This is a genomic window from Plantactinospora sp. KLBMP9567 (genome assembly GCF_033446045.1).
Taxonomy (GTDB): domain Bacteria; phylum Actinomycetota; class Actinomycetes; order Mycobacteriales; family Micromonosporaceae; genus Plantactinospora.
Genome location: NZ_JAWQRR010000043.1, coordinates 115,344 through 171,659 on the forward strand (window position 1 = coordinate 115,344; position 56,316 = coordinate 171,659).

The 56,316-nt window shown below is 72.1% G+C and carries 53 protein-coding genes and 1 pseudogene (2 of these 54 running past the window's edge); 21 read left to right on the plus strand and 33 right to left on the minus strand.

Features of this window, described 5'->3' with window-relative positions:
- On the minus strand, positions 1-2,400 hold the 5' portion of the coding sequence (locus tag R6Y94_RS32620; protein WP_318399896.1) for a hypothetical protein. Its footprint begins 9 nt before the window's first position; only the first 2,400 of its 2,409 coding nucleotides appear in the window; its start codon is at positions 2,398-2,400; its stop codon lies off the left edge, out of view.
- A 477-nt stretch (positions 2,401-2,877) separates the two neighbouring features.
- Between R6Y94_RS32620 and dnaB the strand changes: the two genes are divergently transcribed.
- A complete protein-coding gene (gene dnaB / locus R6Y94_RS32625) occupies positions 2,878-5,847 on the plus strand; it encodes a replicative DNA helicase (RefSeq protein WP_318399897.1) in 2,970 nt (989 codons plus the stop codon).
- Between the two features lie 63 nt (positions 5,848-5,910).
- On the opposite strand, the gene R6Y94_RS32630 is transcribed toward dnaB, so the two are convergent.
- The 9 genes from R6Y94_RS32630 to R6Y94_RS32670 form a co-directional block, all read right to left on the minus strand.
- Positions 5,911-7,056 (minus strand): RNA polymerase sigma factor, encoded by a 1,146-nt coding sequence (locus R6Y94_RS32630; protein ID WP_318400026.1) that lies wholly within the window; start codon positions 7,054-7,056, stop codon positions 5,911-5,913.
- 8 nt (positions 7,057-7,064) lie between these two features.
- Positions 7,065-7,472, minus strand: coding sequence for a YciI family protein (locus R6Y94_RS32635; protein WP_318399899.1), 408 nt, complete (start codon positions 7,470-7,472; stop codon positions 7,065-7,067).
- A 210-nt stretch (positions 7,473-7,682) separates the two neighbouring features.
- Positions 7,683-8,429, minus strand: coding sequence for a maleylpyruvate isomerase N-terminal domain-containing protein (locus tag R6Y94_RS32640; RefSeq protein WP_318399901.1), 747 nt, complete (start codon positions 8,427-8,429; stop codon positions 7,683-7,685).
- A gap of 171 nt (positions 8,430-8,600) precedes the next feature.
- Positions 8,601-9,005: a zf-TFIIB domain-containing protein gene (locus tag R6Y94_RS32645; protein WP_318399904.1), complete on the minus strand. Its 405-nt coding sequence runs from the start codon at positions 9,003-9,005 to the stop codon at positions 8,601-8,603.
- 19 nt (positions 9,006-9,024) lie between these two features.
- Positions 9,025-9,660, minus strand: coding sequence for a phosphoribosyltransferase (locus R6Y94_RS32650; protein ID WP_318399906.1), 636 nt, complete (start codon positions 9,658-9,660; stop codon positions 9,025-9,027).
- 235 nt (positions 9,661-9,895) lie between these two features.
- The gene (gene crcB / locus R6Y94_RS32655) at positions 9,896-10,261 is read right to left on the minus strand and encodes a fluoride efflux transporter CrcB (protein WP_318400028.1); all 366 of its coding nucleotides are present in this window, start codon (positions 10,259-10,261) and stop codon (positions 9,896-9,898) included.
- Between the two features lie 22 nt (positions 10,262-10,283).
- Positions 10,284-10,763: a fluoride efflux transporter CrcB gene (gene crcB / locus R6Y94_RS32660; protein ID WP_318399907.1), complete on the minus strand. Its 480-nt coding sequence runs from the start codon at positions 10,761-10,763 to the stop codon at positions 10,284-10,286.
- Positions 10,764-10,780: 17 nt separating this feature from the next.
- Positions 10,781-12,142, minus strand: coding sequence for a glycosyltransferase 87 family protein (locus R6Y94_RS32665; protein WP_318400029.1), 1,362 nt, complete (start codon positions 12,140-12,142; stop codon positions 10,781-10,783).
- Positions 12,143-12,286: 144 nt separating this feature from the next.
- Positions 12,287-14,809 carry a bifunctional diguanylate cyclase/phosphodiesterase gene (locus tag R6Y94_RS32670; protein WP_318399909.1) on the minus strand — a complete coding sequence of 841 codons (2,523 nt, stop codon included), beginning with the start codon at positions 14,807-14,809 and terminating at the stop codon, positions 12,287-12,289.
- A 730-nt stretch (positions 14,810-15,539) separates the two neighbouring features.
- Between R6Y94_RS32670 and R6Y94_RS32675 the strand changes: the two genes are divergently transcribed.
- Positions 15,540-16,151 carry an AfsR/SARP family transcriptional regulator gene (locus R6Y94_RS32675; RefSeq protein WP_318399911.1) on the plus strand — a complete coding sequence of 204 codons (612 nt, stop codon included), beginning with the start codon at positions 15,540-15,542 and terminating at the stop codon, positions 16,149-16,151.
- Between the two features lie 124 nt (positions 16,152-16,275).
- A complete protein-coding gene (locus R6Y94_RS32680) occupies positions 16,276-17,487 on the plus strand; it encodes a hypothetical protein (RefSeq protein ID WP_318399912.1) in 1,212 nt (403 codons plus the stop codon).
- Positions 17,488-17,631: 144 nt separating this feature from the next.
- Here the strand turns inward: R6Y94_RS32680 and R6Y94_RS32685 are convergent, their stop codons facing one another.
- Together R6Y94_RS32685 and R6Y94_RS32690 are read right to left on the minus strand one after the other, a co-directional pair.
- Complete coding sequence (locus R6Y94_RS32685; RefSeq protein WP_318399914.1) at positions 17,632-18,291, minus strand: hypothetical protein; 660 nt, start codon at positions 18,289-18,291, stop codon at positions 17,632-17,634.
- A 165-nt stretch (positions 18,292-18,456) separates the two neighbouring features.
- A complete protein-coding gene (locus tag R6Y94_RS32690; RefSeq protein WP_318399915.1) occupies positions 18,457-19,227 on the minus strand; it encodes a hypothetical protein in 771 nt (256 codons plus the stop codon).
- A gap of 201 nt (positions 19,228-19,428) precedes the next feature.
- Here R6Y94_RS32690 and moaC point away from each other — a divergent pair, with 201 nt between their 5' ends.
- From moaC to R6Y94_RS32710, 4 genes are all read left to right on the plus strand, one after another.
- On the plus strand, positions 19,429-19,920 hold the full coding sequence (gene moaC, locus R6Y94_RS32695; protein ID WP_318399917.1) for a cyclic pyranopterin monophosphate synthase MoaC: 492 nt from the start codon (positions 19,429-19,431) through the stop codon (positions 19,918-19,920).
- Positions 19,917-20,399 (plus strand): MogA/MoaB family molybdenum cofactor biosynthesis protein, encoded by a 483-nt coding sequence (locus tag R6Y94_RS32700; RefSeq protein ID WP_318399918.1) that lies wholly within the window; start codon positions 19,917-19,919, stop codon positions 20,397-20,399. Before moaC ends, R6Y94_RS32700 begins: the two co-directional genes overlap by 4 nt.
- Before the next feature lie 143 nt (positions 20,400-20,542).
- The gene (locus R6Y94_RS32705) at positions 20,543-21,760 is read left to right on the plus strand and encodes a molybdopterin molybdotransferase MoeA (RefSeq protein ID WP_412102934.1); all 1,218 of its coding nucleotides are present in this window, start codon (positions 20,543-20,545) and stop codon (positions 21,758-21,760) included.
- A 1-nt stretch (position 21,761) separates the two neighbouring features.
- Positions 21,762-22,229, plus strand: a complete 468-nt coding sequence (locus R6Y94_RS32710) for a molybdenum cofactor biosynthesis protein MoaE (RefSeq protein WP_318399921.1) — start codon at positions 21,762-21,764, stop codon at positions 22,227-22,229.
- Positions 22,230-22,310: 81 nt separating this feature from the next.
- Here R6Y94_RS32710 and R6Y94_RS32715 read toward each other — a convergent pair whose 3' ends face one another.
- Both R6Y94_RS32715 and R6Y94_RS32720 read right to left on the minus strand, forming a co-directional pair.
- Complete coding sequence (locus tag R6Y94_RS32715) at positions 22,311-23,756, minus strand: glycosyltransferase 87 family protein (protein WP_318399923.1); 1,446 nt, start codon at positions 23,754-23,756, stop codon at positions 22,311-22,313.
- Positions 23,757-24,053: 297 nt separating this feature from the next.
- Complete coding sequence (locus tag R6Y94_RS32720; RefSeq protein WP_318399925.1) at positions 24,054-24,599, minus strand: DoxX family membrane protein; 546 nt, start codon at positions 24,597-24,599, stop codon at positions 24,054-24,056.
- A gap of 84 nt (positions 24,600-24,683) precedes the next feature.
- Between R6Y94_RS32720 and R6Y94_RS32725 the strand changes: the two genes are divergently transcribed.
- Positions 24,684-25,223, plus strand: coding sequence for an N-acetyltransferase (locus tag R6Y94_RS32725; protein WP_318399927.1), 540 nt, complete (start codon positions 24,684-24,686; stop codon positions 25,221-25,223).
- Between the two features lie 53 nt (positions 25,224-25,276).
- On the opposite strand, the gene R6Y94_RS32730 is transcribed toward R6Y94_RS32725, so the two are convergent.
- The 3 genes from R6Y94_RS32730 to R6Y94_RS32740 all read right to left on the minus strand — a co-directional run bounded on the left by R6Y94_RS32730 (position 25,277) and on the right by R6Y94_RS32740 (position 29,025).
- Entirely contained in the window at positions 25,277-26,539 is a 1,263-nt protein-coding gene (locus R6Y94_RS32730) for an ATP-binding protein (RefSeq protein ID WP_318399929.1), read from the minus strand.
- A gap of 279 nt (positions 26,540-26,818) precedes the next feature.
- On the minus strand, positions 26,819-27,211 hold the full coding sequence (locus R6Y94_RS32735) for a hypothetical protein (protein ID WP_318399931.1): 393 nt from the start codon (positions 27,209-27,211) through the stop codon (positions 26,819-26,821).
- Between the two features lie 911 nt (positions 27,212-28,122).
- The gene (locus R6Y94_RS32740; protein ID WP_318399932.1) at positions 28,123-29,025 is read right to left on the minus strand and encodes a flagellar basal body protein FliL; all 903 of its coding nucleotides are present in this window, start codon (positions 29,023-29,025) and stop codon (positions 28,123-28,125) included.
- 85 nt (positions 29,026-29,110) lie between these two features.
- Here R6Y94_RS32740 and R6Y94_RS32745 point away from each other — a divergent pair, with 85 nt between their 5' ends.
- Together R6Y94_RS32745 and R6Y94_RS32750 are read left to right on the plus strand one after the other, a co-directional pair.
- A complete protein-coding gene (locus tag R6Y94_RS32745; RefSeq protein WP_318399933.1) occupies positions 29,111-30,241 on the plus strand; it encodes an EamA family transporter in 1,131 nt (376 codons plus the stop codon).
- Positions 30,238-31,092, plus strand: a complete 855-nt coding sequence (locus tag R6Y94_RS32750; protein WP_318399935.1) for an A24 family peptidase — start codon at positions 30,238-30,240, stop codon at positions 31,090-31,092. Before R6Y94_RS32745 ends, R6Y94_RS32750 begins: the two co-directional genes overlap by 4 nt.
- Before the next feature lie 39 nt (positions 31,093-31,131).
- Here the strand turns inward: R6Y94_RS32750 and R6Y94_RS32755 are convergent, their stop codons facing one another.
- The 5 genes from R6Y94_RS32755 to R6Y94_RS32775 form a co-directional block, all read right to left on the minus strand.
- Entirely contained in the window at positions 31,132-34,398 is a 3,267-nt protein-coding gene (locus tag R6Y94_RS32755; protein ID WP_318399937.1) for a UvrD-helicase domain-containing protein, read from the minus strand.
- A gap of 173 nt (positions 34,399-34,571) precedes the next feature.
- Positions 34,572-35,951: a metallophosphoesterase gene (locus R6Y94_RS32760; protein ID WP_318399939.1), complete on the minus strand. Its 1,380-nt coding sequence runs from the start codon at positions 35,949-35,951 to the stop codon at positions 34,572-34,574.
- Positions 35,952-35,965: 14 nt separating this feature from the next.
- Positions 35,966-36,223, minus strand: coding sequence for a MoaD/ThiS family protein (locus R6Y94_RS32765; RefSeq protein WP_318399941.1), 258 nt, complete (start codon positions 36,221-36,223; stop codon positions 35,966-35,968).
- 2 nt (positions 36,224-36,225) lie between these two features.
- Positions 36,226-37,296, minus strand: coding sequence for a GTP 3',8-cyclase MoaA (gene moaA / locus R6Y94_RS32770; protein ID WP_318399942.1), 1,071 nt, complete (start codon positions 37,294-37,296; stop codon positions 36,226-36,228).
- A gap of 17 nt (positions 37,297-37,313) precedes the next feature.
- Positions 37,314-38,204, minus strand: coding sequence for a fructosamine kinase family protein (locus R6Y94_RS32775; RefSeq protein ID WP_318399944.1), 891 nt, complete (start codon positions 38,202-38,204; stop codon positions 37,314-37,316).
- 58 nt (positions 38,205-38,262) lie between these two features.
- On the opposite strand from R6Y94_RS32775, the gene R6Y94_RS32780 reads away from it, so the two are divergent.
- From R6Y94_RS32780 to R6Y94_RS32790, 3 genes are all read left to right on the plus strand, one after another.
- On the plus strand, positions 38,263-38,793 hold the full coding sequence (locus R6Y94_RS32780; protein WP_318399946.1) for a GNAT family N-acetyltransferase: 531 nt from the start codon (positions 38,263-38,265) through the stop codon (positions 38,791-38,793).
- Positions 38,794-39,033: 240 nt separating this feature from the next.
- Positions 39,034-39,282: a hypothetical protein gene (locus R6Y94_RS32785; RefSeq protein WP_318399948.1), complete on the plus strand. Its 249-nt coding sequence runs from the start codon at positions 39,034-39,036 to the stop codon at positions 39,280-39,282.
- Positions 39,279-39,593, plus strand: coding sequence for a type II toxin-antitoxin system PemK/MazF family toxin (locus tag R6Y94_RS32790; protein ID WP_318399950.1), 315 nt, complete (start codon positions 39,279-39,281; stop codon positions 39,591-39,593). Before R6Y94_RS32785 ends, R6Y94_RS32790 begins: the two co-directional genes overlap by 4 nt.
- Positions 39,594-39,619: 26 nt before the next feature.
- Here the strand turns inward: R6Y94_RS32790 and R6Y94_RS32795 are convergent, their stop codons facing one another.
- Positions 39,620-39,811: a DUF397 domain-containing protein gene (locus R6Y94_RS32795; protein WP_318399952.1), complete on the minus strand. Its 192-nt coding sequence runs from the start codon at positions 39,809-39,811 to the stop codon at positions 39,620-39,622.
- The gene (locus R6Y94_RS32800; RefSeq protein ID WP_318399953.1) at positions 39,802-40,587 is read right to left on the minus strand and encodes a helix-turn-helix transcriptional regulator; all 786 of its coding nucleotides are present in this window, start codon (positions 40,585-40,587) and stop codon (positions 39,802-39,804) included. Before R6Y94_RS32800 ends, R6Y94_RS32795 begins: the two co-directional genes overlap by 10 nt.
- A 328-nt stretch (positions 40,588-40,915) precedes the next feature.
- Here R6Y94_RS32800 and R6Y94_RS32805 point away from each other — a divergent pair, with 328 nt between their 5' ends.
- Together R6Y94_RS32805 and R6Y94_RS32810 are read left to right on the plus strand one after the other, a co-directional pair.
- Positions 40,916-41,314: a hypothetical protein gene (locus R6Y94_RS32805; protein ID WP_318399955.1), complete on the plus strand. Its 399-nt coding sequence runs from the start codon at positions 40,916-40,918 to the stop codon at positions 41,312-41,314.
- A 71-nt stretch (positions 41,315-41,385) separates the two neighbouring features.
- Positions 41,386-42,441 carry a DUF4192 domain-containing protein gene (locus tag R6Y94_RS32810; RefSeq protein WP_318399957.1) on the plus strand — a complete coding sequence of 352 codons (1,056 nt, stop codon included), beginning with the start codon at positions 41,386-41,388 and terminating at the stop codon, positions 42,439-42,441.
- Positions 42,442-42,479: 38 nt separating this feature from the next.
- On the opposite strand, the gene R6Y94_RS32815 is transcribed toward R6Y94_RS32810, so the two are convergent.
- Entirely contained in the window at positions 42,480-42,914 is a 435-nt protein-coding gene (locus R6Y94_RS32815; RefSeq protein ID WP_318399959.1) for a nuclear transport factor 2 family protein, read from the minus strand.
- Between the two features lie 179 nt (positions 42,915-43,093).
- Complete coding sequence (gene fdhD / locus R6Y94_RS32820) at positions 43,094-43,951, minus strand: formate dehydrogenase accessory sulfurtransferase FdhD (protein WP_318399961.1); 858 nt, start codon at positions 43,949-43,951, stop codon at positions 43,094-43,096.
- 282 nt (positions 43,952-44,233) lie between these two features.
- Here fdhD and R6Y94_RS32825 point away from each other — a divergent pair, with 282 nt between their 5' ends.
- From R6Y94_RS32825 to R6Y94_RS32835, 3 genes are all read left to right on the plus strand, one after another.
- Complete coding sequence (locus tag R6Y94_RS32825; RefSeq protein WP_318400031.1) at positions 44,234-44,833, plus strand: molybdenum cofactor guanylyltransferase; 600 nt, start codon at positions 44,234-44,236, stop codon at positions 44,831-44,833.
- The gene (locus R6Y94_RS32830) at positions 44,830-45,081 is read left to right on the plus strand and encodes a DUF6457 domain-containing protein (RefSeq protein ID WP_318399962.1); all 252 of its coding nucleotides are present in this window, start codon (positions 44,830-44,832) and stop codon (positions 45,079-45,081) included. Before R6Y94_RS32825 ends, R6Y94_RS32830 begins: the two co-directional genes overlap by 4 nt.
- Before the next feature lie 87 nt (positions 45,082-45,168).
- The gene (locus R6Y94_RS32835; protein WP_318400032.1) at positions 45,169-45,618 is read left to right on the plus strand and encodes a DUF418 domain-containing protein; all 450 of its coding nucleotides are present in this window, start codon (positions 45,169-45,171) and stop codon (positions 45,616-45,618) included.
- Here R6Y94_RS32835 and R6Y94_RS32840 read toward each other — a convergent pair.
- From R6Y94_RS32840 to R6Y94_RS32855, 4 genes are all read right to left on the minus strand, one after another.
- Entirely contained in the window at positions 45,615-49,013 is a 3,399-nt protein-coding gene (locus R6Y94_RS32840; RefSeq protein WP_318399964.1) for a S8 family peptidase, read from the minus strand. The two genes, R6Y94_RS32835 and R6Y94_RS32840, sit on opposite strands and share 4 nt — an antisense overlap.
- Complete coding sequence (locus R6Y94_RS32845; protein WP_318399966.1) at positions 49,003-49,677, minus strand: hypothetical protein; 675 nt, start codon at positions 49,675-49,677, stop codon at positions 49,003-49,005. Before R6Y94_RS32845 ends, R6Y94_RS32840 begins: the two co-directional genes overlap by 11 nt.
- A gap of 2 nt (positions 49,678-49,679) precedes the next feature.
- Complete coding sequence (locus R6Y94_RS32850) at positions 49,680-50,057, minus strand: PadR family transcriptional regulator (RefSeq protein ID WP_318399967.1); 378 nt, start codon at positions 50,055-50,057, stop codon at positions 49,680-49,682.
- A gap of 94 nt (positions 50,058-50,151) precedes the next feature.
- Entirely contained in the window at positions 50,152-50,481 is a 330-nt protein-coding gene (locus tag R6Y94_RS32855; protein ID WP_318399969.1) for a hypothetical protein, read from the minus strand.
- Here R6Y94_RS32855 and R6Y94_RS32860 point away from each other — a divergent pair.
- Together R6Y94_RS32860 and R6Y94_RS32865 are read left to right on the plus strand one after the other, a co-directional pair.
- The gene (locus R6Y94_RS32860; protein ID WP_318399970.1) at positions 50,444-51,220 is read left to right on the plus strand and encodes an alpha/beta hydrolase family esterase; all 777 of its coding nucleotides are present in this window, start codon (positions 50,444-50,446) and stop codon (positions 51,218-51,220) included. The genes R6Y94_RS32855 and R6Y94_RS32860 overlap by 38 nt on opposite strands.
- A 133-nt stretch (positions 51,221-51,353) precedes the next feature.
- Positions 51,354-52,460 carry a T3SS (YopN, CesT) and YbjN peptide-binding chaperone 1 gene (locus R6Y94_RS32865; RefSeq protein WP_318399971.1) on the plus strand — a complete coding sequence of 369 codons (1,107 nt, stop codon included), beginning with the start codon at positions 51,354-51,356 and terminating at the stop codon, positions 52,458-52,460.
- Positions 52,461-52,465: 5 nt separating this feature from the next.
- On the opposite strand, the gene R6Y94_RS32870 is transcribed toward R6Y94_RS32865, so the two are convergent.
- The 3 genes and pseudogenes from R6Y94_RS32870 to R6Y94_RS32880 all read right to left on the minus strand — a co-directional run bounded on the left by R6Y94_RS32870 (position 52,466) and on the right by R6Y94_RS32880 (position 55,893).
- Positions 52,466-54,502, minus strand: coding sequence for a beta-propeller domain-containing protein (locus tag R6Y94_RS32870; RefSeq protein WP_318399972.1), 2,037 nt, complete (start codon positions 54,500-54,502; stop codon positions 52,466-52,468).
- 164 nt (positions 54,503-54,666) lie between these two features.
- A pseudogene (locus R6Y94_RS32875) lies at positions 54,667-55,383 on the minus strand (glycoside hydrolase family 6 protein); the annotation flags it as partial.
- Between the two features lie 51 nt (positions 55,384-55,434).
- On the minus strand, positions 55,435-55,893 hold the full coding sequence (locus R6Y94_RS32880; RefSeq protein WP_318400033.1) for an Lrp/AsnC family transcriptional regulator: 459 nt from the start codon (positions 55,891-55,893) through the stop codon (positions 55,435-55,437).
- A 106-nt stretch (positions 55,894-55,999) separates the two neighbouring features.
- Between R6Y94_RS32880 and ddaH the strand changes: the two genes are divergently transcribed.
- Positions 56,000-56,316, plus strand: partial view of a dimethylargininase gene (gene ddaH / locus R6Y94_RS32885; RefSeq protein WP_318400034.1) — the 5' end (the start) only. The gene runs 469 nt beyond the window's last position; only the first 317 of its 786 coding nucleotides appear in the window; it begins with the start codon at positions 56,000-56,002; its stop codon lies off the right edge, out of view.

A 56,316-nucleotide genomic window follows, 5' to 3' on the forward strand; every position in this document is an offset into this window, starting at 1 on the left:
CGGTTGACCACTGATCGCGCTGAAGAAGACGGTGGAGAGCCCACCACCGACGACCGCTGCCGCGAACCCGACGGTCACCGCCCGCCAGGTGCGGTTGAACCAGCGCATCAGGGCCGCGACCACCAGACCGGTCGCCAGCGCGGCGAGGAACCGGGGCACCCCGGCCAGCAGTGCGGACATCGCCTGGCCGCGCTCCGACTCACAGCCACCGGAAACCCCGGATACGCAGTCCACCGGCACACTGGCGTCGAGCGTGAGTACCCAGACGAAGACGGCCAGCACGGCGACCGCGTACCAGGCGGCGGTGTAGAGGACGGCGGTGAGCGGGCCGCTGGGCCGCGGATCGAGTAGATCGTCTTCGAGCCGTCGACTCAGCGGACTGGGGCGGCCCGTCCTGGTCGCCGAGGTCAGCAGGGTGCCGCTCGGTGCGCGCCGGGTGGCCGTACCCGCTCCGCTGACGCTCCGGGCGGAACCGACCGTACCGGCACGACCGCGACCCGCTGCCGCTGCCGGCCGCCGGGTGATGGGGGGCGGGGGCTCGTTCGCCCGGCGTGCCGGCGACACCGGCCGGGCCGGTGGCGGGTACGCGACCGCCGGAGAACGCGGCGCCGAGTCCGGGATGCCCATCCAGCGCGGGTCGTCGCCGGCCAGCCTGGTGCCGGACCAGAACGTGTCGCCACCCTCCGGTCCGGTGCGGCCCGCTCCCCGGGAGCCGCCGTCGGTGGTGTTGTCGCGCCCGGTCCCGGCATCCCCGGCCAGCCCGGCGAGTTCACCGTGCCGCCACTCGGTGGTGTCGGTGAACCTGTCCCACTGGCCGGTGTCGGTGAACCCGTCCCATCGGCCGGTGTCGGTGCTCCGGTCGCGGCGACGGCCGGTGGCGGGACCTTCCGGCGGCTCGGAGTCGGTGACCCGGTCCAACATCCCGGTGTCGGTGAGCCGGTCCCATGGCCCGGCCTCGGTCCGCCAACCCGGGTCGGCATCCGCGCCCGGCTCCGGCCCGGGATCGGCGTGCCGCCCCCGGCCATCCCGGTCCTCGCCGGCCCGGCGTACCGGCCCGGCGTCGGCCCCGTACCGGCGCACAGGCTCGGTGTCCGGCTCAGGTTGCCGTCGGCGGGCACCGGTGCCCGCCGGACCCCGCAGCGGCTCGCCGCTCCGCGGCCGGCGGCCGGTACCGGCGGCCGGGTCGCTCTCGCCGGGCGACCGTACCCAGCGGGGGTTCGCCCTCGACCGCTCGATCTCCGGGCCCGACTCGATCGCGGCGGTGGCGTCCGGCTGCTCCGCGACCGCCGTCGGGTCCTCCGCGCGGTGCCGGGAACGCCGCCGTCCGGCGGTCGGCACCGGGCCGCTCGGATCGTCGGGCTCCCAACCGGCCGGCTCGGCGCGGCGTCGACGCCCCGGCGCCGAGCCGTACGTCGTGCCGGGCTCCCGGTCGCCGGTCCGGTCCCACCGGCTGGGCGCGGAATCGTCGGCCGGCTCCGGCCAACCGACCGTGGGGTCGCCCCGGTGGCGCCGGCCGGTCTCGGTGGAGGAGGAATCGACGGCTCCGGCACCCCACCCCGAGGTGGGTACCGCGGTCGGACCGTCGTCCGGGTCGGCCCGGCGCCGTCTGCCCCGGCCGGAGGTCGTGGGAGGGTCGCCGAGCAGCCCGCTGTTGGCGCCGGCACCGGTGGTCGGCGCGGCGGCGGCCCATCCGCCGGAGGTGGGCGCCTCGGAGATCCATCCGCCGCTGGTCGGGGCGGCGGCACCGGCGCCGGTGGTGGGGGCCGCGCCGACCCAGCCGCTGGTGGGAGCGGCGGCGGCCCAGTCGTCGGCCTCGTCCCCGTGCCGGCCGGCACCGGCGCGACGCCGGCCGTGCCGGCCGGCCGCCTCGGTGTCGGCGGCCTCGCTCCGGGTGCTCCCGGTCGCGTCGCCGCGTCGCCGGTCGCCGGCACCGCGCCAGCGGTCGTCGGCGCTCGCCGCGCCCGGTGTGTCGTCGGCCGCCCCGTTCGGACCGCGCCAGTATTCGCCGGTGCTGTCCCAGGTCACCTCGGGGGCGACCCGCCGACGCCCGGGCCGGCCGGTCTCCGTCGCCGGCTCGGCCGCCGCGTCGGCGCGGTGGTGCCGGCCCCCGTCGCGAAGCTCCGGCTTCGGGTCGGAGGCCCATGTGGAGCTGTCGGCGTACGCCCGCGAGGAGCGGGGCTGGAGCGGCTCTGTGGACTCCCGGGCCCAGGACGGCGTGTAGCTGTCGACCGGGTCCGGCGCGCCACGGTACCGGGCCCGCCGCCGGCTCGGGGTGCGATAGGTGACGTCGGGACGCGAATAAGGATCACCTGGCCAGGGCGTCGCCGGGTCGCTCCGGCCGGCGCTGTCCTGCCACTCGTGTCGGGCGAGCTCACCCCGCCCCCGATCCCGATGGTCCACTGCCGAGGCGTGACCTTTCTGGTTGGTTGATCGCGAGGAGTCTGGTAGCTGGTAGCTGGTTGGTCGTTCGCGAGTAGCCGTACGCAAGATTGCCGTCGCCCGATGATACGCCGTCCCGGTAGCCCGAATTTGACCTGTTTCTTTCCTCCACATGGTGGGGACCGAGTCGGCGCAGGTCAGAGCGGCTACAGGCTATTCTTCCCCAATCGTTATCCACAGCCTGTGCACAGGGCCGCACACACCCCGCCGGGAGCCGTCCACAGGTTGTCCCGAACTCCGTCCACCGGCGTGCTTGAGTCCCTGACCTCGACGTCCGTATCGTTGCTGCCCTGACCCTGCCACCCGTGCCGACATTTCCCCCGGTCAAGGCGGCTGGCCAGGGCCGGTCCGGCCCGTCGGCCGGCCGGGGCCGTGGGTCAGCCGAGAAATGTCGTACGTCGGCGGTTCGCTGGGAGCCAGCCGGTGTGGCGGAGGGGGATGCCCGTGTCGGTCACCGACGACGTCCGTGGGGAGTCGCGCCCGTCGCGCGGAGAGTCGCGACCGTCGACGCCGCCGACCGACGTCCCGGCGCCGCGCGACGGCCAGTTCGACAAGACGCCGCCGCAGGACATCGCCGCCGAGCAGTGCGTGCTCGGCGGGATGCTGCTCTCCAAGGACGCGATCGCCGACGTCGTCGAGATCCTCCGGACCAACGACTTCTACCGGCCGGTGCACTCGACCGTCTTCGACGCGATCCTGGACCTCTACGGCCGGGGCGAGCCGGCCGACGCCATCACCGTCGCCGCGGCGCTCGCCGACTCCGGCGACCTGGCCCGGATCGGCGGCGCCCCCTATCTGCACACGCTGATCGCCAGCGTGCCGACGGCCGCCAACGCCGCCTACTACGCCCGGATCGTCGGCGAGCGCGCGGTGTTGCGGCGCCTGGTCGAGGCGGGTACCCGGATCGTGCAGCTCGGCTACGGCTCGGCCGGTGGCGGCGGGCGGGACGTCGACGACGTGGTGGACCTGGCCCAGCAGGCGATCTACGACGTCACCGAGAAGCGCGTCAGCGAGGACTTCGCGGTGCTCGCCGACATGCTCCAGCCGACGCTGGACGAGATCGAGGCGGTCGGCGCGCAAGGCGGCGTGATGACCGGCGTACCGACCGGCTTCACCGACCTGGACCGGCTGCTCAACGGGCTGCACCCGGGGCAGTTGGTGATCGTGGCGGGTAGGCCTGGTTTGGGAAAAGCCCTGGCGCTCGACACACCGCTCCCAACCCCCGCCGGTTGGACCACCATGGGCAATGTCAAGGTAGGCGACCAGCTCCTCGGAGCCGACGGGCGCCCCACTACCGTGACGCACGCCTTCGACGTCCTCCACAACCGCCCCTGCTACGAGGTCGAATTCTCCGACGGAAGCGTGATCGTGGCTGACGGCGAGCACTTGTGGAAGACCACCACCAGGGCCAGCCGCCGACAGCGGGCCGAGGGCAAGCGATCCCACCAATGGTCTGGAGATGCACGCGCTACCGCTACCGCCGCACACCAGACAGCCATGGCGGAACCCGATGAACTAGTCACATTCCGCGAAGCGGTGGCGCTGACCGGCGAACAGTTCCGGAACGTACTGCACATCGTCGGAGCCGAGGTGGGCTTCGCCGGCGAGGTGGCCCGTGAGTACATTCGGGCGGGCAAGCCGTGGCGCAGGACGAATATCCGCGCCTACTCTCGTCGCGCCCTGATGGCGGCCCTGGCTCGTCGGGTGAACCGGTTGATGAATGTCGAGAACACCGCCAACCACGGTGAGCCGATCACCACAGCCGGCATCGCGATCACGCTCCGGCACCCCACTGACGGGCGACTCAACCACGCCGTCGAGAACGCTCTCCCGATCGAGTTGCCATGTCGCGATGACCTTCCGATCCCGCCCTACACGCTCGGCGTGTGGTTGGGCGACGGCTCCACCCCGTCGGCCTGCTTCACAACCGCCGATCCGGAGATGGTTACCCACGTCAGGGAGGACGGGTTCATTGTTGCACCCGTCGGGACCGAAACCCTCGCCTACTCGATCAAGGTCGCAGGCTTGAATCCGCTCCCAGACCGGGATTGCATTGTCTGCGGCAACAGCTTCACTCCGCGTGGCCCCAGCGTTCGAACCTGTGGGCAGTCCTGCGGGGGAAAGTCCAAGGGTCTTGTGAACCCTGCCGACCGCACCGGCTGCGCGTCCTGCGGGAAGCTTCCCGAGAACGGCTGGACCGGTGCCCGAAGGTGCGCCTCGTGTCACAACCGTTGGGGATCGTTCGTCGGCTACCTCCGCGCGGCTGGCGTGTTCGGCGACAAGCACATCCCGACCGCGTACCTCCGCGCCTCGGAGGCCCAACGGCGCGCGTTGCTCGCCGGATTGATGGATACCGACGGAACTGTCACGCCGACCGGCAGCCTGCAGTTCGCAGTCACGTCGCGACGTCTCGCCGAGGACACTCGCGAGCTGATCGTCAGCCTCGGCTATCGGTGCTCGGTCAACACGAAGCGGGTGAAGGGAAAGACCGAGGAGACCTCCACTGCGTACATCCTGAACTTTTCGACCGAAGACGATGTGTTTCGACTGACGCGAAAGAAGATTGCCCACAAGGAGCGCTGCCGTACGAATGGCACCGCTCGCACCGGTTGTCGGTATATCGTCGACGTTCGCCCGGTTCCCAGTGTCCCCGTGCGGTGCGTAACTGTTGACAACGCCGATCATCTATATCTTGCCGGCCGATCCATGATCCCCACCCACAACAGCACCGCCTCGATGGACTTTGCCAGAAACGCCGCGATCCGGCACAACTGTGCGAGTGCCATCTTCTCGCTGGAAATGAGCAAGGTCGAGATCGTGATGCGACTCCTCTCGGCCGAGGCCCGGGTGCCGCTGCACGTGCTGCGCAGCGGGCAGCTCTCGGACGACGACTGGACCAAGCTGGCCCGCCGGATGGGCGAGATCAGCGAGGCGCCGCTCTTCGTTGACGACACACCCAACATGAACCTGATGGAGATCCGGGCCAAGGCCCGCCGGCTCAAGCAGCGGCACGACCTCAAGATGATCGTGGTGGACTATCTCCAGCTGATGAGTTCGCCGAAGCGCACCGAGAGCCGCCAGCAGGAGGTCGCGGAGCTGTCCCGAGGGCTGAAGCTGCTGGCCAAGGAGGTCGAGTGCCCCGTGATCGCGGTCAGCCAATTGAACCGTGGCCCGGAGCAGCGTACCGACAAGCGTCCTCAGTTGTCCGATTTGCGAGAGTCTGGGTCGATTGAGCAAGATGCCGACGTTGTCATACTTCTGCATCGCGACGACTACTACGACAAGGAGTCGCCGCGGGCCGGCGAGGCGGATTTCATCGTCGCCAAGCACCGGAACGGGCCGACAGACACCGTGACGGTGGCGGCGCAGCTCCACCTGTCGCGCTTCGTGGACATGGCAATCGTATGACGGGCCCGATCGATCCATCTCGGCGGAACGACCGGTGCCGCGGGAGGATCCGAACGCGAACCGTCAGCGACGCCGCCGGGCGTTGAGCCGGCCGGCCTGGCGCGTCAGGTGGTCCCGCTCGGCGAGGTTGGGTGCCTTCCGGGCCGCCTCGGCGTACAACCGTGCCGCCGTCGCCAGGTCGCCGTCGCGCTCGTGCAGGTACGCCGCCACCGCGGTGTGCCGGGGCAGCGAGTCGTCCAGCGCCGCGAGCGCCGCCAGCCCGGCGCGTGGTCCGTCGGCCTCGCCAACGGCCACTGCACGGTTGAGCCGGACGACCGGGCTGTCGGTCAGGCGCGCGAGTTCGTCGTACCACTCGACGATCTGCACCCAGTCGGTCTCGTCGGCGGTGAGCGCGTCGGCGTGGAGTGCCGCGATGGCGGCCTGGGCCTGGAACTCGCCCAGCCGGTCGCGGGCGAGGGCCGCCTGCAGGATGTCGACGGCCTCGGCGATCGACTCGGTGTCCCACCGGCCGCGGTCCTGCTCGGCGAGCGGCACCAGGCTGCCGTCGGGCGCGGTCCGGGTGGCCCGGCGGGCGTGGTGCAGCAGCATGAGGGCGAGCAGCCCGGCCACCTCGGGGTGGTCGATCGCGGCCGCGAGCTGCCGGGTGAGCCGGATCGCCTCGGCGGCGAGGTCGACGTCGCCGGAGTATCCCTCGTTGAAGACCAGGTAAAGGACCCGCAGCACGGTGGCGACGTCGCCGGGCTGGTCGAACCGCACGCCGGAGACGGTCCGCTTGGCCCGGCTGATCCGCTGCGCCATGGTCGCCTCGGGCACCAGATAAGCCTGGGCGATCTGGCGGGTGGTCAGCCCGCCGACGGCGCGCAGCGTGAGCGCGACCGCGGACGACGGCGTCAGCGACGGGTGGGCACAGAGGAAGTAGAGCTGGAGCGTGTCGTCCGCCGCGGGCGCGGGCCCGGGCGCCGGTTCCTCGTCGACGAGTTCCTCACGCCGGCGGCGGGCGGCGTCCGACCGGGTCGCGTCGAGGAACCGGTGCCAGGCCACCGTGATCAGCCAGCCCTTTGGGTCCCGAGGCGGGTCGACCGGCCAGACGCGGACCGCCTCGACCAACGCGTCCTGCACGGCATCCTCGGCCGCCGCGAAGTTGGCTCCGCGGCGGACGAGGATGCCGAGCACGCTCGGCGTGAGGCTCCGGAGCAGCGCCTCGTTCATTTCAGACGTCACTCCGTGATGGTGGGCGGCTCGGTCAGAAACGGGCGCAGCTCGAGCCACTCGTGGATCGGCTTCCCGCCCGCCCCGGGGGCGGCCGACAGCTCTCCGGCCAGTTCGATGGCGCGCTCGTAGCTGTCGACGTCGATCACCATCCAGCCGGCGATGAGGTCCTTGGTCTCGGCGAACGGGCCGTCGGTGACCGGCGGACGCCCCTCACCGTCGTACCGGACGAACGTCCCCTCGGGGGCGAGCGCCTGACCGTCGACGAACTCGCCGGTGCCTTCGAGCCGGGCCGCGAAGTCGCGCATGTACTGCACGTGGGCCGAGATCTCCTCCGGCGTCCACTGGTCCATGGGCACGTCGTTGACCGCGGCCGGAGCGCCCCGGTAGTGCTTGAGCAGCAGGTACTTGGCCATCGTGTTTCTCCTTGAAGCCGGTGCGACCCATCTTGGTCACGTTCACCCGCGGGGACGGAGCCGGGCACGGATTCTCGACATCACCGCCGGAGTTTGTTTTGACTCTCGTGGCTGAGCCTGGCTGAGCCGTCTCTGTCCGGTTCCGTGGCGTGGCGTGAGGGCGGACCGGAGGGGGAGCACCCGGGTCTGCGAGTGAGCCGCCTCGCGGACTCAGCCGAGCAGTGGGAACCAGCCGGCGGCCTCGCCGAGTACCAGCCGGTCATGCGCGGTCAGCGGGAGCCGCCCGGTGCCCTTCAGCAGATAGTCGGTGTCCGACCAGTCGGCCGGGCGGATCGCCTCGGCACTGAGCAGCCCGTCCAGGGTCGCCACTGCGATGGCCACGCCGTCCGGCTCCGGCTCCGGCGCGCCCGGAAGGTCCACCGTCAGGTCGAGATGGTGCACCACCGCCTCGGTGACCAGGGTGGCGAGGAACTCCGGCACCGCCAGCACGTGACCCTGGGTGGTGAGGTACCCGAGCGGGTCGGCTGCGGCGGCGGCCCGGACCGCCGCCGGTGCGGTGTCGGTCCAGAGCCGGACCACCCCGCGCGGCCGGTCGAAGGCGGCGGCCGAGCGGCGTACCCAGGCGGCGTGCCGCCCCTCGTCCGGATCGCTCGGCGACAGCCAGTAGCTGGCGCCGTCCACGTCGGCCGGCCCGACCACCGGGCTGGCGAGCGTCACCAGGGCCCGCTGGGCGTCCAGGACGAGATGCAGGAGCAGGTCGACGACGAACCAGCCCCGGCAGCGGGTCGGCCGGAGCAGGTCGGCGTCGGCGAGGCCGTCGATGGTCGCGGTGATCCGGTCGTACGCCGCACCGAGCGCTCGCCGCGGCTCCGCCGCCCGGGCGGCCTCACTGCCCGGCGCCGGGGACAGTTCACCGCCCGCCGCCCGGGGCGCATCCACGCCGTCCAGCCGACCCACCCACCTTCGCCGAATGGCCGGATCCCCGGGCCCGGCGACGTACGCCCGCCCGTCGACGACGCGCGAGGTTCGTTGCCGGGCACGGGGATCCGCGAAGACTCCGGTCAGCCGGCCGGTCCGGTGACCGGCCCCGCAGCGGGGGCCGACACCGCGTCCTGCCGGCGGGGCCGGTCAGTCGAAGAAGTCGTTCAGGAAGCCCTTCCGCTTCTTGTTCCGGTAGTGCCCGTGGTAGCCGTAGTGCGGCTGCCCGTGCTGCCCGTACGCCGGAGCCGGCGCCGGCGGGTAGCCGTGGCCGGGCGGTGGCGGCGGCGGTGGCGGTGCGTGGCTCGGACCTCCGTAGGCGGGCTGGTGCGGGGCCGGCGGCGGAGGCGGCGGGTATCCGGCACCCGGCGCGGGGGCGTGCTGCGACGCCGGCGCCTGCTGCTGGCTCCAGTTGGCCTCGGCCTCGAACAGCTTCTCCAACTCGCCCCGGTCGAGGAAGATGCCACGGCATTCGGTGCACTGGTCAACCGTGACGCCGCTGCGCTCGTACTGGCGCATGTCGCCACGACACTTGGGACAGGTCATCTGCATCACTCGACGGTACCCGGTCGAATCACCTAGTTCCCGTCAGCGCGGCCACCACTTCGGCATCGGACACCTCGTGGAAGTCGTCGTAGTAACGGCTGACGGCGCCGAAGTCGGCCGGGCGCTCCGGGCAGACCACCTCGTCGGCGGCGTGGCTGAGCACGTCGTACGCCTGCGGCGCGCCGACCGGGACGGCCAGCACCACCCGCCGGGCGCCCAGTTGCCGGCCGACCCCCACGGCGGCCCGCGCGGTGGCTCCGGTGGCCAGTCCGTCGTCGACGATCACCGCGATCCGGCCGTCCAGCCGCAGCGGCGGCCGGTCCTTCCGGTAGAGCCGCTCGCGCCGTTCCAGCTCGGCGGTCTCGGCCCGCACCACCGCGTCCACCTCCTCCGGGTCCAGCCGGTCGGCGATCTCCTCGTTGAGTACCCGCAGCCCGCCCGGTCCGACGGCACCGAAGGCCACCTCTGGCGCCTCCGGCAGGCCCAGTTTCCGCACCACCAGTACGTCCAGCGGTGCGCCGAGCCGCTCCGCCACCGCCGCGGCCACCGGTACGCCGCCCCGGACCAGCCCGAGGACGACCACGCCCGGGTCGCCGGCGATCGAGGTGAGCCGGTCGGCGAGTGCGGCACCGGCCTCCGCCCGATCCCGATAGGTCGCGTTCATGCCTCAGGTTTACGCCCCGCCGGCCGATCCCGCTCGGCAGACGCCCCAGAAAAGCTCCCAGGAGGGCGTCTGCGACGGTTCCCGGGCAGCGGCCCGGCCATCCTGCCCGGTCCGGCGTGCCGTCGGTCACCTCGACCAGGGCTCCCCCCGGAGGCGCCGACCAGCGCGATGCGGAGCCCGGCGGCACGAACCACCACCGGCGCCACCGGTTCGGCCCGGCCGGCGGGCGGCGGGGTCACCGGAGGCTGCCGAGCTGCCAGCCCAGGGCGGCGGCGCCGAGCCCGGCGGCGAGGGAGGCCAGCACGTTCAGCACCGCCCAGCCGCGTCCGGCCGGCCCGCTCCGGAGTAGCTGCACGGTCTCGTAGCCGAACGTCGAGTATGTGGTGAGGGCGCCGCAGAAGCCGGTGCCGACCAGCGCACCGACCCAGCCCGGCAGGGCGGCAGCGGCGCCGGCGAGCACGCCCAGCACCAGCGAGCCGGCGACGTTGACCGTGAACGTCGCCCACGGCGCGGGGCGGGACCGGCGCTCGACCAGCCAGTTGACCGTGAACCGGCCGACCGCGCCGACCGCGCCGCCGACCAGTACCGCCGCCCAGGTCAGCATCGCCCGACCCGCTGCCCGGTCACGACCGCACCCGGTCCGCCGCCCACATCCCGAGGCGTACCGCGACCAGCGCTCCGGCGAGGGTGCCGAGCAGGTAGCCGACGGCGACGCCGGGGCGGCCGGCGGCGAGGAGTCCCCGGGTCTCCACCGCGTACGTGGAGAACGTGGTGAAGCCGCCGAGGATCCCGGTGCCGAGGAACGGCCGGACCAGCCGGTGCGGGGCGGCGGTGGTGACCAGCCGCATCAGCAGGCCGATCAGGGCGCAGCCGGAGAGGTTGGTGAGCAGGGTCGCCCACGGTACCCCGGTGGGGGCGTGCGGCCAGAGCACCACCAGCCCGTACCGGCCGGCCGCGCCGAGCGCCCCGCCGAGGGCGACCACGGCGAAGACGTCCCAGCCGGGCCGGTTCGGCAGCGCGGGCGGCTCGTCGGGTTCGTCGGGCTCGTGGGGCTGATGGGGCTCCTCGGGTTCGTCGGGCTCGGCGGAGCGGGGCGGATCCACGGGACGGCCGTCGGCATTCACGGGGTGGCCGTCGGCACCGGGGTGCGGCCGGAGTCCGGGGTGTCCTGCGGGGTGCGGGCGAGCCGGAGCGCGGGGACCCAGCAGAGGAAGGCGACCGGATAGAGCAGGTACCCGAACCGGGTCGAGGGCATCAGCAGGATCGCGGCGAGCAGCCCGTACCCGCAGAACAGCGCGGCGGAGGCGGCCGTGCGCGGCGGGCGGCGCAGCAGCAGGACGGCGATCAGCAGACCGGCCGCGACCAGCAGCGCGGCGGCGACCACCCGGCCGGCGGGCAGCGCCTGCGCGATCAGGTACCCCGGGAACGGCGACGCGGCCGGGCTGCGGACCAGGCCGTGGCCGAGCGGGAAGCGCAGCACGTTCTCGACCAGCGCCGCCGAGTCGACGAGCTGGGCCGGGACGAGGGCGACCAGCGGGAGGCCGAGCGCCCCGGCGGCCAGCCGCAGCCCGGTCCGGCGCCCCCGGACTGCGGCGTGCACCAGCAGGACCAGCGCGACCGGCCAGGCGAAGAGTTTCAGTGCCGCCGCCAGCCCGACCGCCAGCCCGGCGCCGACGAAGCGGTCCCGGGCGGCGTAGGCGAGGGCGAGCAGGCAGAGGGCGAGGACCGGCAGGTCGTCACCGCCGGTCGCCAGGGTCAGCGCGCAGACCGGCAGTACCGTCGCGAGCTGCACCGCCCGGACCAGCGCGGCGTCCCGGGCACCGGCCCGCTCCACCGACGGCGCGGTGCGCCCGACGGCGACCGCCGCCGCCGGGCGGCGCAGCAGCAGCACGGCCAGCCCGAGCGCGACGGCGGTCGCCACGGCGAACCAGATCCTGGCGTCCGTCCACCACGCGGTGCCGGCGACGGCGCGGGGCAGACCGAAGAGCGCCATGCCCGGCTGGTACGGGGTGTAGCCGAGTAGCTGCTCTCCACCCGGCAGCGCGGCGATGGCGTCCCGGGTCAGGTACGGCGTGCCGTGGTCGAGCAGCCGGGCGCCGGAGTGCTCGACCACCACCACCTCCTCCTGGGCCCGGTCGAGCCGGCCACCGACCCGCTCGACCGCCTGCCAGACCAGCGGCAGCAGGGCGGTGGCGGCCCAGGTGACGACGGTCAGCCCGCCCCGAGCGGCGGTACCGGCCAGCCGGGAGTCGGGCCGGCGGCGCCGGACGAGGAGTTGACCGAGCACCACGATCGTGCCGAGCAGGTAGCCGACGGCGGCGACGCTGCCCCAGGCCCGGTGCGGCAGGAGTGTGGAGGTGGCTGCGGTGACGGCGGCGAAGCCGGTGGAGAGGAGATAGAGCACCAGGTCGGCGGCGAGCCCCCCGGCGGCCCGGTCGGCCCGGCGCCAGTATCTCCGGCGGTCGGCTGCGGCGGTCTCCAGTTCGTCCGTGGCAGTCACGCGGGCAAGTGTGGCAGACCGCCTGCGGCACGTGCGGTGGTTACGCCGGCAGGTGTGGCAGACGGCCTGCCGCAGGTGGGTTACCCCGGCAGGTGTGGCGGAGGGGGCCTGCGGCGGGTGCGGTGATTACGCCGGCAGGTGTGGCAGGCGCTCGGCGCGGCGCGGCCCGGGCCGGCGGCCGGGGGAGAGCCGGACCACGGCGCCCTCGTCGTGCAGCGCGGGGGCCAGCGTGCCGGGCCGGCCGCCCGCGCCCTGGTGCAGGGCGGCGAGCAGCCGGGCGGCCGGCATCGGTCGGGCGAAGAGGTGACCCTGGCCGGCGGCGCAGCCCAGCTCCCAGAGCGCGCGGCGCTGCGGCTCGCTCTCCACGCCCTCGGCCACCACGCTCAGGTTGAGGCTGCGGCCGAGGTCGACGGTGGACCGGATCACCGCGGTGGCCTCGGCCGAGGTCTCCATCGCGGTGACGAAGCCCCGGTCGATCTTCAATTCGTGTACGGGGATCCGGGACAGCACCGACAGTGACGAGTAGCCGGTGCCGAAGTCGTCCAGCGCGAGCCGGATCCCCGCGTCCCGGAGCTGCCCGAGCACCTGGTCGACCACCTCGAGTTGGCTGAGCGTCAACGTCTCGGTCAGTTCCAGCACCAGCCGGTCCGGCGGCAGGTCGTGCGCCCGAAGCCGGGCCAGTACCGAGCCGGGGAACCGGGCGTCCAGCAGGCTGCGCGGCGAGACGTTGACCGCCACCGGCAGGTCGAAGCCGGCCTCCCGCCAGGTGTTGGCGGCGATCAGCGACTGGTCGAGTACGGCCTCGGCGAATGCCGGCAGCAGCCCGGACCGCTCCACCGTCTCCAGGAACCGGAGCGGGTCGATGGTGCCCCGGGCCGGATGCCGCCACCGGGCCAGCGCCTCGGCGGCCACCACCTCGCCGCTGCCGAGGTCGACGATCGGCTGGAAGTTGACGGTGAACTCGTGGTCGGCCACCGCCCGGGGCAGGTCGCCGCCGAGCGAGAGCCGCCCGAGGTCGGCGGTGTCCCGGGCCGGGGCGTACGTGGCGATCCGCCGTCCGGCCCGCTTGGCCTGGTACATCGCCACGTCGGCGCGGCGCAGCAACTCGGTCATCCCGCCGCTGCTGGGCGCGACCGCGATGCCGCCGCTGGCCTCGACGCTGATCCGCATCCCGTCCAGTTCGATCGGCTCGTGCAACGCGGTGAGCAGCGCCTCGGCCCGGTGCGCGGCGACCGCCGGGGCCGGCAGGCCGTGGAAGAGCACCGCGAACTCGTCGCCGCCGAGCCGGGCGACGAGGTCCTCACCGTGTACGGCGCCGCGCAGCCGCTCGGCCACCCGGATCAGTACCCGATCGCCGGCCGCGTGCCCGAGCGTGTCGTTGACCTCCTTGAAGTGGTTGAGGTCGATCAGCAGCAGCGCGACGACACCCTCGGTGCGGCGCTGGCCGAGCTGGCAGGCGCCCCGATCGAGCAGGTGTCGCCGGTTCGCCAGGCCGGTCAGCGCGTCGTGCGCGGCGGCGTGTGCGTGTTCCTCGGCCACCCGGTTCAGCTCGGCGTACGCGGACGCGTTGCGGACCGCCGTGCAGAGCGCCGACGCGAAGGTGCGCAGGGTGTACTGCTCGCGCTCGGAGAGCTTGACCGGCCCCCGGAAGCGCAGCCGCAGCATCCCGACGTGGCTGCCGTCGTAGCCCTTCATCTCTATCGGGATGACCGAACCGTTGACCGTCGAGGGCTGGCTGGCGAGGCCGTCGTGGGTGATGGCCTCACTGCTGCCCCTGACGGTGCGCCGGCTCTCCTGCAACTCCACTTCGACCTCGTCGGCGGAGAACAGGTTGGCGGCCTGTGACACGGCGGTGTGCAGTACGGCGTCGATGTCGACGACGTTGAGCGCATCGGTCGTGTGCGCCAGGTCCTGCCAGGCCTGCCGCTCGGCCCGGGCCCGCACCCGCGTCGAGTACGCCAGGTGCAGGCTGAGCGCCAGCGGCGGCATGGCCACCAGCAGCCAGGGCTCGACCCAGAGGAGGATCAGCGTGAAGACGGCGACGACGAACCGCACGCCGAAGCCGGCGAGTCGCAGATCCCAGTTCGTCGCGAAGTGTCGGAGCACATTCGTCCGGGCCGCGAGAGCGATCACCGGTATGCCGAGTGCTTCGTCGAGCAGCGCCGCGACGGCGTAGGCCGCGGCGAGTGGGGCGATCAGGTTCTGTAGTTCGTCCGGTGGCCAAGACCAGCCAAAGAGCATCAGGGTCATGCCGGCCCCGGCTGCCACCAGCATGTTCTTGCTGACAGTGAAAATCGTCTTAATCGAGGAAACCCTCATGATCCTCGTTGCGATTGTCACACCGAGACCGGTGCAGAGCACGACCCAGGAAGTGGGCGCCAAGGCGACACCTATGATGATGGCGGTCTCGACCCATGCGGTTGCGTGAGTCGTCGACCTGATCCGAATTGGAGCTTTGACGGGGAGGCTGATCGTCAGCGTCACGATCAGCAGCGCCACGGTGAGCAGTTGATCGCCTGACCTCGGCGGGTTACCGATGGTCTCGATCAGCGCGAGGGCGGCCACGACCGCGGCGGAAACAGCGACGAGACCGACGAGCAGCAACAGCCGCTGATCGGTCCCGTTGTCGTCTCGCTGTGTCTGACTCACGCCGATTCCTGTGTCGCCAAGACCTGGTGGTCTGTAACGGTAGCAACCTTCTGGGTGCTCAGCGTGATGACTGTATCGCTCTCAGAGCCACTCGTTGCCGCGCATGCCGACGCCTCCATCTGAATGCATCCGAGTCACACCCGAACGTGCGGAATGTTCCCTTGCTTGCCGGTCTCAATCGCGAGATGGGTGAAGCTTAGGGGACTACGACAGGGTTAGCGACGATAAATGTCGCTATGCTCAGTATTAGCCAACCGGCGCCATATTCGTCACGCTCTGTCCATATATGGGAACTGTGAGCGGCCAGCGTGGCTGGCGAACTGAGGTTAGGGAGTGAACGTGCTCGGCTTCCCTCCGGGATACCCGCTTCCACGCGTGCAGTGGAAGGTCTGATCCAGTGGTCGCGGGAATCGGGTCGTTCGGCCTCGGCGGCTGGCGATGCGGTCGACCGGTGTGGTGCACTCCACGTGATTGGCGTCGAGTCTCGGCCAAACCGACCATGAGTCTCCATCGGCTGACCTGGTAGAACTCGGTTCGTATCGATCCGCTGACTCTAGGTGCGGGTCGCCGCTGCAAATGTAAGCCTGGATGATTGGGTTCATTGCGGGTGAATTCGGTCCGCCCCAGTCGCCGTCAGGAGAATGACGCCAGTGAATGTGACCCGGACTGATCGGTAGACTGCATTGGGTAAATGCTCAACTCGTCCTTTTTGTACGATTTGGGGCCGTCGATGGTTGAGATCCAGCTTCTCGGACCGTTGCAGGTCGTCGCAGACCCGAAGCCGTTATCGGTCGGTACGCCGAAGCAGCAGGCCGTGTTGGCGATGCTGGCGATCCGGCCGGGACGGATGGTCACCTTGGAGGAGTTGATCGACGAGCTGTGGCCGGAGGCAGCACCGGCCTCGGCGGTGGCGAACGCTCGCGGCTACGCGGCGAGCCTTCGACGGGCCCTCGACCAGGTGGATTCAACGAGGGGCCTGCTGGCCCGATGCGGTCCCGGCTACCAGTTCCGGGTACGACCCGACGACGTCGACCTGCTCAGCTTCGAGGCTGAGTGCGGGCGGGCCGACGAGGCTCTCGCCAGTGGGGACCTGTCGGGCGCGGACGACCTGCTCCGCCCGGCCGAGCAGCGGTGGCGCGGACCGGTGTTGTCGGGAGTGCCGCTCGGACCGGTGTTGTCGGCCCGCCGGACGACGGCAATCGAGCAGCGGCTCGGGCTGGTTGAGCAGCGGGCCGAGTTGTGCCTGGCCACAGGCCGGCCTCGCCAAGCCATCCGCTACCGCACTGGTCACACTGCTACGGCAACTCGGCGTACCAGCGGGTCGGATTCCCGCCGAGCTTGATCACCGAATCGCCCTGTGGCGGTCGGAACTTGGCGCCCGGCGGGCCGTTGTCGTCCTGGACAACGCCGGCGGCAGGGATCAGATCGAGCCGCTGCTGCCTTCCGCGCCCGGCGCACTGGTTTTGGTGACGAGTCGTCGTCGGTTGCTTGCCAGTGACGGGATCCCACCTGAATCGCTGGCCGTCCTCGGCGAGGGCGATTCGGTCGAGTTGCTGGCACAGGCTGCCGGGTGGGATCGGCTACGGGCCGAACCAGAGGCCGCCGCAACGGTGGTACGCCGATGCGGCTATCTCCCCCTGGCGATCCGGCTGGCAGGTGCCCGCTTGGCCCACCGACCCGGCTGGAAAGTGGCGGACCTGGCGCAACGACTCGACCAGAGCGGCCATGCGCTCGGCGAGCTTTTCGCAGAGGACCGAGACGTCGCCGCCGTGTTCGCCCTGTCGTTCGAACCTCTACGAGAGCCGGTACAGCGAGTATTCCGGCTGCTTGGACTGTATCCCGGCGAACACTTCGGACCGGGTGCAGTGGCCGCGCTGGCTGACCTGTCACTGGCTCAGGCGAGGCTCGTACTCGACGAGCTCGTTGACCGTCATCTGGTGGAAGAACCCCGGGCGGGCCGGTTCCGACTACACGATCTTCTACGTGATTACGCCGAGCAACTGGGTAAGGGCGCATTTGAACCGGCCGAACGGCAGGTGGTGATTCGACGTCTGCTCGATCATTACCTGCACCTGGCCCTCGTTGCCACCCGTACGTTGGAACCGTCTCGACTGGCGGATCAATTAGGACTGGATCAGCCGATGCGGCCTGACCTGATCACCGCATACTGTCCCGTTGGCCAGGAGTGGCTCGAGGATGAGCGGAGTAATCTACGCTGCCTGATCCGCGTCGCAACTGAAGGCGGGCATCTGGACGAGGCGTGGCGACTGGCTCGAGTGGCGTGGCGATTCTATTTCATGCGTGGATATCATGATGACATTCTGGAAACGCATCGCCACGCCCTGGAGGCGGCGGATCGACTCGGCAATTCTGCGGCGATTGCGACCATTCATAATTATCGGGCGTATGCCTGGCTTCGGATTGGCAACCCGCAGCGGGCGCTGCGAGATCTGGGGCGGGCGATCCAGGTACTCCAGCCGAGGCGCGTCGGCACTGGGAGCGGGCGTTGGCGATCTTCCGGCGCATGGGCGTTCCAGAGCGCTTCGAGGTCGAGCGTCGCCTCGCCAGGCTCCCCGATCCTGCCAAGTGAACCCCTCCCAGGGCGGCAAAAGAACCGGCTGGCGTCGACGCCCCCGAGCCTTCGCCAGCGGGATGAGGGTGAAGTGCGGGTCGGGTAGCCGCGTCGTGCAGCACCCACGACAGGTAAGCGAGACCCGCTCCTTCACTCGCCGGCCGATTGCTGTGACGGTGGCAATGCCGGCGCGGGTTGCGGGGGCGTACTCTGCCGGCGAGGCAGCCGGACGCCTGGCCGTCTCGCCGGGTCAGGGCAGCTCGGCTACAACGCGGCCGGCGTGGTCCCGAGCGACGACCGCAGTGATGTCCGACAAGGTCATCCCGTGCGTTTCTGGTCCACTGCGGGGGAGCCAGACGGCGTAGGCACCTATCTGACGGTGGTCCCCGGTCGGCAGTTGCCGAACCTCGCCGGTCACTGTGACGCCGAACATGCTCACATCCACGGTGGCGACAGTGCCTCTGACGGTGCCGACCAACAGCAGTCTCCGGGAGTCCGGGTCCATCGGAGCCACCTGCGGAAGCGGCTTGGAGGACAGGGCCGGAGGGCCGTCGCGGAGCAGCGTGTCAGGTGCCCGGTCACAGTAGGTGTGCTCGTTCTCCTGACCGGGACGTCGAAGCTGGACAGGTCTGGCCGCCATGACGCAAAGGAGCCGCTCCGACAGCCAGGCAAAGGTCTCCCAGCCCTGAATCTCGTGCTCGAGGCGGACCGGCTTGCCCGAGGATGGTGCGTGTTTCTCGATCAAGGGCGCTTCCGTCGGGCGGGATGACGGCGGTAGGTGTTGGGGCTCGCCACAACCCTGTAATGCAACCCCTGCGACCACGATGATGGAGAGAGCTACCCGGAGTTTCGTCAGAATGGATGGACCATCCTGCTGGTGGCGCTTCACCCTGGCCTTCTCCTTCTCCATGTCCTCATCATCCCAGATGCGAAGCGTTCGTAGTAGCCCTTAGCGGCGGACGGCGCCGACACAGCGACGCCGTCCGCCATGCTGCCTACAACTATCATGATGGCACTGAGGAAATCTGCTGATTCCTTCTCGTGCGTCTGTTCTCGTCAGCAGCCAGAACCTGCTCTAACAAAAGCAGCGGTAGGCCCATCCGACCTGGTATTCCATTCCGATGGTGTCGACATACGAAGGCACCCGGAGCGTGCTGGCGCCCGAGGCGGAACGGAGATCGCTGGATCCGCCTATGCTGGCGCCTTCCCATTGCACCCGGTGATGCCACTGGTCCCAGGTGACGGCCCATCGATCGTCACAGAGCGGGACCTGGTACGAAAGTTCGATGATCCGTGCCAGAGAGATAGTGAACTGCCGACAGTTGTCCCCATCCCGGTTAGCGGACGGTGCTGCCTCGATGATCTCACCCTCGAAAGCGTTCCAGAAGATCTCCGAGTAGCCAGCGTTGAGCTCCTTGCCTCCACTAAGGGCATTGGTTCCCCAGCCACGGGCGGTTCCGGATCCCGCGACGTACCATGCGTCCGCGTCCTGAGCCTGTACGTCGTAGAGCTTGTAGCAGCCCGACCATTCGAACTCGGGATCGGGTTGAACCTCCTCGCTGTAGACGCAGCCCGAAGCGTAGATGGGAGGCTCTGCGTCCAGGGTCGCGCCACCCTGTTGGGTCATGCGTCGGGCGGCCGCGGGAGAGTAGCCTGCGGCGAGGGCTTCGGCGTACACGCTCCGGCCCGCGGCGCGGTACTTCTGTACGGCATCGGGCGCTGGTCTGCGGCTGCCCAACGGATCGATCACTCGTACCGACCGCTTGACCGTCCGCTGCTCTCCGGTCCGATCGGGCGCCTGCTCAACCGAGCCGCTAAAGACGACCTTGGCGCCGGCCGAGGCCACGACGGTGACTCCATCCTCGTATCGCAAGCGGACTACGGAGCCCTGGAACAATTGCTCTGACGAGAGAAGTGCGGGCTTCCACTCCACAGCTGGCTCGGTGGGCGCACCCTGTGCCGGCCCCGTCATCACGAGTGATGCGGCCCCACGACGTACCTCGGCTCTGCCGGGCGGACTCGGGACCGACTCGCTAGGCTCGCGGACGTGACCGAGTCCGCGCACCTCACCCACGTCGACTCCGCCGGATCGGCCCGGATGGTCGACGTCTCCGCCAAACCGGTCTCGGTGCGCCGGGCCGTCGCCGCCGGCCGGCTGCGTACGACGGCCGAGGTGGTCGAGCTGCTGCGCCGGGACGGGCTGCCCAAGGGCGACGCCCTGGCCGTCGGCCGGCTCGCCGGCATCATGGGCGCGAAACGCACCCCGGACCTGATCCCGCTCTGCCATCCGATCGCGCTGCACGGCGTCACCGTCGACCTGGAGCCCGGCGAAGACACGGTCGAGATCACCGCGACGGTCCGGACCGCCGACCGGACCGGCGTCGAGATGGAGGCGCTGACCGCCGTGGCCACCGCCGGGCTCGCGCTGATCGACATGGTCAAGGCCGTCGACCCGGCGGCCTCGATCGAGGGGGTACGCGTGCTGCGCAAGGAAGGCGGCAAGACCGGCGACTGGACTCGACCGGCGGACCGGCCGTGATCCGGGCGAGGGTGGTGGTCGCCTCCAACCGGGCCGCCACCGGCGTCTACGCCGACACCAGCGGCCCGCTGCTGGTCGAGGGACTGACGAAGCTCGGCTGCCAGGTCGACGAGCCGGTGGTGGTACGCGACGGCGACCCGGTCGGCGCCGAGTTGCGCCGCGCGGCGGCCGAGGGCGTCGACGTGGTGCTGACCAGTGGCGGCACCGGCATCAACCCGACCGACCGGACCCCCGAGGTGACCCGGGCCCTGCTCGACTACGAGATCCCCGGCATCGCCGAGGCGATCCGGGCGCACAGCCGGGACAAGGTGCCGACGGCGGCGCTCTCCCGTGGCCTGGCCGGCGTACTCGGCCGGATGCTGGTGGTCAACCTGCCCGGCTCCACCGGCGGCGCCAAGGACGGTCTCGCCGTACTCGGGCCGATCCTGGGGCACGCCGTCGACCAGCTCCGGGGCGGCGACCATCCGCGTACCGACTGAACTGCACCGCGCAGCGTCGGGCCGCGACGATAGGCTCGTACGGTGAACGTGAGGAGCGCGCAGCAGCGGACCGGACGCGTGGGTGGGTCGGCGTGAGCACCGAGACCGCCGTCGCCACCGATCCGCCGACCGTCCCGCCGACGCTGAGCTGGGCGCAGGCCCGGTCCCGGGTCTACGAAGCCGGCCTCGCCGCCGCACCGGAGCCGGTCGCCCTGCCGGTCGCCGAGGCCGACGGCCTGACCCTGGCCGAGCCGCTGACCACCCTCACCGACCTGCCCGCCTTTCCGACGGCGAGCGTGGACGGCTGGGCCGTACGCGGCACCGGGCCGTGGCGGATCGTTGGCCGGGTCCTCGCCGGCGGCACCCCGGCACCGCTGGTCGAGGACGACACCGCCGTCGAGATCGCCACCGGTGCGATGCTGCCGGGCGGCGCGGCCGGAGTGCTCCGGGTCGAGGAGTCGAGGCGTACCGCCGACGGGCTGGTCGCCGGCACGCTGCGGTCGGCGCCGGAGTGGCGCGCTCCCGGCGAGGAGGCGCACTCCGGCGAGGAGCTGTTGCCGGCCGGTACCCCGGTCGACCCCGGCGTGATCGGGCTCGCCGCGTCGTGCGGCTACGACACCCTCCGGGTCCGTCGGGCGCCCCGGGCCTCCCTGATCATCTTCGGTGACGAGCTGCTCACTGCCGGCCGCCCCGGCGCCGGCCGGGTACGCGACTCGCTCGGCCCGGCCGTCCCCGCCTGGCTACGCCGGTACGGCTGCGCCATCACCGCCGCCGACGTGGTCGGTCCGGTGGCGGACACCCTGGAGGCGCATGTCGAGGCGCTCCGCCAGGGTCTCGGCACCGCCGACCTGGTCTGCACCACCGGCGGCACCATGCACGGGCCGGTCGACCACCTGCACCCGGCCCTGCGCGAGCTGGGCGCCGAATACGTCGTCAACACCGTGGCGGTACGCCCGGGCTTTCCGATGCTGCTCGCCCGGGTGACCGGGCCGGACGGCCGGGTCCGGTTCGTCGCCGGGCTGCCGGGCAACCCGCAGTCGGCGATCGTCGCGACCGTCTCGCTGGTCGCTCCGCTGCTGGCCGGGCTGCGCGGCCGGGCGATGCCGGAGCTGCCCCGGGTGACGCTGGCCGAGCCGGTGGCCGGACGGGGTGACTTCACCCATCTGGCGCTGGTCCGGGTGGACCCCGCCGCCAACACCGCCGTTCCGGTCCGGCACGTCGGCTCGGCGATGCTGCGCGGGCTGGCGGGCGCGGCCGGGTTCGCCGTCATCGCCCCGGGCACCAAGGGCGAGCCGGGCGACCGGGTGCCGGTCGTACCGTTGCCGCTGCTGCCCGGAGAGCGCCCCGAGCGAGGAGTGTGAGATGAGCGTACGGAGCGAGCCGGCCGTCGGGACCGGAGCCGTGCCGCCGAGCGGCCGGCTGCACACCACCGTCGGCACCGCCCCGCTGGACCTTGCCTTCCACGAGTCCGTGGTCGCCGACGCCGCCGCCGGTGCGGTGGTCTCCTTCCAGGGCGTGGTACGCGATCACGACCATGGCCGCTCGGTGCTGCGGCTGGAATACGAGGGCCACCCGAGCGCCGCCGACGTGCTGCGGGAGGTGGCCGCCGAGATCGCGGCCGATCCCGACGTACACGCGGTGGCGGTCTCGCACCGGCTCGGCCCGCTGGAGATCGGCGACGTGGCCCTGGTGGCGGCGGTGAGCACTGCGCACCGGGCGGCGGCCTTCGCGGCCTGCGCGCGGCTGGTCGACGAGGTCAAGGCCCGGTTGCCGGTGTGGAAGCGGCAGCTCTTCGCCGACGGCACCGAGGAGTGGGTGAACTGCCCCTGACCGGTCCGCGAGCGCGGCGGGCCGGCGAGTTACCGCTGGCCCGCGAGCCGGCGAGTTACCGCTGGCCCGCGAGCCGGCGAGTTACCGCTGGCCCGCGAACCGCCGGTCGAGACGGCCGTGCTCGGGATAGAACGCCGGCTCGGCGCCGGGCCGCCACGGCAGTGCGGCGACCAGCAGGATGATCGCCAGGGCCAGGGAGTTCTCCATCAGGGCGCCGAAGAAGCCGTCCTGGTAGTGCGACACCTCCGGCAGTTGGTGCTCGTACGGCCAGATCGGTGAGATCAGGAAGAGCAGGTAGAGCCCGACCGCTGCCATGCCGTGCCGCAGGCCGGTCAGGGTGGGGAACCAGATCGGCGCGCGCAGCCCGGTCATCCCGGCCGGGCCGGTGCCGGCCGTCGACAGTGGAGGACGCGGCCCCGGACCCCGGCTGGCCGTCCGGCGTCGGCTCGCGGCGTCGGCGAGGATCACGATCGCCGGGATCACCCAGACCAGGTGGTGCGACCAGGAGATCGGGCTGATCACGTTGGTGGTGAGCCCGACCAGGGTGAAGGCGGTCAGTTCGTCGCCGTCGGCGTGCGAGTGCGAGGCGCGGGACAGCCCCAGTGCCAGCAGCAGCATCGCGAACGCGAGCCAGAGCAGGGTGGGGGTCTCGATCGAGTCGTACAGCCGGGCGAGCACCCCGGCCAGCGACTGGTTCGGCGTCATGTCCGCCGCGCCGACCCGTTCGGTCTGCCAGAGCACCGACATGAAGTAGGTGGTCGACTCGCGACCGGCGATCGCGAAGGTGCCGACGGTGACGGCGATCCCGGTGCCCACCGCGGTCATCGCGGCCCGCCACTGCCGGGTGATCAGCAGGTAGACGACGAAGAGCGCCGGAGTGAGCTTGATCGAGGTGGCCAGGCCGATGCCGACTCCGGCCCAGGCGCCGCTGAAGAAGAGTCGGCGCAGCGGGCCGTCACCGGCGGTGATCCGGCTGCCACGCCGGGCCCGCCAGCGCAGCGCCACCAGGTCGGCCATGACGAGACCGAAGAGCAGCAGGTTGACCTGGCCGTAGCCGAGCGTCTCCCGGGCCGGCTCGATGGCGACCGCCATCGGCACGGCGAGACCGAGAGTGAACCAGAGCGACCAGCCGAGCCGGTCGGTGATCGGCTTGAGCAGCGCGGCGAGCACGATCGCCAGGGTCGCGACGCTGGCGACGATGTTGATCCAGCCGGCGAGGCCGAGCGGGATGCTCGCCATCGGCAGCATGACCAGACCGGCGAAGGGTGGATAGGTGAAGCCGAGGGTGGTCCTGGGTGCGATGAAGTCGTAGAGCTCGTGTCCGCCCGCCCACCAGACCACCGCACCGTGGTAGATCTTCATGTCGAAGAAGTTGTACGGCCGTCCGAACGTGGCGATGGCGAGCCACGCGGCGTAGCAGACGACGGCGACGATGCCGATCCGTACGACTGCTCGACGGTCGATTCCACGAGCAAAGCGGCGGACTGGGGCGAGGCGGCCTAGCCGTCTTTCGACGGTCGCCGGCATGGCGTGGCCACCCCCGTACCAATGTCGGTCTTCCGCCCAGGTCCTCCAGGGAGCCTAGAACGGTGGGTCACTCGAGTGCCTCCTGCGTTATGCGACCGTGTCCGATCCCACACTGGTTCGCGACATTTCCACCGCGTTAACGCAGCGAGTGCGGTTCAGGTGATTCACAGCTGCTCAGTCAGGTGAAACTAGCATATGTCCGGCATGGACCGTGGCCCGATCGGCGATCCCGCAGCCCCCCGGCAGACCGGGAACCGCCCCTCGGGAACAGTGCCCCCGGTCGGGGCGGTTCGGCGCTCAGCCAGGCAGCTTCCGGGCCGCCGTCGCGGAGCGTACGGCGATCCGCGCGTCACGGCGAGCGGTGCGCACCGCCCGGCGTACCCGTCGACGGCCGCCACCCACCGCGTGGCTGGTCCGCCAGCCCAGGCCGGGCCGACCCTCGGTGTCGGCGGCCGCGAGCAGCAGCCCGCCCATCAGCCCGAGGTTCTTCATGAAGTGGATCTGATGGAGCCGCCGCTGTGCCGGGTCGTCCTGCTCCCAGAACGGGTGCCCGGCGATGGTGGTCGGCACCAGCGTGCCGGCCAGCAGCCCTGCGGCCGGCCGGGTGAAGTGCCCGGTGGCCAGCAGCAGCCCGCCGAGGAGCTGGGCGGCACCGTTGATTCGGACCAGACTGGCCGGATCGGTAGGGATCCCCTCGTGGATGCCCTGCAACAGCGGGGCGACCTTGCCCGTCACCCGCTTCGCCCGGTCCACGTGCAGTTCGGGATTGGCCACGGCGCGGGCGCCGCTGACCACGAAGATCGTGCTCAACAGGGTACGGGCCACGGTGCGTACGGGTTTCATGGGTTCAAGTCTTACCCGTCCGCGCCATGTTTCACCCGCCGAAGTGGGAGACTGGACGGCGCGGTCGCGGTACCGTCACGAGCTGTGACGACTGTGCGGCTCCGCGCAGAGGGCCCCGCCGACGCCGTGGCGATCCGTCAACTGGTCGCCGAGGCGTTCGCCAGCCCAGAGCGCCGGCTGCCCCCGGAGGTGCAGCTGGTCGAGGCGCTGCGGGTCACCGACGCCTGGCTGCCCGAGCTGTCCATGGTGGCCGAAGTCGACGGCGAGCTGGTCGGCTACGCCCTGCTGAGCCGGGTCGAGGTGTGGCCGGGCGGAATCCCGGCGCTGGCGCTCGGCCCGGTGGCGGTGCGGCCCGCCCGGCAGCGCCGAGGCTACGGCCAGGACGTCGTCCGGGCCGGACTCGACGCCGCCGCCGAACTCGGGGAGCGCCTGGTGGTGGTGCTCGGCAACCCCGCCTACTACCGCCGGTTCGGTTTCGAGCCGGCGGCCCGGTTCGGGCTGACCAGCCCGTGGTCGGGGCTGGGTGATCCGTGGCAAGCGCTGGTGCTGCCGTCGGTGGACGGCTCCGACGGCGCGGTGCCGAGCGGCGACGTGACCTTCCCGCCACCCTGGTCACAGGTCTGAGGCTCGCCGGCCCGGTGGGCGGCGCCGGTCGCGGACGCGCCGGGCGGCGCCGGTCAGGCCGGCTGGGTGCGCAGGTACCGGCCGAAGTGCGGGACCGTGAAGGCCACCGTGCCGCGCTCGCCCGAGTAGATCAGCCCCTTCTTGATCAGCGCGTCCCGGGCCGGCGAGAGGCTGGCCGGCTTGCGCCCGAGCGAGCGGGCGATCTCGGCGGTGGAGACGGCGGCGTCCATGTCGTCCCGGGGACCGCCCCCGGTGCCGTTGTCGCCGTCCGGCGCCTCGACCAGGGAGAGCGCCGCCATCGCCCGCATGTACTCCCGTTCCGCCGGGGTCGCCCGCTCGAAGCGGGAGCCGAAGAACCCGACCGCCAACTCGGCCTCGGCCTCGGGCGCGGCGACCCGGACGTCGGCGGCGGTCACCGGTGACCGGGGCGCGGAGTCCCAGGTGGCCTTCCCGTACGCCTGGACGAAGTACGGATAGCCGCCGGACTTCTCGTAGAGCAGGTCGAGGGCCTTCGGCTCGTACTCGACCTGCTCCCGGGCGGCGGGGGCACAGAGCGCCTGGTCGGCGGCGATCCGGTCCAGCCGGTCGATCCGCTGGTAGCGGAAGAGTCGCTCCGAGTAGGACTTGGCGGCGGAGAGTACGGCCGGCAGGTGCGGCAGCCCGGCGCCGACCACGATCAGCGGTGCGCCGAGCTGGGACAGCTCGTGGCATGCCGCGCAGAGCCCGGAGACGTCTTCTGGACCGAGGTCCTGCATCTCGTCGAGGAAGACCGCGACCCCGGTGCCGACGTCGGCGGCGACCTCGGCCGCGTCGGTGAAGAGTTCGACGAGGTCGATCTCGATGTCGCCGGAGTCGGCCCGGCCGCTCGCCGCCGGTACGTCGATGCCGGGTTGCCATCGGTCCCGCAGCCGGGTCGTCCCGCCACCCCGCCCCGATCCGGGCGGAGCCGAACGCAGCGCGAACGCCTTGAGTACGCCGAGGAAGTCGTCGATCCGGTCGGGTGCCCGATGCCGGGGAGCCAGTTCCCGGATCGCCATGTGCAGGGCGGCGGCCACCGGGCGGCGGATCGACTGGTCCGGCCGGGCCTCGATCTTTCCCGTACCCCACAGCCGGTTGATCGCCTGGGAGCGGAGCGTGTTGAGCAGTACCGTCTTGCCGACTCCGCGCAGGCCGGTGAGGACCAGGCTGCGTTCCGGGCGGCCCCGGGCGATCCGCTCCAGCACGATGTCGAAGACCTCGAGTTCGCGCCCCCGCCCGGCGAGTTCGGGCGGGCGCTGGCCGGCGCCCGGCGCGTACGGGTTGCGGACCGGATCCACGTATCGCACGCTATCGGGCCGTCTAGCCGGGGCGCTAGACATCCGTAGATCGGGGTACTCGTGTCGCGCTTCGGGTAGGGCGGGCTGGCAGCGCGGATGGCGATCGCCGAGCCGGAGGCCGGCCCGGGCTGTGGCCGCGCAGAGGCGTCGCGGGTTGTCGCGCAGAGGCGTCGCGGGCCCTCGGGCAGAGGCGTCGTGGGGCGTCGAGCAGAAACTAGGACCGTCTAGCGCAGATGCTAGACGGTCCTAGTTTTGCCTACCGAAGTGAATCCGTGCTGGTCAGCGTCGCTTCAGGCAGAGGACGAAGTCGCCCAGGTCCAGCGGATCGTCCTGTACGTAGTTGGCGTCCGCCTCCGGCGAGCCGAAGATCGGGTCGTCCTCGCACTGCTTCGCGTCGGTGGTGAACGGGATCCGGGACAGCACCTCGTAGGTGCCCGGTCCACACGGCACCTTGCGGAGTTCCGGGTCTTCGTCGGTACCGTCGTTGACCAGGCAGTCGCCCTTGACGTACCGCTCGGACGAACTCGACGGGGTGCTGGCGGGGCGGCTCGGGGTGGACCGCGCCGAACTGGTCGGAGCGGGAGCTCCGATGCCCGGGCCGGAGTCGTCACCGGACTGGTCGACCGCCCACCAGATCCCGACGCCCCCACAGACGCAGAGCAGCAGCAACACGATGCCGCCGACGATGAGGGCGATCTTCAGCCCGCTGCCGGACTTCGGCGGGGTGCCGGCCGGGCCAAGCGGCGCACCCGGCGGGCCGTACGGGGCACCCGGCGCACCGGGCCCGCCCGGAGGCTGGTACGGACCTCCGCCGTACGGTGCGCCGGGCGGACCGGACTGCGGCTGGTCGGTCGCTCCCGGGTACCCGGGCTGGTACGCCCCGCCACTGGACGGCGGCTGCCCCCACTCGGGACCCGGTCCGCCGCTGGTGGGCGGCTGCGGCTGTTCCCAGGCCGGATTCGGTCCGCCGCCAGACGGTGGCGGGCCCCATGCCGGGCTCGGTCCGCCGCTGGGGGGCGGTTGTCCCCAGGCGGGGCTCGGTCCGCCGCTGGACGGCGGTTGCCCCCAGGCGGGGCTCGGTCCGCCGCTGGACGGCGGTTGCCCCCAGGCGGGGCTCGGTCCGCCGCTGGACGGCGGTGGGGCCCACTCCGGACCCGAGGGCGGCTGGCCCCACCCCGGGCTCGGCGCGTCGCTCGGCTGCCCAGGCCCGCCGACCGGCGGCGGGTAACCGGCCGGTGGATAGCCCGGAGCAGGTGGATAGCCCGGAGCAGGTGGTGGCGGCGGATAGCCGGCATCCGGGGCCGGAGGATAGCCGGGGTTCGGCGGCGGGGTGCCCGGTGGTGGGGGTGGATCGCCACCGGCGGGCGGGCCCGACGAGGGGGACCGGTCCGGGTCTTCGGGCTGCCCTCCGGCAGGCGTTCCGTAAATCGACATGCTTCTCCAGGGTCGGGCGCGCGCTCCGGCTGCGTTACGGAAACCTGGGATGGCTGGCGCAGGGGTCGGGGTGGGCGCGGATCGTACGCGGCAGGTCGCTCGGACCTCCGCTCATCTCATCGGAGTGCCGGGTGGCGGCACCCCGGGAGCTATCGTTTCCGAAGACAGAGCACGAAGTCCAGTTCGTCCAGCTCGCTGTTGAAGAAGTAGAAGTTCGTGTAGTTGCGTACCTCGGCACATTTGGTCTTGGCGTCCTGGGCACCGGTGGTGGCGCCGTTGTAGCGGGCGAGCACCTCGTAGGTCTGCGGCCCGCAGTTCGTGATGGCCAGCTTCGGCGTCGCCTCCGTACCCTCGTTCCGGACGCACTGACCAGCCTTGACGAACCGCGCGTCGGTAGCCGGTGCGGCCGGCGCGGTCGTCGGGGCCGGCTCGGCCGGCAGGCTGGCCTGGTTGGCCGGCTCCTCGGTCTGCTCGGTAGCCGACCGCTGGGCGTCCGGCGTCGGCTTGTCGCGGTTGAGCAGGTAGACGCCGATCGCCGCACCGCCGAGGACCAGTACCGCCAGCCCGACCAGGACGGCGACGAAGGCCCGGTTGCCGCGCCCCTTCGGCATCGGGTCCGGTGTCGAGGTGGACCATGACGGGTCCGCGGCTGGCGTCGCCCACACCGGGTCGGCGTCGGACGCGGTCCAGCCGCCCGGCGGCGGAGCGTACGGCGCGGACCCGCCGGAGTGGTGCGGCGGCGAAGCGTGGCCGACGTCGTGCCGCCGGGTCGGTGCATAGCCGGCGCCAGGCGCGCCCGAGGTCGGCGCCGCGCCGGGCCCGGCCGGCCCGGGATATCCGGCCGGATAGCCGGGGTGGCTGACCGGGGAACCGGGGCCGCCCGGCGGCGCCGACGGCTGTCCACCTCCCCAGTGCCCCGCCCCGCCCGACTGGTCCTGCTCGCCCCAGGGGTCGACCGGCTGGCCGTACTCGTCGGTGGTCTGCCGGTCCGGGTCATTCCACGGCTGCGACGGACCGGGGTACGGTCCGCCGGGCGGTCCGTAGTTGGCCATCGACTGTCCTCCTGGTACGGCTCGGTGAGAGTCTCGCCACTCGCCTGGGACGAGTCTGCTGTGGCCACCGTAGCGTGACCCCCCGATGACCTCACCTCCCGGAAGCGCGCCAACCTCGCCGGCCGGGGCCGCCCCGGTCGGGCCGGAATCGGTCGCCCGGGTCGAGTCGGAACGCGCCGCCCGGGTCGAGTGCGCGGAGACGCCGGCCGGTCCGGTCGACCGGCCCGCCGTGCCGGCCGGTCCCGCCCCGGCGCCGCCGACCCGCTCGGCGCTGATCTGGGTCGCGCTGGGCATCGTCTACCTGGTCTGGGGCTCCACCTACCTTGGCATCCGGGTCACCGTGGAGACACTGCCACCGCTGCTGTCGGCGGCCGCCCGGTTCGTGGTCGCCGCCGGGGTGCTGGCGGTGGTACTGCGGCTGTGGCGCGGCCCCGGCGTACTGCGGGTGACCCGGCGCCAACTGGGCAGCACCGCGCTGGTCGGCGTACTGCTGCTGACCGGCGGGAACGGGCTGGTGGTGCTGGCCGAGTCGGGGCCGCCGTCGGTCGCGGTCCCCACCGGAGTCGCCGCGCTGCTCGTCGCCATGGTGCCGCTGCTGGTGGTGGTGCTCCGGGCCAGCACCGGCGACCGGCCCAGGCTGGCCACCCTGCTCGGGGTGAGTGCCGGCTTCGCCGGTCTGGTGCTGCTGGTACTGCCGACCGGAGGCGCTGGCGCGGCCCCGATCGTCGGCGCGCTGACCGTGGTCGGTTCCGCCGTCTCCTGGTCCGTCGGCTCGTTCGTGTCCGGCCGGCTCGACATGCCCGGCGATCCGTTCGTGGCCACCGTCTACGAGATGCTCGCCGGCTCGGCCTCGCTGGCCGTCCTCGGTGTCGTCCGCGGCGAGACGTACGGCCTCGACCTCGGCTCGGTCACCTCCCGTTCGTGGCTGGCGCTCGGCTACCTCACCCTGGCCGGCTCGCTGGTCGCGTTCACCGCGTACGTCTGGCTGCTGCACCACGCGCCGATCTCGCTGGTGGCGACGTACGCCTACGTCAACCCGGTGGTCGCGGTCACCCTCGGCGCGCTGCTGCTCGACGAGTCGGTGACCGGGCAGGTGCTGCTCGGCGGTGCGGTGATCGTGCTCGGCGTCGCCCTGGTCGTCTCCACCGAACGTCCACGCTCCTCGGCCGGGACCCGCCCGGCCCGCACCGCGACCCGCGGGCGGGCCGGGACGTGACACCGGGCGTGGTGGCGGCGGCCGGGCTTCTCGGAGTCCTGCTCGGACCGCTGCTGCGCCGGCAGATCTTCCGGTACGCCGTGCCCGAGGCGGGCGGACGGGCTCCGGAGACCCGGACGGACCGCCCCGGCGTCGCCGGTCAGTGGGACAGTGCCGGTCAGTGGGACAGTGCTGGCCTCCCGGGGCCGGGGGATCGTGCCGGGCGGACGGGCCGGCGCAGCTGCCCGCACTGCGCGGCGGCGCTCGGCACCCCGACCCGGCGGAACCCGCTCGGCGTACTGCCGCCGACCGGGCGCTGTCCGCGCTGCCGGGGCGTGGTCGGCCCGCGCCCCGGGCTGGTCGAGGTCGTCGCCGCGACCGGGTACGCCGCGCTCGCCGCCCGGGTCGACGGGGTACTCCCGTTGCTGGCCTACGCCTGGCTCGCCGGCTTCGGCATCGTGCTCGGCTTCGTCGACGTCGCGGTACGGCGGCTCCCCGACCGGCTGACCCTGCCGGCGGCGGCCGGTACGGCCGGGCTGCTCGGCGCGGCCGCGCTCACCTCCGGCCAGTTCGGCCGGTACACGGTGGCGGTGGCCTGCGCGCTGGCGCTCGCCGGGGCGTACCTCGGGCTGGTCCTGCTCTCGCCCGGCGGGCTGGGGCCGGGAGACGCCAAGCTCGCGCTCGGGCTCGGCCTCGCCACCGGCTGGTACGGCTGGAGCACCGCGTTCTCCGGCGCGCTGGCCGGCCTGCTGCTGGCCAGCGGGTACGCCGCCGTACTGCTCCGGCTGCGCCGGATCGGCCGCCGCGACCACCTGCCGCACGGTCCGGCGATGCTCACCGGCACGCTCGGCGCCGTACTCCTCGCCGCCTGAGCCACGCGCGGCACCACCAGTGAGTCCGGTCGGGGCAGCTCAGAGCAGCCGGAGTTGGCGGTCCTTCGGGCGCCGGGGCACGTTGTCGCCGAGCCGTTCGAAGAGTCCGGCGTCGATGGCGTCGAGGAACGGCGACGGTACGCAGTCCCGCTCCTGGCCGTGCCGCAGCCGCCGGCCCACGTGGCTCAGGTAGAGCCGGTCCTGCGCCCGGGTCAGCCCGACGAAGAAGAGCCGGCGCTCCTCCGCCACCTCCTCCTCGGTCGGTGTCGAGCCGGGGAAGCGCAGCGGCAGCAGCCCGTCCTCGCAGCCGGGCAGGAAGACCACCGGGAACTCCAGGCCCTTGGCGGCGTGCAGGGTGAGCAGGGTGACCGCCTCCGCGCGCGGGTCGAGCGCGTCCATCTCGGCGCCGGTGGCCAACTGGGAGAGGAACAGCTCCAGGTCGTCGCCGCAGCGCCGGGCCAGCGGGGTGAGCAGGTCGGCCGCGGTCCAGATGTCGTCCGGGCCGATCCCGCCGGTGGCGTCCAGGGTCGGGGTGGCGTGCCGTTCGGCGAGTACCTGCCCGGCCAGGCGTACCCGGGCGGCCACCGAGCCGCCGAGGCCGTCGGCGTGCCGCAGCTCGCGGGCGATCACCGAGACGCCGGGCCGATCCCGCAGCCGGTTGTGCGAGCGCTTCTGCACCGGGATGTTCGCCCGGGCCAGCGCGTCCAGGATGGGTGCCGCCTGAGCGTCGGTGCGGTACAGCACGGCGATGTCGGAGAACGACACGTTGGTGGTCCGGCCGTCGATCCGGCCGGAGTCGAGCGAGCGGTGCGACAGCCCGCCGACGAGGTCGTCGACGGTGCGTACCACGAAATCGGCCTCGTCCGCGACGGAGGCCGCCGGATAGCGGCCGACCAGCGGCGCCTCCGGGTCGAGCCGGGCCGGGTCGAGCCGGCGGCCCCGGACCAGGGTGGACGGCGCGATCGCCTGCGCCGCGGCGGCCAGGATCGGCGCCGACGAGCGGTAGTTGCGGGTCAGCCGGACCAGCCGGGCGTCCACGAAGTCCTGGGAGAACCGCAGGAAGTAGGCCACATCGGCGCCCCGGAACGAGTAGATCGCCTGGTCCGGGTCGCCGATCGCGCAGAGGTTGCCGTCGGCCGGGCTGAGCAGCCGGAGTAGTTCGTACTGAGTGGCGTCCACGTCCTGGTACTCGTCGACGAAGATCCACCGCCATCGGTCCCGGTAGCGCGCGACCAGCTCCGGGTCCTCGCGCAGCAGCGTCACCGGCAGGCTGACCAGCTCGTCCAGGTCGACCAGGTCCTGGCCGCGCAGCAGCTTCAGGTAGGTCGCGTCGTCGTCGCCGGCCTCGGCCCGGGCGGTCGCCCGCTCGGTGTCGTCGGCGATCCGGAAGTCGTCCGGCAGCCCGGCGGCCCGGGCGTTCTCCCGCAGGATGGTCAGGCCGAGCGAGTGGAAGGTGCCGACGGTGACGTCCTCGGCGACCGGCCCGAGCAGCCCGTCCAGCCGGTGCCGCAGCTCCTCGGCGGCCCGCCGGGTGAAGGTGATCGCCAGGCAGTGTTCCGGATAGACGTTCAGCTCGGCGCAGAGGTACGCGATCCGGTGGGTGAGGGTGCGGGTCTTTCCGGTGCCGGGGCCGGCCACGATCAGCAGCGGCCCGCCCGGTGCGGAGGCGGCGACCCGCTGCATCGCGTCGAGCCGGTCCAGCAGCCCGGTGCCCACCTCCTCCATGCCGGCGAGCATCGGTTCGAACGGCTCGTGCGGCGACGGCGGCGAGGCGAGCGGCGGTGCGGGTTCGGCCGGCGGGGTGGCGGCCCGGGGCCGGCGGCGCGGCTCGGCCGGGGCGTCCGGCGGCGGCTGCGTCGGGCGGGCGGCCCGGGTCGGCGCCTTCGGCTCCGCGGGCGGTCGCTGTCGCGGCACGGGTACGTCGAAGAGCGCGTCCGCGAAGAGCGTCTCCGCCTGCCCGGTGCCGCCCCGACCGGCACCGCCGGAGCCGGACGACAGCTCACCGGGCTCGAAGAGGGTGATCACGCCGTACTCGCCGTCGTAGCCGGGAATCCGGCGTACCTGGCCGCGCCGGAGTCGGGTGATCGCCTCGGCGAGTAGTTCGCCGCCGACCCGGCGGATCTCCTCCACCGGCGTGACGGTGAGGATGTCGAGTTCGGCACCGAGGCCGGCAACCAGCGTGTTGAGCTGTCCCTCCACCGTCTTCGACTTCGGACCCACCTTGTTGATCTCGCCAAGGATCTCGGCGAGCTGGATCAGGTGGGTGACCTGCGGTGCGTTCGCCGGCCGGTGCCCGTCCGGCCGGTCGGCCAGGTCCTCGACCCGGCTCAGTACGCCGACCGTGAGCGGCTTGCCGCACTCCGGGCAGCGCCCGTCCGCCTCCCTGGTCCGCTCGGGTTCCCAGTTCACTCCGCAGAGCCGGTGCCCGTCCGCGTGGTACTTCCCCTCCTCGGGGAAGAACTCGATGGTGCCCCGCAACCCGTCCCCGGTACGCAACGCCGTCCGCACCGCGTAGTAGTCGAGTTCGGTGGCGAAGACGGTGGCCTCCCGGGCCAGGGCCGGTGGGGAGTGCGCGTCCGAGTTGGAGACCAGCCGGTAGCGGTCCAAACTGGACACCCGCCAGTTCATCCCGGGGTCGGAGGAGAGGCCGGTCTCGACCGCGAAGATGTGCTCGGCGAGGTCGGCGTAGCAGTCCGCGATCGCGTCGAAGCCGGACTTCGAGCCGAGCGCGGAGAACCACGGGGTCCAGATGTGCGCCGGGACGAGGTAGCCGTCCGGGCTGGCCTCCAGGGTGATTTCCAGCAGGTCCCGGGAGTCCAGGCCGAGGATCGGCCGCCCGTCGGAGCCGATGTTGCCGATCCGGCCGAGCGTGGTGTTGAACCGGGCCACCGCGTCCAGGTCGGGCAGGTAGATCAGGTGGTGCACCTTGCGGGTCCGGTCGTCCCGCTTGTAGATGGTCGAGATCTCGACGCTGAGCATGTAGCGCATCGGGCTCGCCTCGGCGACGCTGGCCAGCCGGGGCGGTAGCCGGCGTGCGATGTCCCGCTCCGCCTCCGGGCTGAGCCGGTAGAGCCCCGGTTCAGCCGGGTGCAGCGTCTCGCGCAGGTGCTCGTACCAGGCGGGGTGGGTGAAGTCACCGGTGCCGAGCAGGCTGATTCCCTTGCGCCGGGCCCACCAGGCGAGGTTCGGCATGGTGAGGTCACGGCTGCACGCGCGGGAGTATTTCGAGTGGATGTGCAGGTCCGCGACGAAGGGCACGGCGGCAGAGGGGGAGCCGTCAGCGGGTGCGGCGCGCAACGGAGACACGCCGCATCCTGTCACGGCCTCACCTGTGGACGCGTGTCGCCACGCGAGAGTGTGATTTCCGCACCCGCCGCGCCGCCCCCGATGTGAGGCCACTCCTTCTCGGAAGTAGGGGTTGTACCCGGCGCCTGAAGCCACTGTTCCAGCGAAACAGTGCGATCTTTCGTGGGGTGGGGTCAGGCCGCCGAGCGCAGCTCGACCAGGGTCACCTGGGGCGGGGCGCCGACCCGGACCGGCGGCCCCCAGAACCCGGCGCCGTTGGTGACGTAGAGCTGGGTGCCGTCGATGGTGGCGTGCCCCGAGACGACCGGCTGCTGCAACCCGACCAGCAGGTTGAACGGCACGATCTGGCCGCCGTGGGTGTGCCCGGAGAGTTGCAGGTCGACGCCGTGCCGCGCCGCCTGGTGCACGTTGACCGGCTGGTGCGCGAGCAGCACCACCGGTCGGCTCGGGTCCCGGCCGCCCAGCGCCGCATCGAAGTCGGGGCCCGAGGCGAACCCCAGCCCCTCGCCGGTCGGGTCGTTCACCCCGGCGAGGTCGAGGGCGCCGCCCCGGACCAGGATCTCCTCGCGCCGGTTCTGCAACACCCGCAGCCCGAGCCGGTCCAGCTCGACCACCCACTCCTCGACCCCGGAGTAGTACTCGTGGTTGCCGGTGACGAAGAAGCTGCCGTACCGGGACCGGAGGTCGCGCAGGGGTGCCGCGGCGGGGCCGAGTTCACCGACGGTGCCGTCGACGAGATCACCGACCACCGCCACCAGGTCGGCGTCGAGCCGGTTGATGATCGACACGATCCGCTCGGTGTGCGCCCGGCCGGTCAACGGTCCGATGTGGATGTCGGAGACGGTGGCGATCCGCAGCCCGTCCATGCTCCGGGGCAGCTTGACCAGCGGGATCTGGACCCGGTCGAGCTGTGGCGGGCCGAGGGCGGTGCGGACGCCGTACCCGACGACCCCGGTCGCGGTGAGCCCGGCGAAGATGGCGGCGCCCCGGGCGAGCAGCAGCCGGCGGCCCGGGTCGTGGCCCGGTGCCGGCGGTGCGGCCGGGACCGGCGGTGTCGCGGCGGTCGCCGCCGGCCCGGACGGTGTCGCGGCGACCAGCGCCGGCTCCCGGCCGGCCTCGCCGGAGGCGGCGTCGGTGCGCTCCGCACCGCCGACCGGCCGCCCCGGGGCAGCGGCTCCGGCATCCGTACCGCCGAGCGGAGCACCGTCGGGCTCGACCCCGGCCGGGGCGGCCGCCGGTACGACCGCCCGGCTCCGGCGGCGCAGCGCCAGCCTGGCCGCCAGCATCGGGATCTCCAGTACGGCCAGCAGGACGAGCAGGTAGAACATCACGGCCAGCCAGAGGTAGCCCGGCCAGGCCAGCCAGTAGTAGCCCTGCCGGGTGCCGACCAGTGTCGCCGGGGTGAGCAGGGCCAGCACCAGCACGGTCACGCCGCCGACCCGGCGCCAGCGTCCCGGCCGGGTGGTGTCCCGGACCAGCCGCTTCCAGAGGTAGAGATGGATCAGGCCGGTGACCAGCGCCAACGTCCCCGCGAAGCCGAGCACCCCGAGCAAGACCGGTGCCCTCCTCAGCCGCCCGCGAACGGCGGCAGGACGTCGACCGTCGCACCGACCGGGAGCGGCGCCTGCCGGTCGTGCCAGGCGACGCCGTCGACCAGGAAGCTCGCCATCTTGAGCACGGTGGCCAGCCGCTCGCCGTGCCGGTCGACCAGCTCACCGGCGAGCTGGTCGAGGCTGCGGCCGCCCGGTACGGTCTCCTCCGGTACGCCGGCAGCGGCCCGCGCGGCGGCGAAGTAGCGTACGACCAGGGTGGGTGTGGAGGTCATCGTCAGCCGCCGATCGCCGACATCGGCCGGGCCGGCTGGAGGAACGTCGGGTCGTCGATGCCGTGCCCGGCCCGCTTGCCCCACATCGCCACCCGCCACCGGTCGGCGAGTTCGTCGTCGGAGGCGCCGCCGCGCAGCGCCGCCCGCAGGTCGGACTCGTCGGTGGCGAAGAGGCAGTTTCGGACCTGCCCGTCGGCGGTGAGCCGGGTGCGGTCGCAGTCTCCGCAGAACGGCCGGGTCACGCTGCCGATCACGCCGACCCGGGCCGGTCGGCCGGCGGCGTCCGTCCAGCCCTGCACCAGCCAGGTCTCGGCCGGTGCCCCGCCCCGCTCGGCCGGATCGGGCAGCAGGGTGAACTCGGCCCGCAGCGCGGCGAGGATCTCCTCGGCGGTGACCATCGTCGACCGGTCCCAGCCGTGCTGGGCGTCCAGCGGCATCTGCTCGATGAAGCGGAGTTGGTAGCCGTGGGTGAGGGCGAAGCGGAGCAGCTCCGGAGCCTCCGCGTCGTTGACCCCGCGCATCAGCACCGAGTTGATTTTCACCGGGGTCAGCCCGGCGGCCACCGCCCCGGCCAACCCGGCCAGTACGGCGTCCAGCCGGGGTCGCCGGGTCAGCTCGGTGAACCGGGTCGGGTCGAGGCTGTCCAGCGAGACGTTGACCCGGTCGAGCCCGGCTTCGCGCAGCGGCCCGGCGAGGCGGTCGAGCCCGATTCCGTTGGTGGTCAGCGAGAGTACCGGCCGGGGCGAGAGTGCGGCGACGGCGGCGATGATGCCCGGCAGCCCGGGGCGGATCAGCGGCTCGCCGCCGGTGAACCGGACCTCGGTCACCCCGAGCAGGCGCACCGCGATGCCGACCAGACGGACGATCTCGTCGTCGGTCAGCACCTCCGACTTCGGCAGCCAGGGCAGCCCCTCGGCCGGCATGCAGTAGGTGCAGCGCAGGTTGCACCGGTCGGTGAGCGAGACCCGGAGGTCGGTCGCGGCCCGGCCGTACCGGTCGACGAGGCCCCCGACGTCCGGCCGGTCCGCCGACGTCCGGTCCGGTGCTCCGCCGGATCGAACGGGAATGGTCATCGCTCGACGGTAGCGCGTCAGACCGACAGTGCGGCGCGAGCCGCCGTACCTACCGCATCCCGGTACGCCGCACCGAACAGCGCGGTGTGCACCAGCAGCAGGTGGAGTTGGTGCACCGGCACCCGTTCCCGCCAGCCGTCGGCCAGCGGCCACACCTCCTGGTAGGCGTCCACGATCGTGTCCAGGTGGGCGGCGCCGCCGAAGAGGGCGAGCTGGGCCAGGTCGGTCTCCCGGTGCCCGCCGTGCGCCGCCGGGTCGATTAGCCAGACCCGCCCGTCGGCGCCCCACAGCAGGTTGCCGGGCCACAGGTCGCCGTGGATCCGGGCGGGCGGCTCGGCGCCGCCGTACTCCTCGATCCGGGAGACCACCAGCTCCACCAGGGTGACCTCGGCCGTGGCGAGCGCGCCGTTGTCGACCGACTGCCGCAGGTAGGGCACGAGCCGGTGCTCGCCGAACCAGACCGGCCACGGGCCGGCGGAGAGGGTGTTGTCCTGCGGCAGCGCCCCGACGAAGCCCGGCCAGTCCGCCCCGAAGGTGTCCGCACCGGCCCGGTGCAGCGCGGCCAGCTCGGCACCGAACCGTCGGGCCGCGGCCGGGGTCGGCTCGCCCGGCTCCACCCACTCCAGGGCCAGCAGCTCCGGCAGCGCCGCGATCACCTCCGGCACCGGCACCGCGCCGGCCGCGCGCAGCCAGCGCAGCCCGGCCGCCTCGGTGGCGAAGAAATTCTCGGGTACCGGCTCCGCCGCCCCCGCCGGCCAGGACTTGGCGAAGACGGAGTTGCCGTCGTCCAGGGTGAGTCGGGTGGCGGCGCAGATGTCGCCACCGGGCACCGGCGTCTCCCGGATCCGCTGGTGGGTGAGGAAGAGCGGGAGCTGCCCGGGATGCTCCCGCAGGTACGCCAGGTCCATCTGGGCAAGGTAGCTGTTCGCCGGCCGCTCTTGGCCAACCAGGTGTCGCGGCGCCGCGATGGGGAGTAGATATGAGGGCGTGGCCGCCACCGCGATCCGACCGTACCGCCCGGCCGACCATCGGGCCGGTCGGCGGCTCTGGGCCGAGCTGGCCGAGCAGCATCGCGAGCTGTACGACGATCCGACTTTCGGCGGCGCCGACCCGGGCGCGGCGTTCGAGGAGTACCTGACCCGGCTGGACCTCTCCGGGGTGTGGGTGGCGGAGCGGCGCGACGCCGGGGTGGTCGGGCTGATCGGCCTGATCATGGACGGCCTGGACGGCCGGGTCGAACCGGTGGTGGTGACCGCCCCGCTCCGGGGTCAGGGGATCGGCCGGGCGCTGCTCGACCAGGTGGCCGAGGAGGCCCGGCGGCGCGGGCTGGCCCGGCTCACGGTCAAGCCGCAGTCCCGCAACGTGGAGGCGCTGCGCTGCCTGCGCGGCGCCGGCTACGACGTGCTGTCGGCGATCGAGCTGGCCGTCGAGCTGCGGCCGGGCTCGGGTGCCCGCCGTGGCCCGATCGAGCTGCACGGGCAGCAGTTCCACACCTGACCCGCGGCTCTCGCCGCCCGCCCTTTCGGACGTCCGTCGCCGCCTTGCAGGCATATGTCCGGCGAGCGTGATACCACCATGTCATCGTGATGACACGGTGGTATCAGGCGCGCACCGCTACCGTCGGCGCGCGAGGTCCGCGACGAAGGCGGTAGCGGCTCGGGGTCCACTCCGCCTCGGCGACCCCTGCGCGCCGCGCAGGCCGTCTGCCGTCTGCCGCCTCGGCGGTAGGATGAAAGTATGACCGTGAAGCTCAGCATCAGCGTGCCCGACGACGTAGCCGCCTACCTGCACAGCCAGGGCAACGCGTCCGCCGCCGTTGTCGATGCTGTCCGACGCGTCCTTCCGGAAGCGCGCCGGGCGCGTCAGCGGGAAGCGGCCCAGGCGTACGGGGAGTACCTGCGTCGGCGGTCCGTCCGGCAGTCCGAGGACGAGCGGGCGCTGATTGAGGAGAGCAACGACATCGCCCTGCGTGACTCGCAGTGGTGAGGCGCGGGCAGATCTGGACCCTGCTGCGCGGTGGTAACCAGCATCAAGTGCTGGTGATCAGCAACGACGAGTACAACAGCGTCGAAGAACTCGCCATCTGGGCGCTGACCGTCGCCCGGGACGTACCGCATCCAAACCATCTGGTGGTACGCCTGGATGACGACGACCCGCTCACCGGAGCCTACGTCAGGATCCACAACGTCGTGCAGATCCTGGACCGGAGCGCGCTCCGCGACAACCACGGCTTCGTCTCGCACACCACGATGAGCACTGTCGAAACCGCGCTGCGGGAGTTCCTTGAGCTGCCGTAGCAGCGGGGACGTCTCGCGACGCCTTCTCAGCGGCGTCGGGCCAGATCGGTGATGAAGGCGTGCCAGGTGGCGGGAGCGAAGGTGAGCGTGCCGCCATCGCGGTCCTTGCTGTCCCGGACGAGTACGCGTCCTGGCAGGTTGTCGGCCACCTCAAGGCAGTTGCCGCCGTTCGGGGTGGAGCGCGTGCTCTTACGCCAGGCGGCGTCGGTCATGTCCATGACTTTGCCACTTCCTTGAGCAGGTCCAGGGATTGGCGAGCTGGCAATGCTACTGCGCTGACACTATCCCAGACCTCGTGCAGGCTGGCCACCTGGTTCGCGCTGGTCACCGTCTGTCCTTCCAGGTGGTTGTCGAGATACCCGACGTCCTCGGCATCGGTGAAGCTGGCGAGCGCCAGTGGGCCACCCCAGCCGAGATGAGCCGGTGCGTCGAGCGGAACGATGCGGATGGTGATATTGGGCCGCTCGGTGAGCGTGATGAGATGGCGGATCTGCTCTGCCATGATCTCTGCCTCGCCGCGCCGCAGCGCCAACTCCTCGATGACGGCCGAGATGCGAGGTGGATTGGGACGATCAAGAGCCGCTTGTCGACCTATCCGAATCTGGATCATATGCTCCAACTCGTCGGGCTGAAGAGGGCTGCATGACAGCACCATCCGGGCATACCGTTCGGTCTGAAAGAGCCCGGGGATCACGAGCGCATCGTACAGTCGCAGGGCGGTGGCCTTCTCCTCGTACTCCAGCCAGGGGCGTAACCACACCGGGGCAAGTTCCTGCTTGACAAAGCTCTCGTAGAAGACCGCCAGCGACGTGCCGTACTCGTTGTCGACGGCCTGGAGATAGTCGAGCTTCGCCGGCCGGGCACCCCGCTCGACGGCGCTCACGTGCTGGGACGAGAAGTAGATCCGCGATCCCCACTCGCCCTGGCTGAGCCCCTCGACCGCCCTCCGGCGGCGCAGTTCCCATAGCAGAAACTCGCTGGCTGACATACTCATTCGCACTCTCCGGCTCTCTACGAAAGGTGCTCGATTCTCTACGCCCTAATACCTCCGCAGCCGGGCCGACCACCCGGCCGTCGCCCATCTTCCCGGGTCGGCCATCCCGCGTCCAGAGTGGAAGGCAAGCGCATTCGTCCGGATCCAGACCGTGATTCTCCAAAGGACGGGCGGATGTGCGCGGGGGTGGCATCGGGGTGTACGTCCGCGCCGCCGCCCCCGCTTCCATCGCGCATCCCGCCGGGCGGAAGGAAGGCACCATGAAATGGCGATCTCGATCAGATTCCGAACATCGCCCGGACTGGCGCCGACTGTGGCGCTACTGCCGTTGCGGACTTCGTTGGCGCTGCCCCGACTCGATCACACCCGCGCCGTACCCGATGTCGCGCCTGCGGGCCAGGAACTCCCGGTGGTGACCCGCCGGCCGTACGCCCGGTTCCGGCCGCACACGCCGATCCGCCCGCTGTTCCGCTGCCGGGAGTGCGGCGGACCCTGGCCGTGCCAGCCCGCCCGGCTGGTGTTGCTGGCGATGTACCAGGACGACCGGCACCGGTTGGCCGTCTTCCTGGCCAGCCGGTTGCTGGCCGCGATCGAGGACCAGCCCGGTCGGGAACCGATGGATCTCGCCGCACGGTTCCTGGGCTGGCTTCCATTGGTATCGACGAAATCCGATGCATCCGGCGGCGGGTCGCGACTGCCGGCTGAGCAGCGGAACTACGAAGAGTAGCTGTGGATAACTTCGGGCGTGTCGTCCACAGGGGTCTCGGCGGGGCTGCCCGCCTCGGCACGCTGCCCGCCATGACCCCGATCGATCGAGCCGTCCTCGCCGTCCGCTCGACCACCGACCTGCTCGCCGCCGTGCCGTACCTGCTCGGCTTCCACCCGGCCGACAGCGTGGTGGTGATCGCGCTGCGCGGCAACCGGGTCGTCTTCGTCGCCCGTGGCGACCTGCCCGGCACCACGGCCGGGCCGGCGGCCACCGTCGAGGTCGGCGAGGCCGCCACGCAGGTCGCGGCGGTCGTCGCCCGGCAGCGCGTCGAGACCACGACCGTCATCGGGTACGGCGAACCGGCCCGGGTCACCCCGGCGGTCGACGCGGTGACCGCCGCCCTCGGTCGGGTCGGACTGCCGGTGCTCGAAGCGCTCCGGGTGACCGGCGACCGCTACTGGTCCTACCTCTGCGGAGACGCGGACTGCTGCCCGGCCGAGGGGCGGCCGTTCGACTCCTCGACCAGTCAACTCGCTGCGGCGGCCACCTTCGCCGGCCAGGTCGTGCTCCCCGACCGGGACGCCCTGGTCCGGCGGATCGCCCCGGTGGACGGCCCGGCCCGGGACGCGCTGCGGGAGGCGGCCAGGAGGGCGGAGTTCCGCCTCGGCACCCTGCTGGACAAGCCCTCGCCCGGGGATCCGCAGGGCCGCCGGGCGCTGCGCCGGGCCGGCCGTACGGCGGTACGCCGGGCGATGCACCGATACCGTACGGGCGGCCAGCTCACCGACGACGAGGTGGCCTGGCTCAGCCTGCTCCTGGTGCACCTGCCGGTCCGGGACGACGCCTGGCAGCGGACCGGTGGCGAGGAGTGGCACCTCGCGCTCTGGACGGACGTGCTCCGTAGGGCCGAGCCGGACCTGGTGCCCGCCCCGGCCAGCCTGCTCGGCTTCGCCGCCTGGCGGGCCGGGCAGGGCGCCCTGGCCAGCGTGGCGGTGGAACGCGCGTTGCAGGCGCAGCCCGGCTACTCGTTCGCCCAGCTCCTGGCCGAGGCGTTGCAGGCCGGGATCGGCCCCTCCGTACTCGACGACTGGCTCGACTCCGACCGCGACGGCTCGCCGCCCTGCCCCGGAGACGAGCGGCGATGACGACTCGGGTGGCGCACGGACCCGGCCTGGCGGGAGAGCTATCCGGCGGTGCCCGTGGCGGGAGTCGGCTCGCAGGCCAGCGCGACGGCGAGGCTGTCCTCGTAGACGTGGTGCCGGACGATCAAGCCGTCCTCGACGGTGAGGTGCAGGGCGAAGCGGGTGCTGAACCGTTTCCCGGTGGCCCGTACGGTCTGCGCGGTCTCGCCGATCACCACCGCGTCCGGGCCGTCCACGAGGATCCTGTCGATCGCGACGGAACCCTGCCCCGGCACACTGCTCGCCGCCAGGGTCCGGTGGTGGTCGACGACGTCCGCCCGGCTGGTCCGGGGTCGGATCCACGGCACCGCCGGGTGGGTCGGCTCGGGCCAGTTGACCTTCCAGTCGACCGCCTCGGCGTAGAGCGCGGCGGCCCGGTCCGGGTCGCCGGCACCGATCCGGCGCAGCAGTTCCTCGACGGTGGCTCGGGTGTCCATGACATGCCTCCAGTGCTGATCACGCTTGCCCGTCGAGCCTGCCAGCGCAACCGCGCCCTGGCGATTACCTCCCAGGTAGGGCACGAGCTTGGGGATCCGGTGTGAGCACAGACGGGGCAGCTCGACAGTCCGCACCGCAGACACCCCGGCCCCGCCGGAACTGGGTGGGGGAGTACGGGTCAGAAGCTGATCCGGGTGTCTCCGGCATACACGTTCATGGTGCCGCCCCGGAGGAAGCCCACCAGGGTCATCCCGGCCTCGGTCGCCAGCTCGGCGGCGAGGGTGCTCGGCGCGGAGACGGCGGCGAGCAGCGGGATGCCGGCCATCCACGCCTTCTGGGTCAGCTCGAAGCTGGCCCGGCCGGAGACCAGCAGCAGGTGTCCGCGCAGCGGCAGCCGCTGCTCCCGGACGGCCCAGCCGATCACCTTGTCGACCGCGTTGTGCCGGCCCACGTCCTCGCGGAGCACCACGAGTTTCCCGTCGGCGCTGAACAGCCCGGCGGCGTGCAGCCCGCCGGTACGGTCGAAGCCGCGCTGGGCCGCCCGGAGCTGATCCGGCAGATCGGCGAGGGTACGTGCCGGCACGGTGACCGGGTCCGTCGACACGTCGTGCCGGGACCGGGTCCGGACGGCGTCGATGCTGGCCTTGCCGCACACCCCGCACGAACTGGTGGTGTAGAAGTTCCGGGCCGGATCGGTGGCCGGTGCCGGTACGTCGTCGGCGAGGACGATGTCCACCACGTTGTAGGTGTTCGGGGTGTCGGTGCCGGCGCAGAGCTGCGCCGTGCGTACGTCGTCGGCGGTCCGGATGATCCCCTCGGTGAGCAGGAACCCGATCGCCAGGTCGATGTCGTCGCCGGGGGTACGCATGGTGACCGCCAGCGGGGCGCGCCGGTTCGGCCCGGCCGGACCCACCCGGATCTCCAGCGGCTCCTCGGCGGCGAGGTTGTCCTGCCGGCGCACCGAGACCCGACCACCCGCCTCGGCGGAGTCCAGGTCTATCCGCAGCACACTCCGCCGACCACTGGCTCGTCCCATCCCATAATCCTGCCTCGCGGGCTCCCGCACACCGCCGTAAGCCCCGGTTACCGTTACCGGATGACCGCGATCGGGCCGCCCGCCGAACTCCAGCCGACGGGCGGAATCGAGTCACCCGCCGAACCCCCGGCCGGCGGAGTCGGGCTGCCCGCCGAACTCCATCCGGCCGGCGGAGTCGGGCTGCCCGCCGAACCCGAGCCGGCCGGCGGAGTCGGGTCACCCGCCGAGTCCGAGCCGGCCGGGTTCGCGGCGGTGGTGCTGGCTGGTGGGGCGGCCCGCCGGATGGGTGGTGCCGACAAGCCGGCGCTGCCGGTGGGCGGTCGCCCGATGATGGACCGGGTGCTCGCGGCGGCCGCCGACGCCGACCTCCGGATCGTGGTCGGCCCGGCCGGCGAGCTGCCGGCCGGCGTGCAGGCGACCCGGGAGCGACCGCCCGGCGGCGGACCGGTCGCCGCGCTCGCCGCCGGCCTGGCCCTGCTCCCCGCGACAGCGCCGCCCGACGCATCCGCCACCGGCACCGCGTCGCCCGACGCATCCGGCACCGTCGCGCTGCTCGCCGCCGACCTGCCACTGCTGACCACCGACGCGGTACGCCAACTGCGTACCGCGCTGTCCCGGGCTCCCGGTGCCGACGGCGTGGTCTACGTCGACGACACCGGACGGGCGCAGTTTCTCTGTGGGGTCTGGCGGGTTGCTCCGTTGCGGGCTGCGTTGACCCGGCTGGCCGCCGGCCGCGACGGCACCCTCACCGGTACGTCGATGCGTGCCCTGATCGCCGGGCTGACCGTGACCGAGCTGGCGTGGCGGGGGACGGGGCCGCCACCCTGGTTCGACTGCGACACTGAGGACGACGTACGCCGGGCGGAGGAGTGGATCAAGTGAACGCGATGGACCGCTGGGTGGCGGCGGCCTGTGCCGAACTCGATGTCGATCCCGGGCAGGTCGACGTGCCCCGGGTACTCGACCTGGCCCGCGACGTGGCGCACAACGTTCTCCGGCCCGGCGCTCCGGTCACCGCGTATCTGCTCGGGCTCGCGGTCGGTCGTGGCGCGGACCCGGCGGTCGCGGCGGCCAACCTCACCGACCTGGCCGCCCGCTGGACCTCCGAGGGAGGCGGCGCCGACGCCTAGGGGACAGGAGGCAGCGTCCGTGACCGTGACCCCGCTCTGGCAGTTCGCCACCTCGCCGAGGGTGCTGCGAGAGCCCTGGGGTAGGGCCTGCCCCACCGGCGATCTACCCGCTCACCGGCTGTCACCTGGGTCGTCGCCGTACTCGCGCCGGCCGGACGGATGTCCCTGTCGAACTACCTGGGTCAGTCGCTGCTCTGCGTGCTGGTCTTCACCGGCGTCGGGCTGGGCCTCGCCGGTGCCGTCGCACCCCCGGTCGTCGTACTCATCGCGGTCGCGATCTACTGCGTGCAGCTCGCCGCCAGCGCGGCGTGGATGGCCCGGTTCCGGTACGGGCCGATGGAGTCGCTGTTGCGGGCCTGGACCGAGCAACGGTGGTCAAAGCCTCTGCCGCTCGTCGACGGACAGCCCGCCGAGCTGGCCCGCCTCGCACCGGGGGGGAATTTATTAGGGTCGCCGGGGGGAGCAAGGTGGGCCAACCCCGGGGCGGCTCGCCGCCGGCCCCCCCGCGGGGGGGCCGCCCCACGAACGGTGGGCTAATGAATTCGGTACGCGTGTGTGAGGGTCTGGATCGTCGTGTTGCCAGCGCTGTCAGTGGTGCTGGCCCGCAGTGAGACGTACCCGGGCCGGTTCGGGTGGACAAGTCTGGCGGTTCCGTTCCGGATGGTCGCCCTGTGCCAGGTCCGACCGTCGTCGTAGGAGGCGTCGACGGTCAGCCGCCGCACGTCGGCGTGCGGGGCGCCGGGCTGGCGTTGGACGGTGACCGGGATGTCGAACGGCCGGCCGGCCGGGGCCGAGTTGCCGGCGGAGAGGGTGGGGGTGAACCGGACCGCGGAGACCGGCAGCCGGGCGGGGACGTCGCCGTCGACGTGCCCGGACCGGAACGTCCACTCTGCGGTGACCCGGGTCGTCAGGTCGCTGACCGCCTGGGTGAGGTCGAGTTCCAGCCGGTATTCGGCGCGTCCGGCCGGCACCTCGAACTGGCTGTGGTCGAAGGTGTCGTTCTCCCCGACCAGCGCGCCGTTGCGGTACAGCCTGGTACGGGTCGTGTCCGGGACCGTGAACCCCGCGTGTCCGGCGCCGTCTCCGTAGAACGGTATGTCGACCAGGATCCGATCCCCCTGCCGGGTGACCCACTCCCCGGGCGCCTCGGGTTCGGGGAACGCCACTCCGTACGGTCCGGTGTTCCACCGGTCGCGGTACACCCGCCCGGCTCGGTACGTCACGGGTGCCTGGAGGAGGAGAAGCTGCGGGTCGATCAGCCCGGTGTCGTCGGGGACGCCGATGAGGATTTCGGAGCGCCACCGCACCTGGTCGGTGCTGTAGAACTCGACTCGGCGCCCGGAACGGGGCAGGGGCATCTCGTTGATCAGGTTGCCGTTGCCGTGCCCGTACTCGGGCGTGGTCTGCCGTACGCCGCCGCGCCCCGGCCCTGCCGGGCCGAACTCCTGCTGTACGGTCGCGAACTCTCCGGCCGTGTAGCGGCGGGTGTAGCCGGTCGGGAACCGGCCGGGAAACGGCTCGGCGACCGCATAGAGGTACGGGCTGTCGGCGAACGTTCCGTCCGGGCCGGGAAGCGCCCACTGGCTGGCGACCGCGCCGACGAAGTCGGGCGCGGCCGGTGCCGGGCCGATCTGCCGGCTGCTCAGGACCTCGAAGGTGGCGCCCAGCAATCCCCGGAATACGGAACTGCCCCCGTGGCGCCGTGTGTACGACACCTCGACCAGCGCCGGTCGGGCGGTCGGATCGGGCACCGTCGTCCGGACCGGTTCAGCGGTACGGGCGTCCAGCACGACCGTAGTGTCCCTGTCGACGGTCACGATCGGCCGCACCAGGAAGGCGCTGTCGTGCTCGGGCTCGGCCGGACCGCGGGGGGTCCAGATGACCGCGTCGACCTGGTAGCTGCCCCGGGCGACCCGGATGGTGGCGGTACCGTCATCGTCCCTGGGCCACTCGTACACGTCCTGTTCGAGGTCGAACAGCTCCGGTGCGCTGAGGCCGGTGGGGGTACCGGTCTTGTCGATCGTGGTGACGGTGACGTCGTAGCTCTCGATCTCCTTCTCGACCCACAGCGGAGTGCTGACCACGGCCGAGCCGGCGGTGGCGAACAGGTAACCGGAATAGCGCCCGTCCGGACCGTCGACGCTGGTGTCCGCGACGACGGCGACTTCGGCATCGCTGCCTGCCGGCACGGTTACCGAGCGGCTGGCGGGCGTGAAGAGGCTGGTTGGTGCCGGCGAACCATCCGGGCCGGCGGCCTTGACGGTCAGGTCCAACGTCACCGCGTTGGGGCCCGAGTTGCGGTAGGTGACGGTCCGGACAACCGGCGCGTCGTCCTCGTGCGGCCACGCCGCCAGGCCGTAGCCGAGACTGACCGGGGTGCTGGTCACCGTGTGTGTGATCGCACCGGCCACATCTACGCGACCGGCACCCTGCTGGTCCGGGGTGAGACCGGGATTGGTTCTCGCCGAGCCGGTGAGGGCCGCCTTGAGGCGTTCGGCGGTCCAGCCGGGACGACGCTGGGCCAGGAGCACCGCCGAACCGGCGACGTGTGGGGTGGCCATGGAGGTGCCGGACGCGGTGACGTATCGGTCGCCGACGGGGGTACCCAGCTCGGTGCCGGCGGCCCGGGCTGCGACGATGTCGACGCCGGGTGCGGTGAGGTCCGGTTTGACCGCGCCGTCGAGCCGAGGGCCGCGGTTGGAGAAGCCGGCGAGCTGGTCGGCCCGGTCGACGGCGCCGACGGTCAACGCCGCGTCGGCGCTGCCCGGCGAGCTGACCGCCCGGTCCGCGCCGCTGTTGCCGGCCGCGACCACGAAGAGGGTGCCGTACTCGGCGGTGAGCCGGTTCACCGCCTCTTCGATCGGGTCGATCTCCGGCGTGTCGGGGGCGCCGAGACTGAGGTTCACCACGGTTGCCCGCTTGTCGGCCGCGGCCCAGTGCATGCCGGCGAGAACCGCCGAGTCGTCGCAGAACTCGCCCGGGCAGACCTTGCCGGAAACCAGCGTCGCCTCGGGCGCGACACCCCGGTACCGGCCGCCCGAAGCAGCTCCGCTGCCGGCGATGGTGGACGCCACGTGGGTACCGTGGCCGGTCACATCGCCGTCGTCGGTGGCGTCGGTGAAATTGACCGAGTCGGCCACCCTGCCGGCCAGGTCGGGATGCCGGGCGTCGACACCGCTGTCGAGGACCGCGACGGTGACCCCACGGCCGGTGTATCCGCCCTGCCATGCGACCGGTGCGCCAATTTGCGGCATGCTGGTGTCGAGCGAGACCCGCCGTTTGCCGTCCAGCCAGATCCGGTCGATGCCGCCGGCGGTCTCGCCGCGCTGCGCCCGGTTTCCTGCGGTCACCGCGTTCCAGAAGGCGGTGGCGTCGGACTTGTCGGCGGTCATCGCCGCACCGGAGATGGCGGGCAGGTCACGGGTGACCCGGGCGCCCGCCGCGGCGAGCGTATCGCCGCCCCTGCGCGCGGCACTGAGACGGTAGGTGACAATCAGCGGCAACGTGCCCCGGGCGTCGTCGTGGTAGCCGGCCCGGAGCAGTCCGGCGACGTCGAAGAGCCGCCGATCGATCTTGCCCGTTTGGACCAGGCGCTGGGCGTCACTCGGGACGACGTACACGCTGTCACGCTCGCGCCGGACCACGAACTGGATGTGGCCGCGGCTCCTGGCCGGCCGTACCGTGATCCTCTTCGCATCGGCGGACGGGACCGAAACCCGATCTCCGGTCAGAAGGGTGACCGAGAACCGCGTCGCTCCGTGCTGCTCGCCCGTCGTCCGCTTCCCCGGCGCAACGGGCGTGCTGGCGGCGACCGGCGGCACCGAGCCGAGCAGTAGTCCGATTCCGAGCACCCCGGCCAGGACCCTGCCCAGTACTGCGGTGCCCTCCCGCGATCGGCGCACCGTTGCCGGTGCCCACCCCTCAGGCGACATTGGCGGCCTCCGCTCGGGCCGGCCCGAGGGCAGGGGCGAGCGCCCAGCGTCGGGCCAGGACGATCGCCCCGCCGAGTGCGGCGGCCACGATCGCGGCCTCGACGGCAACGGCTGGCAAGGCCGTGCTGTAACCGACCAGCGCGGCGAAGCCCATCACCACCGGGGTGGCCAGCGCACCGGCCAGCGGCACCAGCAGCGCCATCCGCGACACCGTCGGGCCGATCACCGCTGTTCCGCGCATCCCCCAGCGCACCGCGACCAGCGCACCGACCAGAACGAGCAGGGAGAACGCGAGGTACTGCGAAGTCAGCAGCCACGGACTCGGCTCCAGTGGCAGCGGTCTTTCCCAGAGGAGGATCCAGGCCAGGACCATCCCGGGGAGCGCGCCGGCGAACGCGGTCAGAAACAGCCGCCTGAACTCGTGTGGCACGCGTTGCACCCCGGCCCCGGCCGCGAGATCACGGAGGAACCCGCGGATGTCGGCACCCAGCAACTGACGCGGCGTCAGCCCCTCGGCCGCCGCCCCGGTCAACTCGCTCCGCAGGTCGTCGACGAGCCCCGCCCGGTCGGCCTCGATGACTCCCATGGCGCGCCACTCCCGGTCGGCGAGGGCCATGACCTCTTTGACCGAGAAGTCGACGTTGCCTTCGGCTACCTTGCCCATGTTCACTCCTCGGTACTCGACGTCGAAGGCGCCAGGCCCGCGAGCGTGGCGTTGATCATGTCCACCAAACCGGCCCACTGCCCGGCCCAGCCGTGCAACGCCTGGCGGCCCTGCGGCGTCAGTCGGTAGACCTTGCGGGCCGGTCCGCTCGGGCTGTCCTGAAGCTCGACTGCCACCAGGCCGAGCCGACCCATCCGGGCGAGTAGGGGATAGACGGTGCCGTACCCCACCGCCTCCAGGCCCGCGGCGTTGAGACGGCGGACCAGTTCGTAGCCGTGCGTCGGCGCCCCGGCCAGCAACGCGAGCATGCACATGTCGAGCACCCCACGAAGCAACTGGCTACGCCGATCCGTGGCGGAAACGTGTTCGGCAACTATCATGCGACACATAATAGCTAGCTATTATGTGTCGTCAAATAGCACCGGGCGCCTCCGGCTACTGGCGCGTCCCGATGCTGGTCAGCCGGACACGCTGCTAGGACAACTCCTCGGATCGGGGCCCGGGCTCCTCGCGCCCGAGCCGGCCGAGTTCCGTCATCCGCTCGGCCATCCACCGGCACCAGCGGATCCGGGGCGGTGTGCCGGCCAGCGCCAGCTCCAGGGTCGCGAAGGCGCCGAACTGCGGATGGAGTGGATCGTCCGCGTGCCGGGACAGCAGGTCGGCGTGCTGTTCCTGGAAGGCGTCCAGGCGGCGCTGGTACGTCTCGGCCTCGGTGAGATAGAACTCCCGCATCCCGTCCGGATCGGCGGCGGCCAGCGCGTACGTCTTGAGGAGCGCCTCGTCCCCGGCGCCCGGCGACCACACCCTGGCGCTCGACCGGGCCGGTGCGGAACGGAGCTGGGCGGTGCACGCCCCGCCCGGCTACCGCCCCGGCGCGCCCACCCCGCTGGTGGTGGCCCTGCACGGCACCGACCAGAGCCCCGACCGGCTGCGGGACACCAGCGGGCTCAACGCCCTCGCCGACACCGAAGGCTTCCTGGTCGCCTACCCGAAATCGCTGAGCAGGCAGTTCAGCCGAGTTGCCGAGCAGGGCGACGACATCAACTTCGTCCGGTCGCTGGTCGACAAGATGGTCGAGGAGTGGTCCGTCGACCCGGCCCGGGTCTACGCGACCGGGTTCTCCTCCGGCGCCGAGCTGACGTACGCGCTCGGGGTCGAGGCGCCCGAGATGTTCGCGGCGATCGCGCCGGTCAGCGGGGCCTTCGCCGGTGGCCCGGCGGCCAGTGACCCGAACTACAAGCCGAGCCGGCCGGTCTCGCTGATCACCTTTATCGGCCGGGAGGACCGGAACGCCTCCCGGATGTACGGCGGGCTGTCCCGTTGGCAGAAGAATCTGGGTTGCACCGTGGGGAAGCCGGTCTGGGTCGACGCGACCAGGACGGTGAACCCCACGGCCAGCACCTGCCCGGACGGCAGCCGGGTCGTCGACTACACGGTGAACGGGATGGGTCGCGCCTGGCTGTCGGCGAGCGGCTACCGGGCCGCCGTCGACGCCACCGCCGCGATGTGGGAATTCTTCGCCGCCAGCCCTCGCCGCCAGTGACGGTCTGCGCCGAGAGGGGCCTGTCCTCCGGGTACCCGGGACGGCCCCTCTAGTGTCTGATCGGGGTCCGCACTATCCCGGCCAACCGGCCGGCTGGGTAGGGTGTGCGGTGCCCTGACGGACGGAGGCGGTTATGGCGGCTGACAACCCTGAGGCGCCGGGGGACGAAGTGACCGAGGGGAGCCCGGCCGAGCACCACGAATCGATCCTTCTCGACGAACCGACCACCGCGGACCTCCGGGTGAAGGTGACCGAGGCGTGGCAGGAGTTCGCCCGGGCGCTCGCCGCCCAACTGCGCGGCCTGCCGACCGGTACGCAGATCGCGCTCACCCTCGACCCCACCGCCTCCGGCACCGGGGACGCCGTCTACTCGGTGAGCATCGGGATCGGCGAGGACGGCCAGGTCGACCTGCGGGCGGTGGGCAACGCCGCCCTGCCTCAGGGGTACCGGCTGGACCGGGCCGCGATCGCCGACATGATCGCGCTCGGCTGGTCGCCACCCGGCGTGCTCGAGGGCTCCGGCGGGCACTTTGGGATGCGGGCCAGCACCAGCGAGGCGGTCCGGCTCGCCGCCACCGTGTCGCGGACCCTGCGCGACGTGTACGGCGCACCACACCCGGCCTTCCTCGTTTTCCTGGTCCACGACGAGGAAGACGAGCCGCTCGCGGTCGAACCGCTCGGCACCGCCCGGCCCGAGGTGGCGGCGGACCCGACCGCCGACCTCGACCTCGACGAGGCGCTCGCGGCGGCCCGGGCCGCGCAGAGCGGCAACGACGCGCTGGCCCTGGAGGACCGGGTCCGGACAGTGGTCTCGGCGATGCTGAAGTCGTCGGCGGACCAGCTCCAGGTCGACTCCGACGGCGACATCGGCATCCGGGCCGGCTCGGCGATGGTCTTCGTCCGGGTCCGGGACAATCCTCCGCTGGTCGACGTCTTCTCCCCGGTACTCACCGAGGTCGAACCGACCGAGCAGCTCTACGTCAAGCTCTCCGAGCTGACCAATCGGATGCCGATCGGCCGGCTCTACTGCACCAACGACACCGTCTGGGCGTCGATCCCGGTCTTCGGCCGCAACTTCCAGGCGACCCACCTGATGCTGGCCGTACAGGTGATGACCGGGCTCGCCGACGAGCTGGACGACCGGCTGCACGGCGAGTTCGGCGGCCGGCGGTTCTTCGGCGAGGGCGACAAGCCGCAGCACCGGGGCACGGGCGAGCACCGCACCGGGATGTATCTGTAGTCCTCCTAGATGCGGATCACGCCCAGCGTGCCGAGGGTGCCGAGGTCGGTCGCCTTGATGGCGCCGTCGGAGATGGTCCAGAGCACTCCGTCGACCATCAGGGAGCGGCGGATCATTCCGCTCGAGTTCGGGCTACGGGCCTCGGCGTGCTCCACCAGGCCCGCCTCGGTGAAGCCGCCGTCGGTCACCCGCAGCACCAGTGCGCCGCCGCCGGGCATGCCCTTGCCGTCGATGCCGGCCGCGTCGTGCGTCGTCAGCGGCACCACCAGCGTCCTGGTGGCCGGCCAGTAGAGGAACGCGTGCGGGTCGAACTCGGCCTCGGAGTGGCCGTACCGGACGTGGTGCTGGGCGATCCGGGTCGGCCTGGTCAGGTCGGAGACGTCGAAGAGGGAAACCTGACTGCCCTCGGTCCGCCCCTGCCGGTTGGCCTCCTGGCCGACCCCGATCAGCCGCCCGTCCCCGATCGGGTGCAGGTACGACGAGTAGCCGGTGATCTTCAACTCGCCGGTGACGGTCGGCTTCCGGGGATCGCGCAGGTCCACGGTGTAGAGCGGATCGGTCTGCCGGAAAGTCACCACGTAGCCGGTCCCCTCGGCGAACCGCACGCTGTAGATTCGTTCGCCCTTGCCCAGCCCGGTGACCCGGCCGGTCTCGGTCAGCGTCCGCCCGTCGGCGCGCAGCACGTACACCGCCGAGCTGGACTTCGGGTTCTGTCCCCAGGTACGCCCGCTGGTGGTGGCCACCCGGAGGTGTCCGTCCCACTCCGACAGCGCGTACTGGTTGACCAGCCAGCCGGGCACCGTGGCGGCGGTGACGTAGCGGGGCCGGTCCGGGCCGGAGATGTCGAACTGGTAGATGTCGGTCTGCTCGTCCTTCGGGTCGGGTGCCCGGTCGCCGGAGGTCAGCGCCGGCAGCACCCGCCAGCGTTGATCACTGGCGATGTAGAGCCGCGACCCGTTGCTGTAGACGGTCTCGCCGTCGGCGGCGACCGTCACCGGGTCGCCGTCGCCGAGGCTGGCGGCGCCGAGGTCGAAGCTGAGCAGGGTGACCAGCGAGGTGCCGGAGTAGACCGCCGGCCGGCTCAACCGGTCGCAGCCGACCCGCCCGGTGCTGGTCTGCCCACCGGTGCTGGTCTGGTAGCGGGGCAGCCAGGCGTCGATCGGTGCCTGGTCCACGATCTTCCGGTTGGCGGCGAGGTTCTTCTTCTCGTCGACCGGCCCCGCCGCCTTGTTCAGCGGGAAGTCGAGCCGGGGCCAGGAGCGGACCACCACCCGGACGGTCGGGCCGACCTGCCGGGCGTCGACCAGGCCGCCGTCCATCCGGTAGTCGCCGACGATTTTCGGGGCGCCGGCCAGGTCGACCAGGATCAGTCGGGGGCCGACGATGGCCTGCTGCTGGTCGTCGGCGGGTGGTACGCCCGGCCGGGCCCGCCGGCTCAGACCGGGGTCGGCCACGCCGTGCTCCCGGGTCAGCACCAGCGCCCGGTCGCCGTGCAGCAGCAGGTTGGTCTCGGCCCAGCCGAAGTCCGGGCCGGAGTCGAGCTTCAGGGTGCCGGTCAGCCGCCGGCTCGCCGGATCGATCACCCGCAGCGTGCCCTGGTCGACCGTCACGATGCGCCGGCCGTCGGTCTTCACCAGGTCCGGCTCGTCCACTCCGGCCTCGTGGGTGTTGGTCCCCGAGTAGCCGGATCCGGCGCCGGGTGCGGCGGCGTTGTCCCGGGCGGTCCCCGCGTCGGCGCCGGCGGCCCGCTCGGCACCACCGTCGGTGGCCTGGAACGCCGGCTCCATAGAGCCGCCCGGTAGGCCGTACGGCCCGACGTACGCCCTGGCTGCGGTGCGGAGTCCGGCCAGCGCGCTCGCGCAGGAGTCGAAGGCGACCAGCCGCAGCCCACCGGCCGGTACGCCGGTGTCGGGCGACGGTGGCGGCGGAGTGGGATCCGGCTCGGAGGTGCAGCCGGTGAGCAGCGTGCCGGTCAGCGCCAGGCCGGCGACGAACGCCGTGCCGACGGTGGCGCCGGATCGAGTTCCCCGTTCGGGTGTCATGCGCGGTTCGACGCGCCGACCCGCGTCCACGGTTCCCGGCCCCGGTCACCGGTACCCGGACACGCCCCTGGTGCGGCCGACGTCGGTCGACCGCACCAGGTCTCCTACCGGGCTGCTGCCGGGTCAGATCCTCCAACGGAGCAGGGCGAGAGCCGTCCGGCGGATCACAGCGGCGGGTAGGCGTTGCGGAGTAGTTCCTGGAACTGGGCCTCGAACCAGTGCCCGGAGAGCGGGGCGTCCGGCAGGGCACCGGACATGTTGTTCTGGTTGCGCGGGTTGCCCTCGTAGGTCGGGTCGCACATCCGGTCGAAGCCCTTGCCCTCGTCGTTCTGGATTTCCCGACTGGCGCCGTCCGACTCGCCCGGCGGCTTGATCCAGACGTACGCGTCGATGCCGCTCTCCGGAGACGCGGTCGGCCGCTCGCCGATGCCCGCACCGGACTGGTTGCACCAGTTGCCGAGGTGGATCCGGCGGTCGATGCGCGACTCGTTGACGAAGATCTCCGGGTCGGTGGAGGTGCTGGCCTGGGTCGGCCGGTTCGGGCCGCCCCAGCCGTTGCGGGAGGTGTCGATCAGCATCCCGATGTCGTTGTTGAAGCCGACCGAGACCAGCTCGTCCCGGTACGCCTGGGCGAACGACAGCTCGTCGACGTAGCGGTTCCAGTCGATGAAGGTGCTGGCCTCGCGGACCGGCCGGCCGCCGACCACGGTGTTGGCGTCGAAGAACTCCTCGCGTAGTACGCCGTAGTTGGCGGTGTTGCTGATGAAGCCGTGCACGTCGTCCGCGGTGGCCCCGGCGGCGGTCGCCGCCTCGTGGAAGAGCTGGGCGGCCGGGCCGAAGTTGTCGTCCCAGCCCAGCCAGCCGTGGTGGCCGATGTCGATGCGGCACTGTGCCGCATCTGCCCCGGACGGTCGCCCGGAGGGCGCTCCCGGTCAGGCCGGGGCGGCCACCACGGTCGGCGAGTCGACCAGCCGGGACAGCACGATCATGCTCCGGGTCGAGGTGACGAAGGGCTCGGCGCGGAGCCGTTCGAGAGCCTGCTCCAGGTGGGCGATGTCGGCCGCCCGCAGGTGGACCAGCGCGTCGGCCTCGCCGGAGACGGTGTAGGCGGCGACCACCTCGGGATGCCGCCGGGTCGCCACGGTGATCTGGGTCGGGGTGGTCCGCCCGGTGCAGAAGAGCTCCACGAACGCCTCGGTGCTCCAACCGACCGCCGCCGGGTCGATGACGGTGGTGAATCCCCGGATCACCCCGGCCGCCCGCAACCGGTCGACCCGGCGCTTCACCGCCGGCGCGGAGAGCGAGACCCGGGAGCCGATCTCCGCGTACGAGGCGCGGGCGTCGGCGACGAGGGACGCAATGATTCGCTGGTCTACGTCGTCGATCTGCAACGTTCCGCCTCTCTCAGGCAACAGTTCTGGCTGTTAGTAAACCTTTACCGTACCTACCCTTGGATCCGTGAACCAGCCGAGGATCCCCAGAAAGCGGACATATCTCATGTGTCCGCCGGAGTACTTCACCGTGGAGTACGCGATCAACCCGTGGATGGACACCGCCACCCCGGTCGACCGGGAGTTGGCGGTCAAGCAGTGGCACGGGTTGCGGGAGGCGCTGCTCGGCCTCGGTCACCCGGTGCACGAACTCGCTCCGGAACCCGGCCTGCCGGACATGGTCTACGCGGCCAACGGCGCCTTCGTGGTCGACGGCACCGTCTACGGCGCCCGGTTCCGGCACCCGCAGCGGACTCCCGAGGCGGCGGCGCACCGCTCCTTCCACGAGGCGCGGGGCGCGCGGTTCGTCGCACCCGCCGAGAT

Excerpts from the sequence above, each read along its gene's own strand:
- dnaB (WP_318399897.1), top strand. The coding sequence starts at position 2,878 with ATGCCCGTGTCGGTCACCGACGACGTCCGTGGGGAGTCGCGCCCGTCG.
- R6Y94_RS32630 (WP_318400026.1), bottom strand. The coding sequence starts at position 7,056 with ATGAACGAGGCGCTGCTCCGGAGCCTCACGCCGAGCGTGCTCGGCATC.
- R6Y94_RS32635 (WP_318399899.1), bottom strand. The coding sequence starts at position 7,472 with ATGGCCAAGTACCTGCTGCTCAAGCACTACCGGGGCGCTCCGGCCGCG.
- R6Y94_RS32650 (WP_318399906.1), bottom strand. The coding sequence starts at position 9,660 with ATGAACGCGACCTATCGGGATCGGGCGGAGGCCGGTGCCGCACTCGCC.
- R6Y94_RS32675 (WP_318399911.1), top strand. The coding sequence starts at position 15,540 with ATGGTTGAGATCCAGCTTCTCGGACCGTTGCAGGTCGTCGCAGACCCG.
- R6Y94_RS32685 (WP_318399914.1), bottom strand. The coding sequence starts at position 18,291 with ATGGAGAAGGAGAAGGCCAGGGTGAAGCGCCACCAGCAGGATGGTCCA.
- R6Y94_RS32710 (WP_318399921.1), top strand. The coding sequence starts at position 21,762 with ATGAGCGTACGGAGCGAGCCGGCCGTCGGGACCGGAGCCGTGCCGCCG.
- R6Y94_RS32715 (WP_318399923.1), bottom strand. The coding sequence starts at position 23,756 with ATGCCGGCGACCGTCGAAAGACGGCTAGGCCGCCTCGCCCCAGTCCGC.
- R6Y94_RS32720 (WP_318399925.1), bottom strand. The coding sequence starts at position 24,599 with ATGAAACCCGTACGCACCGTGGCCCGTACCCTGTTGAGCACGATCTTC.
- R6Y94_RS32740 (WP_318399932.1), bottom strand. The coding sequence starts at position 29,025 with ATGGCCAACTACGGACCGCCCGGCGGACCGTACCCCGGTCCGTCGCAG.
- R6Y94_RS32745 (WP_318399933.1), top strand. The coding sequence starts at position 29,111 with ATGACCTCACCTCCCGGAAGCGCGCCAACCTCGCCGGCCGGGGCCGCC.
- R6Y94_RS32765 (WP_318399941.1), bottom strand. The coding sequence starts at position 36,223 with ATGACCTCCACACCCACCCTGGTCGTACGCTACTTCGCCGCCGCGCGG.
- moaA (WP_318399942.1), bottom strand. The coding sequence starts at position 37,296 with ATGACCATTCCCGTTCGATCCGGCGGAGCACCGGACCGGACGTCGGCG.
- R6Y94_RS32775 (WP_318399944.1), bottom strand. The coding sequence starts at position 38,204 with ATGGACCTGGCGTACCTGCGGGAGCATCCCGGGCAGCTCCCGCTCTTC.
- R6Y94_RS32780 (WP_318399946.1), top strand. The coding sequence starts at position 38,263 with ATGGGGAGTAGATATGAGGGCGTGGCCGCCACCGCGATCCGACCGTAC.
- R6Y94_RS32785 (WP_318399948.1), top strand. The coding sequence starts at position 39,034 with ATGACCGTGAAGCTCAGCATCAGCGTGCCCGACGACGTAGCCGCCTAC.
- R6Y94_RS32795 (WP_318399952.1), bottom strand. The coding sequence starts at position 39,811 with ATGGACATGACCGACGCCGCCTGGCGTAAGAGCACGCGCTCCACCCCG.
- R6Y94_RS32800 (WP_318399953.1), bottom strand. The coding sequence starts at position 40,587 with ATGAGTATGTCAGCCAGCGAGTTTCTGCTATGGGAACTGCGCCGCCGG.
- R6Y94_RS32810 (WP_318399957.1), top strand. The coding sequence starts at position 41,386 with ATGACCCCGATCGATCGAGCCGTCCTCGCCGTCCGCTCGACCACCGAC.
- R6Y94_RS32815 (WP_318399959.1), bottom strand. The coding sequence starts at position 42,914 with ATGGACACCCGAGCCACCGTCGAGGAACTGCTGCGCCGGATCGGTGCC.
- fdhD (WP_318399961.1), bottom strand. The coding sequence starts at position 43,951 with ATGGGACGAGCCAGTGGTCGGCGGAGTGTGCTGCGGATAGACCTGGAC.
- R6Y94_RS32825 (WP_318400031.1), top strand. The coding sequence starts at position 44,234 with ATGGGTGGTGCCGACAAGCCGGCGCTGCCGGTGGGCGGTCGCCCGATG.
- R6Y94_RS32840 (WP_318399964.1), bottom strand. The coding sequence starts at position 49,013 with ATGTCGCCTGAGGGGTGGGCACCGGCAACGGTGCGCCGATCGCGGGAG.
- R6Y94_RS32845 (WP_318399966.1), bottom strand. The coding sequence starts at position 49,677 with ATGGGCAAGGTAGCCGAAGGCAACGTCGACTTCTCGGTCAAAGAGGTC.
- R6Y94_RS32850 (WP_318399967.1), bottom strand. The coding sequence starts at position 50,057 with ATGATAGTTGCCGAACACGTTTCCGCCACGGATCGGCGTAGCCAGTTG.
- R6Y94_RS32865 (WP_318399971.1), top strand. The coding sequence starts at position 51,354 with ATGGCGGCTGACAACCCTGAGGCGCCGGGGGACGAAGTGACCGAGGGG.
- R6Y94_RS32870 (WP_318399972.1), bottom strand. The coding sequence starts at position 54,502 with ATGACACCCGAACGGGGAACTCGATCCGGCGCCACCGTCGGCACGGCG.